The sequence below is a fragment of the Stenotrophomonas indicatrix genome (assembly GCF_050573115.1).
Taxonomy (GTDB): domain Bacteria; phylum Pseudomonadota; class Gammaproteobacteria; order Xanthomonadales; family Xanthomonadaceae; genus Stenotrophomonas; species Stenotrophomonas lactitubi_A.
This window is the reverse complement of sequence record NZ_JBNYZT010000005.1, coordinates 1-54,807: the sequence shown is the minus strand read 5'-3', so window position 1 is coordinate 54,807 and position 54,807 is coordinate 1. Positions and strand designations below refer to the sequence as shown.

Below are 54,807 nucleotides of genomic sequence, written 5' to 3'. Positions count from 1 at the left end.
CCTGGGTGATGGTGCGTGCCGGCGTACCCGGCTTCAACACCTCCCCACGCCATATCGACTACATCCGCGCCGCCTACCAGGCAGGCCCTTCCGGCGTGCCCTACCGCCTGGTGGACCCGGCCACCGCCAAGCCTGCACCGGGCGACCTGCTGTGCTTCCTGCGCGACCGCAGCAGCACACTCAGCTACAGCGGGCTGGTGCAGGCCCTGAGCAACGGCTCGGTCGGCCATTGGAAGTCGCATTGCGAAGTAGTGGTGGCGGCCAACCTCGGTGGCGACCAGACGCTTTACCTGGTGGGCGGCAATGTCATGAACACCGTGGCGATGCGCCTACTGCAACTGGACCGCACCGGCACGATCAAGCTGCCGCCGCCGCGCGAGCGCGACACCACCGGCATCGACCCGACCTGCACACCGGGCCGCGAGGACGAATGCAGCTTCAACCGGCAGGACTGGGCCGCACTGCTGCAGTTGAATGCCACTGCGCCGCGGGCTGCACCGCTTCCGCCGGCGGTACCTGCTGCGCCGACACCGACGCTGGTGCCGCAGCCGGCAACAGAGCCCGGCAGCGATCGCTGAGCAGATGCCGCTTGATCCAGTCGCCATTCGTCGCCATCTTTGGCGGATCGACACCTGACGGCTGAAGCCATGCCCACCCTGCTGATCCTGCTGATTGCCGGCGGTATCGTCTACTTCTTCTGGAACGCAGCGCGTTCGGCCGCCGAACGTGCGGTCGAACTGGGCCGCAATGCCTGCCGTGCCGCCGATGTGCAGTGGCTGGACCAGGCGGTGCACGCCACGGGTCTACGGCTGTCGCGTGGGGAAGATGGCCGGCTCGGTTTCGAGCGCACCTTCAAGTTCGAGTATTCCTACGACGGCATCGATCGCCATGTCGGCCGCATGGTGCTACGCGGCGACCAGCTGATTTCCTTCACCGGCCCGGGCGCGGCGCGGATCAGCCAGATCCGTGCGGACAACGAAGATGCCGAGGATGTGTAAGCAAGTGCATCCACGCATGGCGTGGATCTACTGGACAGCGCGCCGGTAGATCCACGCCATGCGTGGATGAAAAGCTGTGGAAGCTACTTGACCACGCGAAGGGTCGGACGGCCTTTCGGCGGCGGACCGGCGGGCGGCGTGTCGTCCGGCGGCGTCTGCTCATCGTCGTGCAGCAGCTCGTCGCTGGCCGGCGTCGGCTCGCCACCGGGAATGTCATCCGGCAACGCCATGCCCTGCCCGGTTTCGCGGGCATACACCGCCAGCACCGCGCTGATCGGCACCTGCACCGGATAGCTGGTGCCGGAGAAGCGCGCCGAGAAGCTCACCGACTCGTTGTCGATCACCAGCCGCACGACTGCGCGCTCGGCGATGTTGAGCACCACCCGGCCGTCCTTGACGGCCGAAGGCGGAACCTGCACGCCGGGAACGCCGGCGTCGACCAGGATGTGCGGAGTCAGCTGGTTGTCGTTGATCCATTCCACCAGAGCCCGCAACAGATACGGGCGGTGGCTGGTCATGTGGAAAAAGTCTTCGGTCATGCGTGAAGTGTAGCGCCCGACGCCCCTGCCGGGGCGGATCGCCTGCACGCCGGTCGGCGTGCAGACGGGAAAGCGGATGCCGGATCAGCCCGGCAGATCGCGCAGTTTCTTTTCCTGATCGGTAAGGCTGCGAACGAAACCGGGGTGGCGGAAGATCCGGTTGCCGTAGTCCTCGATGGCCTTGCTGTCCTTCGGCAACGGCACATCCAGCGATTGCAGGCGCCAGATGATCGGGGCCATCGCGCAGTCGGCCAGGCTCATTTCCGGGTTGAGGAAGAACTTGCTGGCCTTGAACAACGGCAGGGACGCCGTCAGCAGTTCCTTCAACCGCTTGCGCCCTGCCTCGGCCTGGGTCTTGTTGCCCAGCTGGATCGCCTGCACCTGCGGCACCCAGTCATGCTCGATACGCAACATGGCCAGACGGATGCGCGCGCGCGACAGCGGGTCGACCGGCATCAGCGGCGGGTGCGGATAGCGCTCGTCCAGATACTCGCTGACCACCGACGCGGCATACAGCACCAGCTCGCGCTCGACCAGGGTCGGCACCGAGTGGTATGGATTGAGATCGATCAGATCTTCCGGCGGATTCTGTGGATCGACCGGAACGAAGTCGAAACTCACGCCCTTGGCCGCCAGCACCAGGCGCACACGGTGGCACAGTACATCGTCGTTCGAGGAAAACAGCGTCAGTGTATTGCGCATGCGTACGCTCGCCGCCATCAAAGGCTCTCCTACGACAGGAGACCGCCTGCCGCATCGGCGCCACCAGCACCGTGCCGGCGGTCGACTCCTCCCCGAGTGTGCAACCGACCATCACAAAAGCCAATAGGCCCGTTGCGATGGCCGGCTCTGGATCAGTGCACGTCCTTCCAGTATTCCTTCTTCAACAGGTACACCAGGAAGGTCAGCAGGGCCAGGAACAGGATCACCCAGACACCGAGCTGCTGCCGCTTCAGCGCGGCCGGTTCGCCGGCGTATTCAAGGAAGTTGGTGATGTCCCGCACGGCCTGGTCGTACTGGGCCGCGTCGACCGAGCCCGGGCTTTCGATGCGCAGGCCGGTCACCGGCGGGTCCATGCCCGGCGCTTCGGCCTTGCCATGCACCGCGTGCTGCAGGCCCTGCATCTCCCACAAGGGATTGGGCATGGATGCGTTGGCAAACAGTGCGTTGTTCCAGCCCAGCGGGCGGCTGCTGTCCAGATAGAACGACTTCAGGTAGGTGTAGATCCAGTCGCTGCCGCGCACCCGGGAAATCAGGCTCAGGTCCGGCGGCATCTTGCCGAACCACTTCTCGGCCTGCTCCTTGGGCATCGCCACGGGCACGGGATCACCGACCGCCGAGCCGGTGAAGTTAAGGTTGTTCATCACCTCTTCCTCGCTCAGCCCCAGGTCCTCGCCCATCCGCGAATAGCGCAGGTACTTCAATGCGTGGCAGCCGCTGCAGTAGTTCATGTACAGCTGGGCGCCGCGCTGCAGCGACGCCCGGTCACCCAGGTCGTTGCCGGCCTGCAGCAGCTTGGTGCCGCCCTCGGCGGCCATGGCCAGGGTACTGCCCAGCATCAGGGCGGCCGCAAGGGCCAGCCGGACCATCCAGCGCTCAGTCATGCGTGGTCACCCTTTCCGGTACCGGCTTGGTCTTGTCCAGCCTTGTCCATATCGGCATGGTGATGAAGAAGGCGAAGTACAGGAAGGTCAGCACCCGCCCGACATAGGTCTCGTGCGCATCGGTACCAGGACCGGAGCCGATCACCATCAACCACGCGAAGCACACCACGAACATGCCCAGCAGGCCGCGCGACAGCCAGCCGCGGTAGCGGTAGGACTTAACCTTGGCGCGGTCGAGCCAAGGCACCAGGAACAGGATGGCGATGGCCGAGAACATCACGATCACGCCGCCCAGCTTGTTCGGCACCACCCGCAACATCGCGTAATAAGGCGTGTAGTACCAGACCGGCTTGATGTGCTCGGGGGTGACCAGGCGGTTGGCTTCGGTGAAGTTGTCGTGTTCCAGGAACAGCCCACCGAAGGCCGGCGCGAAGAAGATGATGAAGGCCGCGATGATCAGCAGGAAGCCCGCACCGACACCATCTTTTAGCGTGTAGTACGGATGGAACGGAATGCCGTCGGTCGGCGCGTTCGGTGACCAGCGGTTGCCCTTCGGCCCTTTCTTGATCTCCACGCCATCGGGATTGTTCGATCCCACTTCATGCAGCGCCCCCAGGTGCAGCACCACCAGCAGCAGCAGTACCAGCGGCAGCGCGATCACGTGCAGTGCGAAGAACCGGTTGAGCGTGGCGTCGCTGGGCAGGTAATCGCCCATGATCCATTCGGTCAGGCCGTTGCCGATGACCGGAATGGCGCCGAACAGCGAAATGATCACCTTGGCGCCCCAGAACGACATCTGGCCCCACGGCAGCACGTAGCCCATGAAGGCTTCGGCCATCAGCACCAGGTAGATCAGCATGCCCAGGATCCACACCAGCTCGCGCGGCTTCTGGTAACTGCCATACAGCAGCCCGCGGAACATGTGCAGGTAGACCACGATGAAGAACAGCGAGGCACCGGTGGAGTGCATGTAGCGGATGAGCCAGCCCCACTCCACGTCACGCATGATGTATTCAATGGAGGCGAATGCTTCGGCGGCATTCGTCTTGTAGTGCATGGTCAGGAAGATGCCGGTAACGATCTGGTTGACCAGCACCAGCAGCGCCAGCGAGCCGAAGTAGTACCAGATGTTGAAGTTCTTCGGCGCGTAGTACTCGCTGACATGCTTGCGGTAGATCGGCATCAACCCCGGCGCGCGGGCATTGACCCAGTCGGCCACGCCGGTGGCGGTACGGCTGAGGATGTTGGACATCAGGCAGCCCCCTGCGGATCGACACCGATGATGATGGTGTTGTCGTCCTGGTAGTGGTGCGCGGGCACCTTCAGGTTGATGGGTGCGGGCACGTCCTTGAAGACGCGGCCGGACATGTCGAAGCGCGACTTGTGGCAGGGGCAGAAATAGCCGCCCTTCCATTGCGGGTCGTAGGGCTCGGGGCGGATTTCACCGACCATTTCCGGCGAGCAGCCCAAGTGCGTGCAGAGACCGACCAGCACCGAGATCTCAGGCTTGATCGAGCGCAGCTCGGGGTTCTGCTTGAGCACGTACTCCGGCTGCTGGTCCTTCTCGCCGGACTCGGGGTCCTTCAAGCGGCCATCCAGCCCATGCAGCGCATCGAGGATCGCCTTGGACCGTTTGACGATCCAGATCGGCTGGCCACGCCATTCCACGATCAGGCGTTGGCCTTCCTGCAGGGCGCTGATGTCGGCCACCACCGGTGCGCCGGCAAGCTTGGCGCGGGCACTGGGGTTCCAGGATTTGATGAAAGGAACTGCGGTGAATCCGACGCCGACGGCGCCCACCACGGCTGTGGTGGCAGTAAGAAAACGCCGACGTCCGGTGTTGACTGGATCGTGTACCCCATCGTTGGCCATCCGGCACTCCGATATTGATTAGGTAGCTTTAAGGCTGCCAGCGGTTCCGGTGGGGGCCAGAGCCGCATTGAATCTCGGTCGAGTGTAGCGGAACCGTCGCGCGCCACACAACGCATTGCAACAACATTGATTGCGGGGTTGCCGGCCAGCGGCCGGCACTACCTTTCAATTGCGTGCCGACCAACGGTCGGCACCTACTGATGGGTCAGGGCGGTGCGGTAACGCTCGGCCAGCTGGCCGACCCGGCGCACGTAATACTGGGTCTCGCTGTAGGGTGGCACGCCGCCATGGCGATCGACAGCGCCTTCGCCGGCGTTGTAACCGGCCGCGGCCAGGGTCAGATCACCTTTGAAACGCTTCAACAACCACGCCAGGTACTGCACGCCGCCACGGATGTTCTGCCCGGCGTCGTAGGAATCGCTGACGCCGAAACGCGCGGCGGTGGGCGGCATCAGCTGCATCAGGCCCTGGGCACCGGCACGGCTGAGCGCGGTCGGGTTGTAGGCCGACTCGGCATGGATGATCGCGCGCACCACCGCTTCTTCCACCCCGAACTCGCGTGCGGCCGAGGTGATCTCGCTCTGGAAGGCCGTGGTGTTCAGGCGCACGCTGCCGAAATCGACGCGTGGATTGACCCCGCAGGCGTAGCAGCGCTCCATGAAGCTGTAGCGGATGGTCCGCACCGAGCCGAGATTGGCAACCTGGGTCGGGCGTGCGCTGGTGTAGTGGCGCACCCCGTCCTGCATGTACGAATAGACCTGGCCGCTGACCATCTTGCCGCCGCGTGTACTGGCCGGTGTGGACGCCGCTACGGGTGCCGCAGCCGGAGCGACAGCGGGACTGGCAGCACTGGCAGCCACGGCAACCGGGTTGCGCTCGGCACTGGCCACCACTGCAGCAGGTACTGCCGCAGGTGCTGATGCTGGGATGGCGACCGGAGCGCGCACCGCCCTGCCCGCGCTGCGGGTATAGCTGATGGTGCTGCATTGGGCACCGGCCACCCGCTTGCTGACATAGCTGGTGACCCCGTCGGCGCCAAGGCACTTGTACAGGGTGCCGGCGCTGGCCGGCGCAGCGGTCAGCGCAGCGATGATGATCGCCGTTATCCCCAGTCTCCCCTTCATGGCCGCGAGTGTCCCAGCTTCGCTGCGGCTTGCCAAGGGCGCCGGCTCAGACCGTGACGGTGGGCACGGCCAGGAGCTGGCTGATCCCGGCCAGACGCTGGGACAGCTCCTCGCGCAGCTCGGCCGGCGTGGTCCACAGCGCCACCGGCAGGCGGTCCAGGCTGAGGATCTGCGCCAGCATCATGCCGCGGCTTTCCGCGCCCATCCGCAACAGGCAATGGCCTGGCCCATCGGCCTCGAGCACGCCGCACCAGGGCGGAATGCGCCCAGCCAGCTCCGCTTCGCTGCCGGCCAGGCGCAGGACGGCCTGCAGCGCGAACGGCGCCTGGCTCACCGCCTGCCGCACCATCACATCGGGCGGCGCCGGGGTTCGCCGGTGCAGGCCAGGCTCGGGCAGAAGCCGCACCGCGCCCATCCGGTCCACACGCAGCGTGCGCCAGTCCTGCCGCCCCAGATCCCAGGCCAGCAGATACCAGCGCCGCCCGTAGTTGACCAGGTGCTGGGCCTCGACTTGCCGTTGCGTCACCGCGTCCTGCGCGCTGCGGTATTCGAAGGCCAGCCGCGCGGCCTGCCGGCAATGCTGGGCCAGCCGCCCGAGCAGTCGCGCGTCGGTAGATGGCAGGTCGGACAGGGTCGCAGTGGCGGCATGCACTTCGCCGGCCTGTTGGCGACGACGCGCCGGCACCAGCGGGTCGAGCTTGGACAGCAGGCCCCGCGCGGTGTCATCAATGCCGGACACCGTGGCCGACGCCGCACGCAGGGCAATCGCCAGCGTGGTGGCTTCTTCCTCATCCAGCAGCATCGGCAGCACCGGCGCACCGGCGCCCAGCCGATAGCCGCCCCCTACGCCGGCCGAGGCCTGCACCGGATACCCCAGCTCGCGCAGGCGCTCGACATCGCGGCGGATGCTGCGCCGGTCCACGCCCATGCGCTCGGCCAGCTCGGCACCGGACCAGTGGCGGCGGGCCTGCAGCAGCGAGATCAGGCGAAGCAGGCGATGGGCGGTATGGCGCATGACGGATCGCGGACAGAAGTCGTCCGCAATTGTGCCTCAGCATGGGTCCCACTTCACCACCACCTGCAAGGAGCAATGCCATGACGTCACGCCAGATCACCCTCTACCACGCCGCCCGTTCACGCTCGAGCGGCGCGGTGGCCCTGCTTGAAGCACTGGGCGCCGACTACCGCATGCAGGTGCTGGACCTGAAGGCCGGTGCCAACCTGGCCCCGGCCTATCTGGCGATCAATCCGATGGGCAAGGTGCCGGCCATCGTGCACAACGGCGCCCTGGTGACCGAGCAGGTGGCGATCTACCTGTACCTGGCCGACCTGTACCCGGAAGCCGGGCTGGCACCGCCGATCGGCGACGCCCTGCGCGGCCCCTATCTGCGCTGGATGGCCTTCTACGGCGCCTGCTTCGAGCCGGCGATGATCGACCGGGCGATGCGCCGCGACCCGCCGCCACATGCGATGTCGCCCTACAACGACGCCGACACCGTGCTGCAGGTGATCGAAGCACAGCTGGCGCAGGGGCCGTACCTGCTGGGCGAGGCGATGAGTGCGGCCGACGTGTTGTGGGGCAATGCGCTGGCATGGACCAGTGCGTTCGGCCTCGTGCAGCCAGCACCGGCGACGGCCGCCTACATCGAACGGATGAGCGCGATGACCGCGTTTGATCGTTCGCGGCAGATCGATGCGGAGCTGATCGCGGCGTAAGGGCACTCGCCTGGCACGGCCCGCCGCTACCGAACGGGGCGGGAGGTGGGTAGCGCGGGGCCATGCCCCGCGAGCGCGCAGCGCGGCGCCGTTGGCGTTGCGCAGGGCGAGCGCGACGGGATGCGGGTAGAATCGCCCCCTTTCCCGCCACCCGAATGGATTAAGCGCCATGACCGGGACGCCAGACGTCTTTCCGCCCGCCACGCCGGGTGGTACCCCGCTCGTTGCCCTGCCCTCTGGTCCGCGCAAGCCCGACCAGGTGAAAGGCAAGCTGTACATCAAGACCCACGGTTGCCAGATGAACGAGTACGACTCGGCCAAGATGGCCGACGTGCTCGCCGCCAGCGATGGCCTGGAACTGACTGACCGCCCGGAAGACGCCGACGTCATCCTGGTCAATACCTGCTCGATCCGCGAAAAGGCCCAGGAGAAGGTGTTCAGCCAGCTGGGCATCTGGAAGAGCCTGAAGAACCAGGGCCGCGAGGTCATCATCGGCGTCGGCGGTTGCGTGGCGTCGCAGGAAGGCGAGGCGATCATCAAGCGTGCCCCGTTTGTTGACCTGGTGTTCGGCCCGCAGACGCTGCATCGCCTGCCGGAGCTGATCCGCGCCCGTCGCGAACAGCAGCGCCCGCAGGTGGACATCAGCTTCCCGGAAATCGAGAAGTTCGATCGCATGCCCGAACCGCGTGCCGATGGCGCGTCGGCGTTCGTGTCGATCATGGAAGGCTGCTCCAAGTACTGCTCGTTCTGCGTAGTGCCCTACACGCGCGGCACCGAAGTCAGCCGCCCGTTCGAGGACGTGGTGGTGGAAGTGGCGCAGCTCGCCGCGCAGGGCGTGCGCGAGATCAACCTGCTCGGCCAGAACGTCAACGCCTATCGCGGTCCCTATGGCGACGGCGAGTTCGCCGACCTCGGCCTGCTGATCCGCACCATCGCCGAGATCGATGGCGTTGGCCGCATCCGCTTCACCACCTCGCACCCGCTGGAGTTCAGCGATTCGCTGATCGATGCGTTCCGCGATGTGCCGCAGCTGGCCAACTTCCTGCACCTGCCGGTGCAGGCGGGCAGCGACCGTGTGCTGTCGGCGATGAAGCGCGGTTACACCGCACTGGAATTCAAGTCGAAGATCCGCAAGCTGCGTGCGGTACGCCCGGACATCTCGATCAGTTCGGACTTCATCGTTGGTTTCCCCGGCGAGACCGATGCGGACTTCGAGAAGACCATGAAACTGATCGAGGACATCGGCTTCGACCACAGCTTCTCCTTCATCTATTCGCGTCGCCCCGGCACCCCGGCAGCGGATCTGGAAGACACGATCAGCGATGCGGAAAAGCATGCACGCCTGTCGCGCCTGCAGGAACGCATCAATGCACACGCTGCAGGCATCTCCGAGAAGATGGTTGGCAGCGTGCAGACCGTGCTGGTGGAAGGCCCTTCACGCAAGAACCCGAACGAACTGACCGGCAAGACCGAGAACATGCGTTCGGTGAACTTCCCGGCGCACCCGCGCCTGATCGGCCAGTTCGTGGACGTGGTGATCACTGAAGCGTTGACCAATTCGCTGCGCGGCCGCGTGGTGGCGGCGGACTGAGCGCCAGGGTCGGATCCCCGCAGGGGCTCCGACCTGTTGCACCGATCAATGGGGTCAGAGCCCCTGCGGGGATCCGACCCCGGTCCCTTCAATCCAGGCGTTTGCGGAAGCGCAGGATGGCCAGGGTCATCATCGCCACGATGAACACCAGCAGTGCCAGTGCGTCCGGCCACAGCTCCCACAGCGAGGCCCCGCGCAGCATGATGCCGCGCACCAGGCGCAGGAAATGGGTGAGCGGCAGCACTTCAGCCAGCCACTGCACCGGCCTGGGCATGCCGGCGAACGGGAACATGAAACCCGACAGCAGGATCGACGGCAGGAACAGGAACAGGGTCATCTGCATGGCCTGGAACTGCGACCGCGCGCGCGTTGAAATCAACAGGCCCAGCGCCAGGTTGGCCAGCACCAGCAGCACCGCGGCCAGGTAGACATCAACCAGGCTGCCGCGGATCGGGACCTCGAACAGCCAGGTTCCCAGCAGCAGTACCAGCGTGGTCTGCAGCAGACCGATCGCCGCATAGGGCAACACCTTGCCGACCATCAGTTCGCTGCGCGATACCGGCGTGGCGATCAGCAGTTCCATGTTGCCGCGTTCGCGTTCGCGTACCACCGCCACTGCGGTGAACATCACCAGGGTCATGGTCAGGATTACTCCGATCAGGCCAGGCACGATGTTCACTGCTGAGCGCCGTTGCGGGTTGTAGAAGCTGATGACGCTCACCTGCCCGCTGGCGATGCTGCCTTCGCGCAGCGGCCGTGTGTTGCTGGTCGGGCGCGTGTCCAGCGGTACCTGCGCCAGCTGGATCGCCGCACTCTGCACCACCGTGTCGCTGCCGTCGACCAGCACCTGCACCGCTTCGCGGCCTTCGTAGCGGCGTCGCTCGAAGTCGGCCGGAATCACGATGCCCACGCTGATCCTGCCCCGTCGCAACGCCTCCATCAGCTGATCGGGCGTATGGGCCTGCGCGCGCGGCGTGATCACGCCGGTGGCGACCATGTCCTGCACCAGCGCGCGCGACGCCGCACTATTGGCCTGATCGGCGATACCGGCATCCAGATGCCGCAGGTTGAGGTTGATCGCATAGCCGAACAGCAGCAGCTGCATCACCGGGATGCCGACGATCATCGCCAGGGTGATGCGGTCACGGCGCAGTTGCCGCAGCTCCTTGAGCATGATCGCCCATAGCCGTCGCACGCTCATGCGGCAGGCTCCCGACCACGGCCACGGGTGGCGGCAACGAATACGTCTTCCAGGTTGGGCGCCACCGGTTCGATCCTGGCCTGCGGATCGGCGGCGGCAAGTGCCTGCGCCAGCACGCTGGTATCGGCCGCACCCTCGCTGCACAGCACGCGCAGTTCGGTGCCGATCTGGGCCACGCTGAGCACGCCCGGCAACGCCGCCAGCGCGCGGCTGGCCTGCCGGGGCTGCGAGGCGGTGACCTTCAGGGTACGACCCTGCAGCTGCGCGCACAGCTCGGCCGGGGTGCCATCAGCCACCAGGGCACCGCGATCGAGGATCGCCAGCCGGTGGCAGCGTTCGGCCTCGTCCATGTAGTGGGTGGACACCAGCACCGTGGTGCCGGCATCGGCGAGTTCGAACAGCGCCTCCCAGAAATCGCGACGCGACTCAGGATCGACCGCACTGGTCGGCTCATCCAGGAACAGCAGTTCCGGCGCATGGATCACCGCACCGGCGAGCGCCAGCCGCTGCTTCTGCCCGCCGCTGAGGGTGCCGGCCAACTGCACCTGGCGGTCCTGCAGACGGTACTGCTGCAGCAGCGCATCGACCCGCTGCCGCGCCTGCACGCGTGGTAGATCCTGGATGGCAGCCAGGAATTCCAGGTTCTCCCGCACCGACAGGTCTTCGTACAACGAAAAGCGCTGGGTCATGTAGCCGATGCGGCGGCGCAACGCCTCGGCCTGCGCCGGAATGGCCAGGCCCAGCACTTCGATCTCGCCCGCGCTTGGTTCAAGCAGCCCGCACAGCATGCGGATGGTGGTCGACTTGCCCGAGCCGTTCGGGCCGAGGAAGCCGTATACCTGCCCGCGCGGCACCTGCAGGTCGACGTTGTCCACCGCCAGCAGGTCGCCGAAGCGGCGGCTCAGGCCCTGCGCGCGCACGGCGATGTCATCGACGGGATTCAGAAGCGCACCTGTACCGGCAGCCCGGCGGGCAGCGCCTGCATGTCGGCACTGTCATCGATCTCGATCTCGGCCAGGTAGCTCAGCCGCGAGACGTCATCACCGGTCAACGCGTAATACGGGGTAAAGGAAGGCTCGCTGCGGATCGACCGCACATGCCCTTTCAACACGGTGTTCGCGCCATCCAGCTGCACCTGCGCCGCCTGCCCCACCTTCACCTGCAGGCGCAATGGCTGCGGCAGGTACACGCGCGCATACGGGCGCTCGCCCACCAGCATCACCACCAACGGCGCACCGATCGGTGCCTGGTCGCCCTGCCGGTACGGCAACGCATCGACCACGCCGTCGCGCGGCGCGCGCAGCTGCAGCTTGTGCAGGTTGACGGCCTGCACCACCTCCTGCGCCTGCGTCGCCCGAGCGGTGGCCTGGCCTTGGGCAATGTCCTCCCGACGGTTGCCGCGCTGCAGCTCCAGCCACGCCTGTTCGGCAGCGCGCACGCTGGCCACGGCGTTGTCAGCGGCCGCGCGGGCCCGGTCCAGGTCGGCAGCAGCGACCAGCCGCTGGCGGGCCAGCGGTTGCACCCGGCGGTAGTACGCGGTCGCTTCCGCCGCCTGCGCGCGCAGCGCGGTGAGCTGTGCCTGCGCCTGGGCGATCTGCTCCGGACGCGGGCCCACCTGCAGTTCCTCAAGCTGTGCCTGCACGCGGGCGGTTTCGGCCTGTGCGGCGTCGAACTGGGCGGCGCCACGGGCAGGGTCCAGGCGCATCAGCAGCGCGCCGGCCTTGACCGCCTGCCCTTCGCGCACGTCAACGGCACTGATCACTTCCGCCGCCGGTGCAGGCACGCTGATCCGGTCCCATTCAAGCGTACCCAGTGCCGCCGGCGGTGCTTCGCCGCAGCCCGCCAGCAGGCAGCTGCCCAGCAGCCCCATCCTGCGCATCCACGTGCCCACGGCCATGCGCCACCTCCTCCGATGGCGCCACGGTGCCATGCTCCCTGTGCACCCGCAATGATCCAGAACAGGGCTGGTCAATAATTGATCACCGGCCGGCAACGCCACTGCCGCAAGGCTCGCTGCCACCTATCCACAGGTTCGCGGCAACACCGTCCACACCACATGTGGAGAACCCTGCAGGCACTGGCACAATTTTCACCACGGCATCATCTTCCTTGTGGCACAAGCGCTGCGAAGGACTATCCACAGGTTTCTTCGACGCCGGTCCACACCCGGTGTGGAGAACTGTCGTCCTGCCGCCTTGCGCGTTACCCTTGTCGTCCCTGACTCCATCGCGGTGGACGGCGACCCCGCCCCACCCCAAGCAATGAAAAGCATCGAGCATCGAGACTTCACCCTGTCGCCGGAAGACAACGCGCAGCTGGCCAACCTGTGCGGCCCGTTCGACGGACACCTTCGCCAGATCGAATTGAAGCTTGGCGTGGAAATCGCCAACCGCGGCTTCGTGTTCCGCATCAGCGGGCCGGCCGAGGCCAGCGCCGAGGCACAGAAGCTGATCGAGGCGCTGTATGAAGAAGCCGCCGAGACCACCTTCGACAGCCACGGCATCCACCTGCGCCTGAACGCGGCGAACATCGAGCAGATCGCCGATCGTTCCTACGAAGCGCAGGACGTGGCGATCAAGGTCAAGCGCGGAACCGTGCGCGGGCGCGGTTCCAACCAGAGCCGCTACCTGCACCAGATCGTCAGCCATGACATCAACTTCGGCATCGGCCCGGCCGGTACCGGCAAGACGTTCCTGGCCGTGGCCAGCGCGGTGGAAGCGCTGAACGAATCGCGGGTGCAGCGCCTGATCCTGGTGCGTCCGGCGGTCGAGGCCGGCGAGAAACTGGGCTTCCTGCCCGGTGACCTGAGCCAGAAAGTCGACCCGTACCTGCGGCCGCTGTACGACGCCCTGTATGAAATGCTGGGTGTGGAAAAGGTGCTCAAGCTGCTGGAAAAGAACGTCATCGAGATCGCGCCGCTGGCCTACATGCGCGGCCGCACGCTCAACGATGCGTTCGTGATCCTGGACGAAGCGCAGAACACCACCATCGAACAGATGAAGATGTTCCTGACCCGCCTGGGCTTCGGCTCCACCGCCGTGGTCACCGGCGATCTGACCCAGACCGACCTGCCCAAGCACGTGAAGTCCGGCCTGCGCGATGCAATCGACGTACTGCGCGATGTCGAGGGCGTGAGCTTCACCTTCTTCGACGCCCGCGATGTGGTCCGCCACCCGCTGGTGGCACGCATTGTCAGCGCCTACGACCGCCGCGACCTGCATCAGATCCAACCTGGAGCGACTCCATGACCCGTGGTCCCGAGCGACTGGATGTCGCCGTCAGCTATGCCCTGCCGCGTGCCGGCCTGCCCTCGGCCGTCAGCTTCCGCAAGTGGGTCGCGGCCGCGCTGAAGGGGCGCATCCGCGAGGCCGACCTCGCCATCCGCGTGGTCGACAGCAAGGAAGGCCAATCCCTGAACCGGCATTACCGGGGCAAGGACTACGCCACCAACGTGCTCAGCTTCCCGGCCGACGTGCCGGAAGGCCTGCCCAAGGGCGTCAAGTTCCCGCTGCTGGGCGACCTGGTGATCTGCGCGCCGGTGGTGGCGCGTGAAGCCGACGAGCAGAGCAAGGCGCTCAATGCCCACTACGCGCACCTGACCGTGCACGGCGTGCTGCACCTGCTCGGCTGGGACCACGAGGACGACAAGGAAGCCGAGGCGATGGAACAACTGGAACGCGAGATCCTGGCCGAGCTCGGCATCGACGATCCCTACGCCGGCGAGCGCTGAGCCTCGCACGGCGCTATCCTGCGCCTGCAACCTCCCCGGAGACATGGATGATGATGGGCGACATGGGGCCATTCCTGGCCGGAAGTGCGATCTTCTCCCTGCTGCTGGTCATGGCCGCCAATGGGGTGCGCCGCGTCAGCGCCCGCCACCCCGATGGCCGGCACTGGCTGCTGCGCACGCTGGCCCTGCTGTCCCCGACCAGCCTGCTGGCAGGCGTAGCCGTGGGCATGGTCGGGCCGCATCTGCTGGGTGGCCATGGGCCGGTGAGCAGCACCTCGACGCTGTGGATGACCGCGATGGTGTTGATCCTGATCGGTGCGTTCTCCGCACCGATAAGCTGGCGCGTGGTCCTGCAGCAGCGCTTGGGCCGCGCAAGCGGCAGCCTGCCGTTCTTCCATGCAACGCGCACGCAGTTGTGCGCGCTGTTTGTGCTCGCTGCCGCGTATATGGGCGCTGCCCACCACGCCAGTGCAGACCTGCCGCCCTGGCTGCTGGAACCGGGTGCACTGCAGTTTGCAGTCCGCTCCGTGCTGCAAGTGATCCACATAGCACTGGTCTCGGTGCTGCTCGCCCTGCCGGTGATGGCGTTCCGTGCCGTGGCCAACCGTTCGGTACGACGTGTGCGGGCGCTGCTGCACCGGACATCGCAGGGCTGACACCGCCCTTTGCAACGGGTGATACCGGCCCGGGAGCGCCAATGTCATTGATGCCCTCACTGTTGCTTGCCGCGCTGCTGCAGTCCGTAGCAGGCCTGATGTCCGATCCCGACCAGCCCTCACCGTTCCCCGCCAGCGACAGCGAGGGCGACATCGCCGCAAAGGTTGCCGAGCTGCGGGCGTTCTTTGGCAGCAGCGAACAGGACACCCGCCAGGCCGTCGCCACCGCCCAGCAACGGGCACTGTTCGAGCGCCTGGAAGCCCGACACGCGGCACGGCTGGCGGGCGCTTGGGTGGAAAACGATCCGGGCTGGCACATCGTGGTGCGATTGACAGGTGATGCACCGGTGGCGGATGAAGTACATGGCGGCGCGGATGGCCCGCAGTACGTGCATTTCCGCACCGGCGCTGCGCTGACCGAGGCGGAGATGCTGCGACGCATGCGGGCCCAGCGCGACTGGATCCACAGTCAGATTCCGCAGGTTGACGGTCTTGCGCTGGACGTCAAAACCGGCGAGCTGGTGCTCGATGTTGAAGATGACAGACAGATACGAGCAGCGGTGAGCAGCGTGCGCGATCACCTGGAAGTGCAACTGGGCTACCCGGTCCGGATCAACTGGCAGTCTGCCTCCAGCCAGCGATTCCCCCTCTGACCCGCCGGGTCTGCTCGCCGCCCGCGTGCATCGTCGTTACCATGCACGGCTTCCATCCTGCCGACGGGGTGCTCCCGCGATGTCACCGCTGCGTTTCCTGCCCATGCTGCTGGTCGTCGCCCCAGCCGCTTCCGCCGCGCCACTGGACCTGCCAGCGCTGATCGAGTGCCGCCAGGGCGTGGTCGAGCATGCCGCGCTGGCCCCCCTGTTGGCCGATCCGCTGAAGGCCGTGGCCCACGGCCTGCAGCCGCTGCCGCAGGGCAACCAGTTCATGAGCGAGTACCGCCTGGCCAGCCCCATCACCGTGTTCGGCCAGCAGACCGAAAGCGTGGCCGTGGCGGGCGCCAGCATCATGGCGGTGCTTGATCAGGCCGACCCGCGGCCACTGGCCAGGCAACTGGCGCTGGAGACCGGCTACGACCAGGACGGCAAGTTCATGGCCGGGCGCGAGCTGGTCAGCCGCGATGTGACCGACCCCAAGACCGGGGAGGCGCAGATCGAGTCGATCATCCTCAGCGTATCCACCGTCGCCACCCACCCGGGCAAGACCCTGGCCGGCTGCACCTACAGCCTGGACCTGCCGGCCGAGGACGAGGGCCCGGCCGCCGCCGCCCCGGCTGGCAAGGGTCACTGACAGGCCCCCACATCCTGCTAGACTGGAGCCATCGCCCGGCCTGCCGGGTGCCTTTTTTCCAGAGATGTCAGAAGACGACAGTAGTAGCTCCTTCGTGGAGCACAGTGAAAAGAAGCGCGGCTGGCTTGAACGCCTGACGTCTGCTTTTTCCGGCGAACCCCATACCCGCGACGAGCTGGTCGCTGTCCTGCACACCGCGCAGGAAGAAGGGTTGATCGCCGCCGATACCCTGAAGATGATGGAAGGTGCCATTTCGGTAGCCGAGCTGACCGTGGGCGACGTGATGATCTCGCGTTCGCAGATGGTCTCGCTGCCGGTGGAGGCGCCCTTCCTGGAGCTGATGAAGCAGGTGGTCGAGTCCGGCCATTCGCGCTTCCCGGTGCACGGCGAGAACAAGGACGACATCCTCGGCGTGCTGCTGGCCAAGGACCTGCTGCGCGGCGTTGTTGCCGACAATGGTCCGGGCAACGTCCGTGAACTGCTGCGCCCGGCGGTGCTGATTCCGGAAGCGAAGAAGCTCAACGTGCTGTTGAAGGAGTTCCGCCTGTCGCGCAACCACATGGCGATCGTGGTGGACGAGTACGGCGGTGTCGCCGGCCTGGTCACCATCGAAGACGTGCTGGAGCAGATCGTCGGCGAGATCGACGACGAGCACGACGAGGCCGAGGATTTCTCAGCGCAGATCGCCATCCAGGCCGACGGCCAGTACGTGGTCGATGCCCTCACCCCGATCGGCGATTTCAACGAGCGCTTCGGTGCCACCTTCTCCGATGAGGACTACGACACCATCGGCGGCCTGGTGACCGAAGCCGTCGGCCATCTGCCGGAAGTCGGCGATGAACTGGCGTTGGACCGCTTCATGTTCCGTGTGGCCCGCGCCGATGCGCGCCGGGTCCAGGCCTTCCATGTAACGGTGCTGGCACCGGACGCGCAGGACGACGCTTGAAGCACCGTGGCCTGATCCTGACCCTGTGGCTGGCGTTGTGCCTGCTGGCCACGGCCCTGCCGCTGACTGCGTTCGCACAGGCGGCGCCGCCGGCCGTTTCCACGTCCAGCGATGCCCCAGCCCCGCGTGTCGGCGTGGTCACCATGCAACCGGGCACCGTGTTCTTCGAACGCTTCGGCCACGATGCCATCGTCGTGCTGGACCCGGTGAGCGGCGAAGCGATCTCGTACAACTTCGGCTACTTCGATCCGTCCGAACAGGATTTCATCGGCCGCTTCGTGCGTGGCGACATGATGTACTACCTGGTGGCCCTGCCACTGCAGCAGGACCTGTCGTACTACGACGAGACCGGCCGCGGTGCCAGCGTACAGTGGCTGGATATCACCCCGGACCAGGCACGCTCGCTGGCCGCCGACCTGGCCGAACGGGCCAAGCCGGAAAACGCCCGCTACCACTACGATTACTACACCGCCAACTGCGCGACGATGGTGCGTGACACGCTGGACAAGGCACTGGGCGGCGGGTTGCATTCACAGCTGTCGGGCCGTTCGCGCGGCAACACCTATCGCAGCGAGTCGGTGCGCCTCGCGTCGCCGGCGCCGTGGATGTGGCTGGGCTTCGATATCGGCCTGGGTCCGTTTGCCGACCAGCCGCTGTCGCGCTGGCAGGAAGCCTTCGTGCCGATGCGCCTGGCCGATGCCCTGCGACAAGCCCGCAACAGCGACGGCCGCCCGCTGGTGCAGTCCGAGCAGGAGCTGCTGCCGCACCGCATCGACCCCGAGCCGAAGGAATTCGCGCGCCGCTGGTGGCCTTGGCTGCTGTGTGGCCTGGTGATTGCGGCGGGCGTGCTGGCGCTGCGCAACCGTCCGCGCCTGCTGGCCGGCCTGGCCTTGCCGCTGTGGCTGCTGTGCACGATTGCCGGTGGCCTGCTGGTGTTCCTGTGGGGCTTCAGCACGCACTACGCCGCCTGGGCCAACCGCAACCTGCTGCTGCTGTCGCCGCTGTGCCTGCTGCTGTTGCCGGGCGCGGTCAGCCTGCTGCGGCGGCGCGTGCCTGGCCGCATGTTCAGGATCGTGCTGTGGCTGGTAGCGGTACAGGCCGTGGCCGCACTGGTGCTGCACTGGCTGAGCCTGCAGGCACAGTACAACGTGCAGTGGATAGTGCTGCTGCTGCCGGTCCACGCTGCGCTGGCCTGGGTGCTGGGGCGCCGTCCTCACTTGTCGGAAACGCAGCACTGACGCACGATGGCGGGCATGTCATTGCCCGCCTCACTGCCCGTCCCTGCTGCCGCCTCCGCCGCAGCCAATCCCACCTGCGTCATCAACTGCGTCCACTACGATGACGACGGCAAACGCCACGACATCAGCCTGGATGCCATCAGCGATGTCATCGCCAGCAACAACGGCTTCGTCTGGGTTGGCCTGTACGACCCGAATGAAGATGTCCTGCTGAAGCTGCAGGAAGAATTCTGCCTGCACGACCTGGCCGTCGAGGATGCGCGCAACGCGCACCAGCGCCCCAAGGTGGAGGCCTACGGCAATTCCTTGTTCGTGGTGGTGACCACCGCGCAGATGGTTGACGAGCGCATCCAGTACGGCGAAACCCATGCCTTCCTCGGCCCACGATTCCTGGTGACCGTGCGCCATGGCGCCTCGTTGTCGTACGCGCCGGTGCGCGCACGCGTCGAGCGCGAACCACAACTGCTGAAGATGGGGCCGTCGTACTGCCTTTACGCCGTGGCCGACTTCGTGGTGGACAACTACCTGCCCATCACCAACCGTTTCCGCGACACCCTGGAACTGCTGGAGAAGGACATCTTCGCCGACAGCTACAAGCGCAGCACCGTTGTGCGCCTGTATGAGCTCAAGCGCGAGTTGAACAAGATGCGGATGGCAGTGGCGCCACTGCAGGATGTGCTGGCGCAGCTGCGCCGCTACCAGGGCGAACTGTTCCCGGACGAAGTGAAGCTGTATATCCGCGACGTGCACGACCATGCGGTACGCATCAGCGATGTGATCGACACCCTGCGCGAGATGCTGGGCACGGCCTTGAGCGTGAACCTGTCACTGGTGACGCTGGCCCAGGGCGAGACGGTGAAGCGCCTGGGTGCATGGGCCGCGCTGCTGGCCGCACCGACCTTGATCACCAGCTGGTATGGCATGAATTTCAGCCACATGCCGGAACTGAACCAGCCGTGGGCCTACCCGCTGATGATCGTCGGCGTCGGTGGCATCTGCGTCGGCCTGTACCGGCTGTTCAAACGGGTGAAATGGTTGTAGGTAGTGCCGGCCGCTGGCCGGCAACCTCATGATGCATCCAGAGAGGATCGAGTTGCCGGCCAGCGGCCGGCACTACCGGACAGGTATCAAGCCACGTAGATGGTCTTGATGTTCATGAACTCATGGATGCCGTGGTCGGCCAGTTCGCGGCCGAAACCTGATTCCTTGCTGCCACCGAACGGCAGCCGTGCATCGCTCTTGACGATGGCGTTGACGAACGCCGCGCCGCATTCCATGCGCTGGGCGAACCCTTCACCGCGCACCGGGTCACGCGTCCACACGCTGCCGCCCAAGCCGAAGCGGGTGTCGTTGGCCACGCGCAGTGCATCAGCCTCGTCCTTGACCCGGATGACGGCTGCGACCGGCCCGAACAGTTCTTCGTCATAGGCCGGCATGCCCGGCCCCACCTGGTCGAGCACGCTGGCCGGATAGCCGGCGTGGCTGCCAGCAACCGGTTCGCCGCCGATCAGCACGCGCGCGCCTTTGGCGACGCTGGCCTGCACCTGCTTGTGCAGTTCGTCGCGCAGGTCGGCACGGGCCATCGGCGCCAGCGTGGTGCCGCGCTCGTTCGGGTCGCCGTACTGGCGCTCGGCTGCGGCTTCGACGAAGCGTCGGGTGAATTCATCGGCCACCGCGTCCACAACGATGAAGCGCTTGGCCGCAATGCAGGTCTGGCCACTGTTGTCGAAGCGCGACTTCACTGCGGCGGCCACCGCCTTGTCCAGGTCGGCATCATCGAGCACCACGAAGGCGTCACTGCCGCCCAGCTCCATCACCGACTTCTTCAACTGGCTGCCGGCGTTGGACGCGATCGAGCGCCCTGCCCGCTCGCTGCCGGTCAGGGTCACGGCCTTCACCCGAGCATCGCGCAGCACCTCGGCAGCCTGGTCGTTGTCGATGTGCAGCACGTCGAACACGCCGTCAGGCAGGCCGCCATCTCGGCATACGGCCAGGATCAGGTCGGCGCACTGCGGCACGTTGCTGGCGTGCTTGAGCAACGCCACGTTGCCGGCCATGAATGCCGGGGCAAGGAAGCGGAACACCTGCCAGATCGGGAAATTCCACGGCATCACCGCGAACACGCAGCCGATCGGCTCATAGCGCACGTAGCTGCGCTGTGCCTCGGTGTCGATCAGTTGCGGCTTCAGGTAGTCGGCGGCGTGGTCGGCATAGAACTCGCAGGTACTCGCGCATTTCTCCACCTCAGCCAACGCCTCGGCCTTCAGCTTGCCCATTTCGCTGGTCATGGCCTGCTGCAGGTCGTCGCGACGCGCACGCAACTGGCCAGCGATCTGCTTGAGGGTCGCCCCACGTTCCTGCAACGAGCGCTCGGCCCAGCGCGGGAATGCATCCGCTGCCGCCTGCAGGCGCTGCTCGATGGCAGCGGCGTCCATCAGCTCATGGCGGTAGGTCACCTGGCCGGTGGCCGGGTTGATGATCTCGACGGTCATTGGGGGGTCTCCATCAGGTAGACCCCCATTGTGCGCCGGCCGCCGTGAGCCGGATGTTGCCGGCTCAGCCGTTGTCCTGGCGTGCCAGCTGCAGGTCGCGCTGGCGTCGCTTCTCGGCACGCGCATTGATGTACCAGCCGATCACCGCAGCAATCGACACCGCCGATACCAGCAGGGTGGCCAGCGCATTGATCTTTGGGCTGATGCCCATGCGCACCGAGGCGAACACCTTCATCGGCAGCGTGGTCGAGCCGGGCGTGGCGACGAAGCTGGCCACCACCACGTCGTCGAGCGACAGGGTGAAAGCGAGCAGCCAGCCGGCCACCAGCGCCGGCGCGATGATCGGCAAGGTGATGCGGCCGAACACGGTCAGCCGGCTCGCGCCGAGGTCCATCGCCGCCTCTTCCAGCGACAGGTCCATTTCCTGCAGGCGCGAGGACACCACCACGGTGACGAAGCACAGGGTGAAGGTGACGTGGGCGATCCAGATGGTGGCCAGACCACGCGCCGGGAAGCCCGGAATTGCGCCCATCGAGGCCAGCAGCGCCATCAGCGAGAAGCCGAGGATCACGTCCGGCATCACCAGCGGCGCGGTTACCAGTGCACCGAAGAACGGCTTGCCGCGGAAGCGCTTGAAGCGGGTCATCACCATCGCCGCCAGCGTGCCGAGCACGGTGGCGGTACAGGCGGTCCAGAACGCGACCACCAGGCTGGTCCACATCGCATCCATCAGCGCGCGATCGGCAAACAGGTCGCTGTAGGCGCGGGTGGAGAACCCGGCCCAGACCATGGCCAACCGCGAGCTGTTGAACGAATAGAACATCAACAGCAGGATCGGCAGGTACAGGAAGGCGAAGCCGAGCAGCAGCACGCCCAGCCCCAGGCCCTTGGCAGAACGTGGGCTCATGCCTGCTTACCTTCCAGCAGTCGCTGCTGGGATCGATTGAACAGCAGGATCGGCACCAGCAACAGCAGGATCATCGCCACTGCCATCGCCGAGGCGCCCGGCCAGTTGCGGTTGTTGAAGAACTCGTTCCACAGCTGGCGGCCAACCATCAGCGTTTCCGAACCACCGAGCATTTCCGGGATCACGAATTCGCCGATCGCCGGAATCATCACCAGCATGCAGCCGGCGATGATGCCCGCCTTCGACAGCGGCAGGGTGATGCGCAGGAACGCCTGCCACGGCTTGGCACCGAGGTCGTATGCCGCTTCCAGCAGGCGGTGGTCATGTTTGACCAGGTTGGCGTACAGCGGCAGCACCATGAACGGCAGATAGCAGTACACGATGCCGATGTAGGCCGCGGTCGGGGTGTCGATCAGCTGCAGCTTCGGCAGGCCCATGTTGGTCATCAGCGTCTGCAGGCCGGTGTACTGCAGGAACTGGTCGAGCAGGCCGTTGCGGTCCAGGATCGCCTTCCATGCATACACGCGGATCAGGAACGAGGTCCACGACGGCAGCACCACCAGCATCATCGCCACGTTGCGCGCGGCTGGCGACAGGCGGGCGATGGCGTAGGCCATCGGGTAGCCGATCAGCAGGGTGAAGAAGGTCGAGATCGCGGCGATCTTGATCGAGCTCAGGAACGCCTGGGCATAGATGGAATCGCGGAACAGCGCCAGGTAGTTCTCGAGGTTGAGCTTCAGCGAGAGCCCACCATCGACGTACTGCAGCAGCCAGGTATACGGCGGCGAGCCTACCCGGCTGTGCGAGAAACTGATCATCAGCACGATCAGGAACGGCACAGCAAAGAACAGCAGCAGCCACAGGTACGGAATGCCGATGACCGTGGCACGCGTGCCCGGCAGCCAGCGCTTCAGGCCCGCCGTGCTCATGAGGTCAGCACCACGCCGTCGTTGTCACGCCAGTGCACCCACACCTCATCGCCCCAGGTCAGGCCATCACTGGCCCAGCGCTGCGAGTTGGCGAAGTTGGCCAGCACCTTGGCACCACTGGGCAGGCGCACGTGGTAGACCGAATGACTGCCAAAGTAGGCGATGTCCTCGATCACGCCCTGCGCCTTGTTGGTGTGCCCTTCCGGCTCGTCCTTGCCGATCATCACCTTCTCCGGGCGCAGCGCGAATGCGACCGGCTGCCCTTCATAGCAGGTGATGCCGTGGGCGATGTAGACCGGCGCCGGGAACAGCGGCGAGCGCACGGTCACATATTCGGGCAGGTCCTCGTCGATCACCCCGTCGAACAGGTTCACCGAACCGATGAACTCGGCGACGAAGCGGTTGGCCGGCTGCTCGTAGACCTCGTCGGGCTTGCCGACCTGCTGGATCCAGCCGGCGTCCATCACCGCAATGCGCGTGGCCATGGTCATCGCCTCTTCCTGGTCGTGGGTGACCATCACGCAGGTCACGCCCGAGGATTCGATGATGCTGACCAGCTCCAGCTGCATCTGCGAGCGCAGCTTCTTGTCCAGCGCGCCCATCGGTTCGTCCAGCAGCAACAGCTTGGGCCCCTTGGCCAGTGACCGCGCCAGCGCCACGCGCTGCTGCTGGCCGCCGGACAGCTGGTGCGGCTTGCGCTTGCCCAGGTGGCCCATCTGCACGAGGTCCAGCATCTCGCCGACACGCTTGCTGATCGCGTCCTTGCCCAGCCCATCCTGCTTCAGCCCGAACGCGATGTTCTGCTCGACCGTCATGTGCGGGAACAGGGCGTAGGACTGGAACATCATGTTGACCGGCCGCTGGTACGGCGGCAGTGCATCCATCCGCTGGCCATCGACGGTGATGCTGCCCTTGGTGGGCGTCTCGAAGCCGCCGAGGCAGCGCAGCAGGGTCGATTTGCCGCTGCCCGAGCCGCCCAGCAGGGCGAATATCTCGCCCTTGCGGACGTCCAGGTTGACGTCATCGACGGCGACGAAGCCATCGAATTCCTTGCGCAGATCACGAATGGAGAGATAGCCGGGCGCACCGGTCGCTTCGACGACGGCGGCTTCCGGCTGGGCTTCAACGGGCATGGGGGCTCCGGGAGCGGGCGGTGGACAGCGGCCGCCATTCTAACGGCCGGGGGCCGATGGGGATATGACGGCGGCGGGCGGCAGCAGCGGCGGCTGGCCCGGAGCCCGCGTCAGGTGTCGGATTCCGCCCGTAACTGGCGCCCTCCCGTCCATAGCATGTCCCCCTGCCCTGCTTCTGCCGGCCGTCTCCGCCAAGCGCCACCGGAGGCACCCGCAATTTGCAACGTTTTTCAGAACGGGAAGCATTGATCGCCCATCGCGCGCCCTGCGCAATCTGCTGGACCGAAGCACACCACGGACGAACACGCGTGATATCCCCAGCAGACTGCTTCCCTCCCGCCTCTCCCCAGTGCCTGGCGCCGCCAACCCATGGGCTGGAGCTGGTCATCATCGGCGCCGGCCAGGCCGGGCTTTCACTCAGCGCCGTCCTGCAGGAGGCCAACGTCGACCATCGCGTACTGGAAGCCGAAACCGTGGGCGCCAGCTGGCGGCGGCGCTGGGATTCCTTCCAGACCAACACCGCCAACGCGACGATGGCCCTGCATGGCCACACCTACGCGGGCGACGATCCGGAGGGCTTCATGGCCGCACCGGAAGTGATCCAGCGGCTGCGCGACTACGCCAGCGAGCGGTCATTGCCGGTCGATGAGGGCTGTGCGGTACATCGGGTCACGCCGCAGGCCGGCGGCTATGCCATCGAAACCGGTCAGCGGTTGATCAACGCACGCGCAGTGGTGGTTGCCACCGGTGAATACCGTCGCCCCCGGATGCCACGGGTTCCGTTTGCTCTGCGGCCGGACCTGGCAGTGCTGCACTCCGCCGACTACCGCAATGCCCGGCAGCTCCCAGATGGCGCAGTGCTGGTCATCGGCGGCGGCCAGTCCGGCGCGCAGATCGCCCAGGACCTGCGCGCCAGCGGGCGCAGCGTGTACTGGTCGTTGGCCGAGCGGCATTCACATACGCGCCGGCTGCGTGGCAAGGACTCGATGACCTGGTGGGACATGGCCGGGCGCATCCACCAGCATGTGCGCGACTCGGCCGGTGTGCTGGCGGGAGAGCCCGATGCCCTGCGCAAGGCCCGCACTGCGGAGTTCCCACTGATTTCCGGCAAGGGCGCCACCGGCAGGGGCAGCTCGATCAGCCTGCTGGCGATGCACCGCGAGGGCGTCACCCTGCTGGGCCGCTTGCAGAGCGTCACCGAGGGCATCGCCCGTTTCGCCGATGCCCGCCCGCAACTGCGCACCGCCATCGAAGCGACGCGGGCCGAGTACGCCTATCTCGATTCACTGGCCAGCGCGTACTACGCAACGCAGCCCGAACCGCGCACGGACGACGCCCGCTACATTCCCGAGGAGGTGTACCTGCACTGGGAGCCGGCGCCCTCGCCACGCGAGCTGGATCTGCAGGCGGCAGGCATCCATTCGGTGGTGCTGGCCACAGGATTCGTCGCCGAATGGCCATGGCTGGATGTGGACGGCGTGCTGGACGCACACGGCTACCCGCTCGGCGAGTTTGGTGTCTCCCCGCAGCCCGGGCTGTTCTTCATCGGCATGCACAACCTGCAGCGGATGAGCTCGTCATTCCTGTGCAACGGCGGTCGCGATGCGCGGGACCTGTTGCCCGCCATCCTGAAGCACCTGGGCCGGAGCGGCAGTACCGGCTCCGGCGCAGGGTAAGGCAGCCGCCGGGCATGACCCGGCGCCACCAGGACCGCTTATCGCCCGGTCTTCACCTCGGTCCACAGCCGGGTGTAGAGCTTGTCGGTCTCCGGCGTGTTGATCGAATAGGTGAACATCTTCTCGGCCACTTCGGCCGGCGGGTAGATGGTCGGGTCGGTGCGGATCGCTTCGTCCACCAGCGGCGTCGCGGTCGGTACCGGGTTGCCGTAGTGGATGAAGTTGGTGTTGGCCGCGGCCACCTTCGGTTCCAGCAGGTAATTGATGAACGCGTAGGCCGCTTCCGGATGCTTGGCATCCTTGGGGATGGCCAGCATGTCGAACCACTGCGGCGCGCCTTCCTTCGGGATCGAATAGGCCACGTGCACGCCATTGCTGGCCTCGGCCGCACGGTCGCGGGCCTGGATGATGTCACCCGACCAGCCCACCACCAGGCAGGTGCCGCCATTGGCCAGCGAGCCCACGTACTGCGAGGAGTGGAAGTTCTGCACGTACGGGCGGATCGACTTCAGCAGGTCCGCCGCCTTCTGCAGGTCGGCCGGATCGCCGCTGTGCGGATCCAGGCCGAGGTAGTGCAGCGCGATCGGAATCATGTCCGCCGGCGTGTCCAGGATGGTCACGCCGCAATCCTTCATCTTGCTGATGTTTTCCGGCTTGAACACCAGGTCCCAGCTGTTGGCGATGTCGGCGCTGCCACCGAAACGCTCCTTCAGCATGTCCACGTTGTAGCCGATGCCGGTGGTGCCGATCATGTACGGCACACCGTACTGGTTGCCCGGATCCTGGGTGGCGATGCGCTTCATCACCGCCGGGTCGAGGTTGGCCAGGTTCGGGATCTTCGACTTGTCCAGCGGCAGGAACACACCGGCCTGGATCTGCCGGCCGAAGAAGTTCAGCGTCGGCACCACCACGTCGTAGCCGCTGTTGCCGGCCAGCAGCTTGGTCTCGACCATCTCGTCACTGTCGAACACATCGTAGGTGACCTTGATCCCGCTCTGCTTCTCGAAGTTCGGGATGGTGTCTTCGGCGATGTAGTCGCTGTAGTTGTAGACGTTCAGGACCTTGCTGTCCTGTCCGCCGCCGTTACCGCCGCCACAGGCGGAAAGCATGGCGGAGGCCAGGCCGAGCGTGAGGATACGCAGCTTCATCGGGTGCTCCAGAATACGGAAAGGGGGGCCGGCCGGGCCGGCGACGGGTGCCAGCCTACCCCCCGGCGACGGATTTTTCTATTCGCGGCCTTCACACGTTCAGCAGCAGGAACTCGCGTTCCCACGAGCTGATCACGCGGAAGAAGGTCTCGTATTCCTTGCGCTTGACCGAGATGTAGGCGCGGCAGAAGCGCTCTCCGAGCAGCGCCTGCAGCTCGCTGCACTGCTCCAGCCCGTCCAGCGCTTCACCCAGCGAACGCGGCAGGTCGTAGCCCAGTTCCTTGGCGCTGCCGGTCACTGGCGCATCGGGCGCGAGGCGCTCGCGGATGCCGAGCAGGCCACAGGCCAGGGTCGCGGCCATCGCCAGGTAAGGGTTGGCATCGGAACCGGCGAAGCGGCTTTCCACCCGCATGTTCTCCGGCGTATCCAGCGGCACCCGCAGGCCGCAGGTGCGGTTGTCGAAGCCCCAGTGCACGTTGCTCGGTGAGACTTCGCCAAACACCAGGCGCCGGTAGGAATTCACGTTCGGCGCGAAGAACGCCATGGCCATCGGCACATATTTCTGCAGGCCGGCCAGGTAGTGGGCGAACAGCGGGCTGAAATCCTCACCGCCGTGCTCGCCGGTGAACACGTTCTGGCCATCGCTGATGCGCAGCAGGCTCTGGTGGATGTGCATCGCACTGCCCGGCTCGTTCTCCATCGGCTTGGCCAGGAAGGTGGCATACACCCCGTGGCGCATCGCCGACTCGCGCATGGTGCGCTTGAACAGGAACACCTGGTCGGCCAGGTCCATCGCATTGGCGTGGGTGAAGTTGACTTCCAGCTGCGCCGCGCCGGATTCGTGGATCAGCGTGTCCACGTCCAGCTTCATCGCATCGCAGTAGTCGTACATCAGGTCGAGGATCGGATCGAACTCGTTGACCGCGTCGATCGAATACGACTGCCGCGCCGTTTCCGGGCGCCCCGAGCGGCCTGCGGGGGGCAGCAGCGGGAAATCCGGATCGGTGTTCTTCTGCACCAGGAAGAATTCCAGCTCGGGCGCAACCACCGGCCGCAGGCCCAGCTCGGTGTAGGCATCCAGCACCCGCCGCAGCACGTTGCGCGGGGCCAGTTCGTGTGGCTCGCCGTTCTTGGTGTAGCAGTCGTGGATGACCTGCGCGGTCGGGTCGGTCGCCCACGGCACCATGCGCACGGTGTCCGGGTCCGGGCGCAGGATCATGTCCGAGTCCGACGGCGAAGTCAGGTCGTAGTAGTCATCCGGGAATTCGCCAGTGACCGTGGTCGCGAAGATGCCTTCCGGAAGGCGCGTGCCGTAATCGTGCGAGAACTTGTCGGCCGGGATGATCTTGCCGCGCGCATTGCCGGTGATGTCCGGAACCAGGCACTCGACTTCGGTGATGCGCCGCTCCTTCAGCCAGCGCAGCAGGCTGCTTTCCTGCGGGGGCGTGGGCGTAGCCGTCTTGCGCGGGCGCGTTCGCGAACTCATGGGGATTCCAGTCGATTCTGTTGGTGCTGCCGGCAAGCTTGGCCGAACGCACGGAAAATAGCGTGATAGAACGGCGTCTGCATGACACGCCACTCAGGGTGCCACTGTACGCCGAGCACGAATCGATGGCGCTGGCTGCGTGCTGCCTCAACCAGGCCATCATCGGCCCAGGCCTCGATCTGCAGGCCTTCGGCCAGTCTCGCGATGCCCTGCCCATGCACCGAATTGACCTGCACCCGAGTGACGGCAGACCACTGTGCCAGCCAACCGCCATCGGCCAGGGTGATCGCATGGGCCGGCCCATACTGGACCTCCACCGGTGCCTGCAGGTCTTCACGATGGTCGGTCAGGCCAGCTACCGCATGCACCTGCGGATGAAGCGTACCGCCTAGCGCCACATTCAATTCCTGGAATCCGCGGCAGATCGCCAGCACCGGCAGATCCATCGCCAGCGCATCGTGCAGCAGGGCGAACGCCGTGGCATCACGCGCTGGGTCGTGCGGGTTACCCTCCCAGGAGCGGCCGCCCTCGTAGTGCTGCGGCTCGATGTTGCTGACCGCGCCGGTCAACAGCAGGCCATCCAGGCCCTGCAACCAGTCGCGTGCCGGCAGCGGCGGCTGCAGACTCGGCAGCACCAGTGGCGTTGCCTGCGCAGCGTCAACCAATGCACGCACATATTTTTCTCCGGCCACCGCGAAACGATGATGGCCGAGCACAGTGCTGTCGGTAGGCAGGCCTACCCAAGGCAGGCGACGCATGGGAAATCTCCTTGGCGTGCGATCACGTTACCCGCCCTGAACCGACAACAGCAAGCCGCTGCCGTCACACCACGGGCGCTCCGCTTGGGCCAAACTATCGGCGTGAAGCCCGACCGTCCTCCCCCGCTCCGACGCCCCTTCCCGCTTCTGCGAGGCCGCCGGTGAGCGCCGCCTTCCCGCCCAGCTGGTACGCCAGCAGCCTGCCCGAACCGCCCGCGTTGCCGCCACTGCGCGGTGAACTGCAGGCCGATGTAGCGGTGCTGGGCGCCGGTTATACCGGCCTCACCGCCGCACTGGAACTGGCCCTGCGCGGCCAGCGGGTGGTGCTGCTGGAAGCACAGCGGATCGGTTGGGGAGCCTCCGGCCGCAATGGCGGCCAGGCACTGGTCGGCTACGGCTGTGAGGTCGACGAGCTGGAACGCCAGCTCGGCCGGGACGATGCACGCCACCTGTTCGACTGGTCGCGTGACGCGGTACAGGCGATGCGCGCGCGCATCGACCGGCATCGCATCGATTGCCACTGGGTGGAGGGCCACGCCAGCGTCGCCATCCGCGCGCGCCACGAGCAGGATCTGCGTGCCAACTGCGAGCATCTGCAGCAGCACTACGACTACCCGATGCAGTGGTGGCCGCGCGACACGCTGCGTGCGCAGCTGGACAGCCCGCGCTATCGCGCCGCGATGTTCGACCCGCTCAGCGCGCACCTGCATCCGCTGGCCTACGCCCGCGGGCTGGCCGATGCCGCACGTGCGGCCGGGGTGGTGATCCACGAACAGTCGCCGGTGACGCGCATCCAACGTGGTGCACACGCAGTGCTGCACACCGACCACGGCAGCGTGCGCGCGCCGCAACTGGTGGTGGCCGGCAACGCCCTGCTGCAGGGGCTGGTGCCTGAGCTGGAACGGCGCATCATGCCGGTCGGTACGTATATCGGCGCCAGCGCGCCGCTGGGGGCCGAGCGCGCGCAGGCGCTGATCGGCAACAACATGGCGGTCTCCGATACCGCCTGGGCGCTGGACTATTTCCGGCTCAGCCATGACCACCGCCTGCTGTTCGGCGGCCGTGCCAGCTATTCCGCGTTGCCGCCGCCGGGCCTGCACCGGGTGATGCAGCGGCGCATGCACCAGGTGTTCCCGCAATTGGCCGACATTCCGCTGCAGCAGGTCTGGGGCGGTTATGTGGATATCACCCGCAACCGCGCCCCGCACTGGGGCCGGCTGGATGGGAATCTGTACTTCGCGCAGGGTTTCTCCGGCCACGGTGTGGCAGCGGCCGGGCTGGCCGGCGAGGTCATTGCCGCCGCGATTGCGGGCCAGAGCGAGCGTCTGGACGTGTTCCAGCGCCTGCAGCACGCGCCCTTCCCCGGCGGACGCCTGCTGCGCATGCCGCTGCTGGTGGCGGCGATGTCCTGGTACAAGCTGCGCGATGCGCTGTGGTGAAACAGTGATCTGACACAGCGAGATTCCGAAGAACAGGCAGTCCTGGCCCTTCGCATCATGTGAAGAGCGCTCATGCAGAAGGGCGTGACGTAATTCTCATTTGATCGGCAGATCGCATCGGCAATTGCATTATCCAATTCATGCCGATACCGTCCCTCAGAACCGGGTCCCGCGGCGAATGGATGCTGACAGGGAACGTACTCGAGGGAGAAGTGCGATTGAACTGGTGGAATGAAGGCCTGCAGTTGAAGTTGCGTATCCGCCCGGCGGGGCTGGTCCTTGCGCTGCTGTACGCGGTCGCATGCTGGGCGTCGCGCCAGTTGTCGCTCGACCAGTTCTATCTGCCTGCCGGCGTCCGCGTCGCCGCAGTGTTGTTGTTTCCCCCTCGCTGGTGGCCGTATCTGCTGCTGGGCGAATATGCCTACTTTGCGCAGATGCGCGTGCCAATGATCGAGAAGTATGGGCTGGCCTGGGTCGTGCTGGGTTCGGCACTGCTGATGCCTGCCGTGATGCTGATCGTGCATCTGCACCGGAAAATGATGCTGACCACGAAGAATGCGTGGCTGATTTCAGTCGCGGCGGCTTCGGCGCTGGTGGTCACGGCGCTCAATCTGATGCTGGCACACCTTCTGTGGCCGACACCACCGGAGATGCCGGTACTTGCCAGCATCGCGCGCCTGGTCGTCGGCGACTTCATCGGCATTCTGACCCTTGCGCCGCTCGTGCTGCTGTGGACACGACGGACCAGCAACGCGCGGTGGACTTCTGGCTTCGCCCCGCCTGCACTCGCTGCCCTGACGCTGATGGCGATGATTGGCCTGTATGCCGCACAGCTGCCCCTGGACGAGCTCAACGCCAAGACGTCGATGCAGCTGCTGATGGCGCTGCCGGTCGTCGTGCTTACCTGCCTGTACGGCTGGCGAGGTGCGGCGATCGGCGTGCCGTCGCTCAACCTGATCATTGGCCTGACCACCCCCAGCCCCTACACGGGCGCCTTCGATCCGGCCGCCTTCGCGACCCAGCAGATCATGGCGGTCACCGGCGCTGCGCTGCTGGTGCTGGGTTCGCGTATCACCCACTACTACCACCGTTCGAGACTGGGCGAAGTGGGTGAAAAAGATGCGCTCAAGCATGCGCGTAACTCACTGGTGGCGAGCGAGCTCGATCTCCGTGAGCGGGCGCGGCACCTGAGGAAGCTGGGGGACGGCATCGACACCTCACTCAGCGAGGTGGTGAACTGGCTCAATGCTCAGGGCCATCCCACGATAGCGAACAGTCTCCTGCACATGGCTTCGGTCCATTCGCGACAGTTCCGGGAACAGACCAGCATGGTCTACCCCGCTGCGCTGGAACATCTCGGGCTCTATGTCGCGCTCCAGGCAGGCGGCGTACGCGAAACCTGGGAGCTGAGCCATCGGGTAATGCGCCCTCGCCTGCTGGGCGATCCCTGTCAGCTGAGTGTCGGCCTGCAGCTGGCCGCCTATCGTGCCCTCACCGATGCCGTTTCGCTGTTGATCAACAGTGAATCAGGCCAGATCCGCATCCGCGTGCGCTGCGGCCAGGCAGGCGGACGCCGCGGCATCCTGATGACGGTCGCACTTCTGGATTCATACCGCAGGCTGTCACCGTCCACCGTCACCGCCACAGTCGAGCGCTTGGCTGGCCGGACGATTGCCTATGGCGGAACAGTACAGTGCCATCGGAACCGCATACGCATGGCGATGGTGGAAACAGGTGATTCCGCTGCCCTGGGCATGGCATCGTTCAACGCCATGGATCACGTGACGGCGTTCGGCCAGGGAAACTCGCAGACCCAGACCTGACGGTCAGTGTCCGCCAAAGGCCCGCCTGGCGGCGTGTCACGCTTCGGCCGTGCCCATCGCGGTGAAACGCAGCGGCGCAGGAGATCCCGACGCCGCTGCGCAGTTCATGCTCTTTACGGCGTTTCAACCGACCAGATGACGTCCCCGCCACTGCGATAACGCACCAGCGAGAAATCACTGCCGCTGTAGATCTGCGAGCGGCTGGCACCTGCCGGTATCTGGATGCGCTGCTGAGGCAGCGAAACCCGGGCCGCGTTGTTGCCTGCCGGCAGCACCCAGTAGGTACCCCCTGCATTGCCGATGATCAGCTGCACATTTCCGAGCAGGTCATTCACCTGCAGATAGGTGATTCCGTCACGCTGGAATCCATACAGTTGCCAGCTGGGGTCCTGGCTGAGATTTATCGCGGCCGGACTGGCCTGCCCCAACCCAGCCGTAGCCAATGGCTTTCCATGAAAATCCGACGGACCGCCCGCGATTGCTGGGGCAGCGGCAAGCATCAGAAATCCAGTGGCCGCACCAAAACATGAAAATCGCACAGTGACCTCCAGGTCGAAGTTAACGTCGGGAACCTCCAGCAGATACTAACCGCTTCCCGTCCAATCAATTGGCCAGGCGACGGGCATGGACGTTTTCGTCCTAAAGTTACGTCCGAAACCGCCGTTATCCGTGCCAAGACTTTCCCACATGAGCCACCGCATCATGCCCGTCCTGTCGCAGGCCGCTCTGGAAGGCGACCTGACCGATCCCCTGCCTCAGCGGATCCTGCTGGTGGAAAACTCGCGCGCGTTCACCGGCATGCTGCGCGAGGCAATCGAGCAACGCCTGGAGCTGCCGGTGGTGGTGGCCAGCTCGCTGGCCGAGGCCGACCGGCTGCTCAGCTCCGAGGACGGCTGGTTCCTGGTCCTGACCGGGCTGGTGCTGGCCGATGGTGACCGCGACGCGGTGGTCGAGTTCTTCCTCAAGCGCAACCTGCCCACCGTGGTGGTCAGCGGCGTGTATGACGAGGACCTGCGCAAGCGCGTGCTGCAGCAGCAGATCATCGACTACGTGCTGAAGAACACCCCGGGCAGCATCGACTATCTGGTGTGGCTGGTGCAGCGCCTGGAGCGCAACCGGCGCATCGCGGCGCTGGTGGTGGACGACTCGCCGTCCGCGCGTGGTTACGCCGCCGCCCTGCTGCGCATGTACGGTCACGAGGTGTACGAAGCAGCCGATGGCAACGAAGGCCTGGCGGCGATCGAGGCGCACCCGGCGATCCGCCTGGCCGTGGTCGACCAGGAAATGCCAGGCATGCAGGGCGTGGAGTTCACCCGCCGCCTGCGCACCCTGCGTTCGCGCGACAAGGTGGCGGTGATCGGCATTTCCGGCAATACCGATGCGTCACTGATCCCGCGTTTCCTGAAGAACGGTGCCAATGACTTCCTGCGCAAGCCCTTCTCGCGCGAAGAGTTCTTCTGCCGTGTGTCGCAGAACGTCGACCAGCTGGAGCTGATCGGCACGCTGCAGGACCTGGCCACCCGCGATTTCCTCACTGGCCTGCCCAACCGCCGCTGCTTCCTGGAACAGAGCCAGCGCCAGCTGCCGCAACTGCAGCTGCATGGCCAGTGCGTGGCCGTGGCGATGATCGACATCGACCATTTCAAACACATCAACGACACCCACGGCCATGAAGCCGGTGACGATGCGCTGCGTGCGGTAGCCCGTGCTGTCGGCGACCACGCGCGCAGCCAGGATCTGATCGCGCGCTTCGGCGGCGAGGAATTCTGCCTGCTGGTGCCGGACATGGAACAGGAAGAAGCGCTGCTCTATTTCGAGGAGCTGCGCCAGCGCATCGCCGCGCTGGAAGTGGATATCGGCAGCGCCACCCTGCGCATGACGGTCAGCATCGGCCTGTGCTGCCTGCGACCGCAGCGCGATGCGCTGCACCGGCTGATTTCCGAGGCTGATCGCCAGCTGTACCTGGCCAAGGCCGGCGGCCGCAACCGCGTCAGCTGCACCACGGTGGCCAGCCCGCTGCGCCCGCGCGAGGCTGCGCTGTCCTGACCGGCATGCTTTGATCCAGATCAACGCCGCCTGCGGGCGGCGCCTCTACAGTCGGCCCCGACATCAGCATGAAGGGGAGCCGGGGATGGCACTACTGGTCTGGCAGGACGATCTGAACATCGGCATCGATGTGATCGATCAACAACACCGCCGCATCATCGAAATGCTCAACCACCTGCACGTGGCACAGACCAGCCTGCAGCGGGCAGCGGTGGGCGAAGTGATCGACGAGGTGGTGGACTACACCATGTCGCACTTCGCATTCGAAGAAGAGCTGATGGAGGAGGCCGGCTACCCGTTCTGTGCCGCGCACAAGCGAGTGCATGAGGTCTTCATCAAGCGGGTATCGGAATACCGCATGCGCTTCCAGGCCGGCGAGGACATCAGCGACGAGCTGCGCACCATGCTCTCGCGCTGGCTGTTCAACCACATCCGCGGCGATGACCAGGCCTATGCCGAACAGGTCAAGCAGCATCTGAACCAGTTTGCCCGCGAACATCAGAGCGGCGGCTGGCTGGGCCGCACGCTCAAGCGCTTCTTCGGCTGATCAGTGCTGGCGGCGCTGCAGCGCCAGCAGCGCACACAACGTGACCACCGCGGTCAGGCACAGGTAGTAGCCGACCGCGACCAGCCCGTAGCGCTCAGCCAGCCAGGTCGCCAGGTACGGCGCCGGCGCTGCACCAAGAATGCCCGCCAGGTTGAACGACAGCGAGGCGCCCGTGTAGCGCACCTCCACCGGGTAGATCTCGGCCAGGAAGGTGCCGCAGGGGCCGTAGGTCAGCCCCATCAGGAACAGGCCCAGGCACAGGAACGTCAGCACCAGCCACGGGCTGCCGGGCTGGAACAGCGGTGCGAACAGCACGCCGAAGCCGATGATCAGCAGACTGGCGATGGCCATCGTGCGGCGCGTCCCCCAGCGGTCGCCGTAACGTGCCGACAGCGGGATGCCGGCGGCGAAGAACAGCATCGCCACCATCTGCATCAGCAGGAACTGCTCGCGGCTGTAGCCCAGCACCGCGGTGCCGTGGCCGAGGCTGAACACCGTCATCAGGTAGAACAGCACGAACGTAGCGAACGCACCCAGCGTGCCCAGCAGCATCGGCAACGGATGATCGCGCAGCACCGTCCACATCGGCAGACGCACCGGCGCCTTGCGCTCCAGCGCGCGCTTGAAATCCGGCGTCTCGTGGATGTTCAGGCGCACCCACAGGCCCAGGCCGACCAGCAGCGCACTGGCAACGAACGGAATGCGCCAGCCCCACTGCAGGAAATCGTCCTGGCCCAGGCAGCGGCCGAGCAGCAGGAAGATGCCTGCTGACAGCAGGAAGCCGATCGGTGCACCCAGCTGCGGGAACATGCCGTACCAGGCGCGCTTGCCCGGCGGTGCGTTTTCGGTGGCCAGCAGCACCGCCCCACCCCACTCGCCTCCCAGGCCCAGACCCTGGCCGAAGCGGCACAGGGCGAGCAGCGCTGGGGCCCACAGGCCGATCTGCGCATGGGTTGGCAGCAGGCCGATGGCGACCGTGGACAGGCCCATGGTCAGCAGCGCGGCCACCAGGGTGGCCTTGCGGCCGACGCGGTCACCGAAGTGGCCGAACACCGCTGAGCCCACCGGGCGTGCGATGAAGGCCACTGCGAACGTCGCCAGGGACTGCAGCAATGCGGCCTGGTCGCTGCTGTCCGGGAAGAACAGGTGCGGGAACACCAGCACCGCGGCGGTGGCGTAGATGTAGAAGTCGAAAAACTCGATGGTGGTGCCGATCAGGCTGGCCAACAGCACACGACGGGGAGAATTCACGGGTGGCGCGGCAGCGGTGATTGTCGACATCGGCAAGGCGGGTAACGGCGGATCGACCGATTCTGCCACGGGGCAGTGGCTGTACGGGGCGATGGTTTCAGCCGACACCGATGCCAACGAAATTTTTCCAGCCGCCCGCTAGGCTGCACCACCGGTCCCTGCATGGATGCTTCGCCGATGGGCTTTACCGCGCCGCAGTCGTGGTCCGATTCCCTGCTGCTGCCTCGTCTGGCCGCTTGGCTGGTGGTGCTGCTGGTGCATATGCTGATGCTGCTGTGGCTGCTGCATGCGGGGCGCATCGCCCTGGTGGCGCACGATGGTTCGCGGATCAGCCTGCGCTGGGTGCCGCCGGAAGCACTGCCGGTGATCCCGAGGGTTGTCGATACATCCCCGCCGTTGGCTACGCCGCGCCGGGATCCGCGCTCTCCCGCGCTTTCGCCCGCGGCGGCCGAGCAACTGACGGCACACGCCGATCAGCAACGCACTGTGGCTGTGCTCGCCGAGCCACTGAACCTGGGACTGCCGGCTGGCAGCATCGAGGGGGGCGACGGCATCAGTGCCGAGGGTCTGGCCGCAAAGCTGGTCGGCCGTCGTGAGGTGCATGCGGCGTTCGTACCCCGTCGCCATCATTTCCGGATCCGCCGGCAGATGACGCCTGAGCAGATCGTGCAGGGCGTTGCCCAGCTGCTTGGCACCTGGCCACCGGGTTACCTGGTTGACCCCTGCAGGCTGGGGCGGCAGGACATGGACTACTTCCAGAACGCGGTGGAGGAAATGGACCGGCAATTGCTGCGCGAGGCGGTGCTGCAGGTCAGTGCAAGCTGCCGATAACTCGGTACTACAACTGGATCCAGGTGGCCTTCATCTCGCTGTATTTGTCGAAGGCATGCAGCGATTTGTCGCGGCCGTTGCCTGACTGCTTGTAGCCGCCGAACGGCGCCGTCATGTCACCACCATCCCAGCCGTTCACCCACACGCTGCCCGCACGCAGCTGGCGGGCCACGCGATGGGCGCGACCGAGATCCCGCGTCCACAGGCCGGCAGCCAGCCCGTAGCGGCTGTCATTGGCCACGCGCACGGCCTCGGCTTCGTCATCGAAGCCAAGCACCGCCAGCACCGGGCCGAACACTTCCTCGCGGGCCAGCGCCTGCTCCGGCCGCACCTGGTCGAACACCGTCGGCTGCACATAACAACCGCCCGTCTCCACCTCGGCACGCTGGCCGCCCAGCAGCAGGCGCGCGCCATCGGCTTCGGCCCGGGCGATATCGGCCAGCACCTTGTCCACATGCGCGGCATCGACCAGCGCACCCATCGGCGCATCTGCCTGCAGCGGATGGCAGGGCTGCATGCGCTGTCCGTAAGCGATCACCTGGTGCACGAAGTCATCGCGGATCGAACGCTGCACCAGCAACCGCGAACCGGCCGTGCAGACCTCCCCCTGGTTGAAGAAGATGCCCTGCGCCACGCCCTTGGCCGCCGCATCCAGGTCCGGCGCATCGGCGAACACCACGTGCGGGCTCTTGCCACCGCATTCCAGCCAGACCCGCTTGAGGTTGGAACGACCGGCGTACTCCAGCAACCTGGCGCCGGTAGCGGTGGAGCCGGTGAAGGCCAGCACGTCCACATCCATGTGCAGGGCCAGCGGCTCGCCCACGCGTGAACCGTGGCCCGGCAGCACGTTGAGCACGCCCTCGGGCAATCCCGCTTCGGCCGCCAGCGCGGCCAGCCGCAACGCACTCAGCGGCGAGCGCTCGGAGGGCTTGAGCACCACCGAATTTCCCATCGCCAAGGCTGGCGCGATCTTCCAGCAGGCCATCAACAGCGGAAAATTCCACGGCACGATGGCGGCCACCACGCCTGCGGCTTCGCGTGTAACCAGACCCAGCTCGTGCGGGCCGGTGGGCGCGATTTCACCGTACAGCTTGTCCACCGCTTCGGCGGTCCAGGCCAGGCAGCGCACCACGCCGGGCAGGTCGATGCGACGCGCATCGCGGATCGGCTTGCCCATGTCCAGCGTTTCCAGCAGGGCCAGCTCGTCGGCGTGCGTCTCCACCAGCGAGGCCAACGCCAGCAGCACGCGCTTGCGATGGGCGGGGCTGGCCTGCGACCAGTGGCCAGCCTCGAACGCGCGGCGCGCGGAAGCAACTGCACGGTCCACGTCCTGCGCATCACAGTCGGCCACCGCACCCAGTACGCGCCCGTCAATCGGACTGATGCAATCAAAGCGCGCGCCGCTGGCGGCATCCACGTAACGGCCATCGATGAACGCTTGTCCGGGAATCGCCACGCGGCTGGACAGGGCCTGCCAGTGGCTGCGGTCGGGGAAGTGGGTCATGGGGTCCTCCGCGTATCGACTGTCCGCCGTTATACCGACGCGGCCGCTACCGGGCCGTGACGTGCACACCCCGGCCGTACCGGGCCGTGCCTGGCGACAGAACCGTGACGCGGCTGCGCTAGAGTCGCAACCATCGGACCCGACGGAGCCGGCATGAAAACCCCTGCAAGCGACCTGCACGACCTGGCCACCCAGCGCCCCGACTCACTGGATGCGTACTGGATGCCGTTCACTGCCAACCGCCAGTACAAGGGCGCGCCGCGCATGCTGGTGCGTGCCGAGGGCATGCACTACGAGGACGTGGATGGGCGGGCCATTCTCGATGGCACCGCTGGCCTGTGGTGCTGCAATGCAGGGCACGCGCGCCGGCGCATCGTCGACGCGATCGCCGAGCAGGCCGCCACGCTCGATTACTCGCCCGCCTTCCAGATGGGTTCGCCGCCGGCCTTCGCCCTGGCGCAGCGACTGGCGGCGCTGGCCCCGGCCGGGCTCAACCACGTGTTCTTCACCAGCTCGGGCTCGGAGGCGGTGGATTCGGCGATGAAGATCGTGCTGGCCCACCACCGCCTGCGCGGCGAAGGCCAGCGCACGCGTTTCATCAGCCGCGAGAAGGCCTACCACGGGGTCGGCTTCGGCGGCATGGCCTTGGGCGGGCTGCCCAACAACCGCCGTCAGTTCGGTCTGCAGCTCGGCGGCGTGGACTACCTGCGGCACACGCTGGACCTGTCACGCAATGCCTTCAGCAAGGGCCTGCCGCGCCAGGGTGCCGAGCTGGCCGACGATCTGGAACGGCTGATCGCCCTGCACGACGCTTCCACCATTGCCGCCGTGTTCGTCGAGCCCATCGCTGGGTCGGCCGGTGTGATCCTGCCGGCACCGGGGTATCTGCAGCGCCTGCGCGAGATCTGCGACCAGCACGGCATCCTGCTGGTGTTCGATGAAGTCATCACCGGGTTCGGCCGGGTCGGCATGGCGTTCGCCGCACAGCGTTTCGGGGTCACCCCGGACCTGCTGACCTTCGCCAAGGGCGCCAGCAACGGCGCGGTGCCGCTGGGTGGCGTACTGGTCGGCGACAGCGTGCATGCCAGCTTCATGCAGGGTCCGCCACAGGCCATCGAGCTGTTCCATGGCTATACCTATTCGGGCCACCCCTTGGCCTGCGCGGCGGCACTGGCCACGCTGGACGTCTACGCCGAAGAACGCCTGTTCGAGCGCGCGATCGAGCTGGGTGAATACTGGCAGGAGCGCCTGCATGCCCTGCAGGGGCTGCCGAACGTGATCGACATCCGCAACTTCGGCCTGGTCGGTGCGGTGGAGATGGCGCCGCGCAAGGACGCCCCCGGCAGCCGTGGCTACGAGGTGTTCCGCCGCTGCTTCCACGACGGGCGCCTGCTGGTGCGCTGTACCGGCGACATCATCGCGTTGTCACCGCCGCTGATCGTGGACAAGGCACAGATCGACCAGATCGCCGGCACCCTGGGCGAGATGATCCGGGCCACCGCCTGAGGCCGGGACGGTGGTGGCGAGCGGGTACAATGGGCGGTTCCGCTCCTGCCCGTTGCCGTGCCCATGAACATCGTCGTCAAAGAAGAACTCAAGGCCTACATCGACCCGCTCACCGCGGACGAACACGAGGCGCTGGAGCGCAGCATCCTCGCCGAAGGCTGCCGCGATGCGCTGGTGCTGTGGGGCGAGGTGCTGGTGGATGGACACAACCGCTTCGGCATCTGCCAGAAACATGACCTGCCGTTCAACACCGTGCAGAACACCCGCTTCCAGAGCATGGAAGACGTGCACCTGTGGATGATCGAGCAGCACCTGGGCCGACGCAGCGTTTCCGATTTCCAGCGCGGCGTATTGGCCCTGCGCAAGCGCGACATCCTGTCCGCCCGCAAGCAGGTCGAGCAGGCGCAGCTGCAGCGTGAGAGCGATGGCACCGCCGAGCTTGCCGACGAAGCCGGCGAGGACAGCCCGCCGTGGGAACCAGCGCCGAAGATCAGCCGCGCCGAACTGGCCCGCGAAGCCAAGCTGAGCACCAGCCAGGTCGGCATGATCGAACGCATCCACGCCCAGGCCGCGGCCGAGGTGGTGGAAGCGGTGAAGGCCGGCATGATCTCGATCAGCGCCGCCGCTGCCGTGGCCGACCTGCCGGAAGAAGAGCAGCGCGCCGCTGCCGCCGGTGGCAAGGATGAACTGAAGCAGGCTGCAAAGCGCGTGCGTGAGTCCAAGCGCAAGCCCCGTGCGCCGAAGCCGGAAACGGAGTCGCCGGAAATGGACTTCGAAGAAGCCAACGAGGATGAGATCGCCAGCCGCGATGCCGAGGTACTGGCTGCGCTGGAGCAGCTGGGCGAGGATGCCCCGGCGCTGCGCCGTCGCGTGGTGAACCTGACCCGCGAGAACGACACCCTGCGCGCGCAGCTCGCCCATCTGCGCAAGCAGCTGGAAGCGCTCTGAACCCTGTGGTAGTGCCAGCCGCTGGCCGGCATCTGCAACCCACCCGCAACGTTCACGAGGTTGCCGGCCAGCGGCCGGCACTACCGGGCGCTCACCGGCCTGCGGGTAGACTTCGGGCATGACGTCTGCCATCGATCCGCGCCACGCCCAGCTGCGGCGCCTGAAAGCCCTCGCCCTTGGCCTGCTGCTGCTGATGCTGGCCGGCTTCGCGGTCAGCCACTGGCAGGGCGAACGCGGTATCTGGGCCTGGGTCTCGGCCTTCTGCGAGGCTGCCGCGGTGGGCGCACTCGCCGACTGGTTCGCAGTGGTCGCCCTGTTCCGGCGGCCGATGGGCCTGCCGATTCCACATACGGCAATCATTCCGCGCAGCAAGGAACGCATCGGCGACAGCCTCGCCCTGTTCGTGCGCGACCAGTTCCTGGAACCGACCGTGCTGCTGGCCAAGCTGCAGGTGTTCGACCCGGCCAGCCGCCTCGGCAGCTGGCTGGCCGATCCCGCGCGGTCACGGATGCTGGCCGACATGGCCCGTGGCTGGGCACTGCAGGCGCTGGACTTCTTCGATGAAGCCGCGGTGCGGCGGCAGCTGCACAGCTTCGTGGTGCAGCAACTGCGGCAGTGGAATGCCGCGGCCACCGCCGGCGAGCTGCTGGGCCTGCTGACCGCCGATGGCCGTCACCAGCGGGTGCTGGACGAAGGCCTGCAACGGTTGGGGCGTTGGCTGGAGCAGCCGGAAGTGAAGGAACGCGCTTCGCAGCTGATCGTGCGCTACATCCAGCGCGAATGGCCGACGCTGTCGAGCACGGTGAACTGGATCAAGCCGATCGATGAGATCGGCGACAACCTTGCCGAACGCCTGGCACGGGCGGTGCTGGAAGAACTGCAGCAGGTGCTGGCCGAGCCGCAGCATCCGCTGCGCCAGGATTACGAGCAATGGCTGGGCAACTACGTGCAGCGCCTGCGCGAAGACCCGGCACTGGCCGAGCGCATCGAGCAGCTCAAGCAGGAAATGATCGACCACCCTGCCCTGCAGGAGTACGTGCAGGGCCTGTGGTCGCGCATCCAGGCCAGCCTGCGTGGCGATCTGCAGCGCGAGGATTCGGCACTGGTCGGCCATCTGCAGCGCAGCCTGGCCTCGCTGGGCGACAGCCTGCAATCGGACCCGGCGTTGCGCGAGGCGTTGAACCAGCACCTGCTGGAAGGCGCACAGCGCCTCACCGGGCGCCTGCGCGAGGGCGTCACCACCCATATCGCGCAGACCGTGAAGAGCTGGGACGAACGCCATCTGGTCGAACAGCTGGAGCTGAGCGTCGGCCGCGACCTGCAGTTCATCCGCTTCAACGGCACCCTGGTGGGCGGCCTGATCGGCCTGCTGCTGCATGCCGCCACGGTGCTGTTCCGGTTCTAGGCTGAGATTCCGGAGCCCTGGTCAGTAGATCCACGCCACGCGTGGATGATGAGGGAAGCTGTCACGCTTGCTTAACGAAATGCGAATGCCTATCATTTACTGATCGGTTGTACGCTTAGCCAAGCGGGGCACGGAAGCACGCGCCCACCCGCCCCTTCGCCCGTGTACATCCCCCGACCACTGGGTCGCCTGCCTGCCGCAGGTGGCGCACCGTCGATGGGAATCACGCTGGGCGACGTGCGCGGAGCGCATGGCTGCCATGGGTGCGTTTGCCATCGCCTGTTTTTTGTCCTGCATGGAATCGCACCGATGGCTCCGTCCCTGATTACTCCCCGTCCAACCCTGCTGGCCCTGGCCGTGACCGCACTGTTGATCGCACCGTTGGCACACGCTGAGGAAGGTTCTGCCGACCCGTCCGCGCGCACCCTGGACACCATCCAGGTAACTGCCGATGGCGACATTGCCGACAGCTACACGGTCAAGCGGGCCAGCACCGCAACCAAGCTCGGCCTGTCGCTGCGCCACACGCCGCAGTCGATGACCGTGGTGACCCGGCAGCGGCTGGACGACATGGGCCTGTTCTCCCTGTCCGATGTGATGGGCCAGGTCACCGGCGTAGCGGTGTCGGTCACCGACAGCGAACGCATCAACTACGTCTCGCGCGGGTACAACATCACCAATTTCCAGGTCGATGGCATGCTCAACACCTTCGGTGGCTACATCAAGACCAACACCGACAGCGTGATCTACGACCGCATCGAAGTGGTGCGTGGTGCCACCGGCCTGACCACCGGTGCGGGTGATCCATCGGGCACCATCAACTTCGTCCGCAAGCGCCCCACCGATACGTTCCAGATGAGCGCCAACCTCACGCTCGGCCGCTGGGGCAACCAGCGCTTGGAAGCCGACCTCGGCGGTCCCATCGCCCTGGATGGCCGCATCCGCGCCCGCGTGGTCGCGGCCAAGCAGCAGAGCGATTCGTTCCGCGATGTGTACAAGCTGGACAAGGACGTTTTCTACGGCATCGTCCAGGCCGACATCACCGACACCACCCTGCTGGAAGCCGGCTATGAGTACCAGTCGCCGCGCACCACCGGCGTGACCTGGGGCGTGGTGCCGTACTGGGGCGCCGATGGCAAGCCGGCCAACCTGCCGCGCTCGACCAACCTGTCGGCGCGCTGGAGCAGCTGGCCGATCATCGAAAAGAGCGCCTTCGCCCGCCTTGAACAACAGCTGGGCCATGGCTGGGCCGCGAAATTCGCCTACACCCGCTCCAAGCGCGAGACCGACGGCGCGGTCTGGTACGGCGCGTCCGGTTACCCGCGTGCCGATGGCAGCGGCATCTCTGCCTTCGTCGGCAGCTTCGGTGAAAACGGCGACATGCAGGTGTTCGACTTCAACGTCGGCGGTCCGTTCCAGTTGTTCGGCCGCGAACACGAACTGGTGTTCGGCTTCGGCCAGTCGGTGCGCAAGGGCGAAGTGCCTGCGAGTGAAACCGCCGCTTACCCGGACAGCTACGCCCGCGTGCCGGACTGGCGCAGCTGGAACGGCGACGTCGCGCCGCTGCAGGTCACCCGCCTGGGTTATCTCGCCTCGGAAGACGAACTGCGCCAGCGTGCCGCCTACCTGGCCGCACGCCTGCAGCTGGCCGAGCCGCTGACCGCCGTGCTCGGCGCCCGCTACGGCAGCTGGGAAACGCGCAGCTGGAACTACACCCATGACGCCGCCGGCCGCCTGACCGGTACCACCCGCGGTGGCTACAAGCCGGACGACTCGCTCACCCCGTACGCGGGCTTCATCTACGACTTCAACCGTTACTTCAGCGGCTACGTCAGCTACACCGACATCTTCCAGCCGCAGAACTACCGCGACAAGGCCAACAACTACCTTGAACCGGTCGTCGGTGACATGTGGGAAGCCGGGCTCAAGGCCGAGTTCTTCGATGGCCTGCTCAACACCTCGGTCGCGGTGTTCAAGGGCGAGAAGGACAACGTCGCCGAGCTCGATGATTCGGTGCCGGAAAACTCGTTGCCCGGTGGCATCAGCGCTTACCGCTCCACCGGCAAGGGCAACAAGGTGAAGGGCTGGGAAATCGAAGCGCAGGGCAGCCTGGGCGAGCACTGGAACCTGTCGACCGGGTTCACCCACACCGTCAGCCGCAATGCGCTGGGCGTCCGCCAGAACACCACCGTTCCGGTCGACCTGTTCCGCCTCAACGCCAGCTGGCGTCCGGGCGGTGCCGAAGGCCGTTTCTGGATCGGTGGCGGCGCGACCTGGCAGAGCGGCATCTGGAGCCTGAGCAACAAGCCGCGCGAGGACTTCCTGGTCAGCGGCAAGCGTGACCGCGTGGCGATCGAACAGGGTGACATCTACCTGCTCAACCTGTCGGCCGGCTATCGCTTCAACGAGAACTTCACCGCCCAGGTGAACGTGAACAACCTGCTGGACAAGAAGTACTACAACCGCGTCGGTTTCTACGACGGCGTGTACTGGGGCGAACCACGCAACGTGATGATGACGCTGCGCTGGAAGCTCTGACGATCTGATGGATGGCGCCGGTTCTGCGACCGGCCCCGGCCACGGATGGCCACCCCCGGCGCGCTTCGGTGCGCCGGTCCTCTTTCATTCAACCTGCAGGACCGCCGTGGATCGCTCGCCCGCAACCGCCAGCCCCCGCCTCAGCACCTTCTTCGCCAACCCGCGATGGGGCGTGCTGTCCCGATCCCTTGCCGCTATCTTCGGCGGCTACGCGCTTGCCTCGATGACCACTGTGTTCTGCGCGTTGGCGCTGCCGGGCGCGCGCGGCCAGGCTGTGCTGACCGGCATGCTGCTGGCGATCCTGGTCGCCGCCTGCGCCGCGCTGTGGGCGTTCGCCACCCGCAGTGCGCTGCGCGCCTGGGTCGGCATTCTCATCCCCACCCTGCTGATGGCCGGTGTTTCGCGCCTGCTGGGAGCGTGGGCATGAAGAATGGATTCCGCCAATCCATGGCCTGGCTGCACACCTGGACCGGCCTGCTGGTCGGCTGGCTGCTGCTGCTGATCTTCATGGCCGGCACCGCCAGCTACTACCGCGAGGAAATCAGCCGCTGGATGCGCCCGGAACTGCCGCGCAGCACGGTCAGCACCGACGAAGCGGCGCAGCGCGCGGCCGACTACCTGCTGACCAATGCACCACAGGCCGAAAGCTGGTTCGTCACCCTGCCGCAGCCGCGCAATCCGGCCATGCAGATGTTCTGGCGGTTGCCAGAGGCACTGGCCGACCCGAGCAAGGGCCGCCGCGGCGCCTTCGGTGATGCCACCCTGGACCCCAACACGGGCACCGAGCTGAAGGCGCGCGAGACCCGTGGCGGCGACTTCTTCTACCGCCTGCACTTCGACCTGCATTACATCCCGGTACTGTGGGCGCGCTACCTGGTGGGCTTCTGCGCGATGTTCATGCTGGTGGCGATCATCACCGGCGTGATCACCCACAAGAAGATCTTCAAGGACTTCTTCACCTTCCGGAAAGACAAGAGCCTGCGCTCCTGGCTGGACTTCCACAACGTCAGCGCGGTGATGGCCCTGCCCTACCACGCGATGATCACCTACACCGGCATCGTCACGTTGATGATCATGTACCTGCCGTGGGGAGTGAACGCGGCCTACGGTACCGACCAGGATGCCTTCTACGCGGAGGCCTTCGGTGGCCTGCCCGAAGTCACCGCGCCTGCCGAAGGCAAGGCCGCACCCCTGCCCCTGCGGCAGCTGCTGGACAGTGCCCGCACGCACTGGCACGGAACCGAGGTCGCCGGTTTCAGCGTTGCCAATCCCGGTGCTGCCAATGCGGTGATCGACATCCGCCAGCGCGACGGCAAGCGTTTGTCCATCGATACGCCCGCGCTGCGCTATGACATGGTCACTGGCGCGCTGCTGCAGGAAACCCCGCCTTCCGGCGGCGCCACCGCCACCCGTGGCGTGCTGTATGGCCTGCACCTGGCACGCTTCGCCGATTGGGGCGTGCGCGCCCTGTTCTTCCTGTCCGGCCTGACCGGCTGCCTGATGGTGGCCAGCGGCGTGGTGCTGTGGGCGGTGAAGGAGCGTCCGAAGCATGCCAAGACGGGTCGCACCGGCTTCGGCCTGCGGCTGGTCGATGCACTGAACATCGGCGCCGTGGCCGGCCTGCCGATCGCCTTTGCCGCCTATTTCTGGGGCAACCGGCTGCTGCCGCTCGGCCTGGCCGAGCGCTCCAACGCCGAGGCAAACGTGTTCTTCTACGCGTGGGGCGCCTCGCTGCTGGCGGCCTTCATCTGGCCCAAGCGGATGATGTGGGCGTGGCAGCTGTACACCGGCGCGGCCGCGTTCGCCCTGATCCCGCTAGTGAACGCGCTGACCACCCACGCGCACTTGGGTGTGACCCTGTTCAACGGTGACTGGGCATTGGCCGGTTTCGATCTGTCGATGATCGCCTTCGGCGCGATGCTGGCCCTGTGCGGCTGGCGCATGCAGCGCTGGACACCACCACTGAGTGCCGCCGAGAAGAAGAAGCGCGCGGCCGCCGCTGCAGCGACCAAGACACCGGCCGATGCAGTGGAAGCGGAGGCCAGCGCATGATGCTGCTGGTACTGGGATTGTCGTTCACAGCGTTCACCGCGCTGTCGCTGGCGATGGAAAAGCACCAGCAGGAACTGCATGGCAAGGCAGCAGCGTCACCGGTACGGCGCACGCAATGGCGGGTGCTGGGTTGGGTGCTGCTGACCGTGGCGTTCGCGCTGTGCGTGGTCGACCAGGGCTGGGCGATGGGCCCGGTGCTGTGGCTCGGCGCGCTTACGCTGGGTGGAATGGTGCTGGCGTTCGCGCTGTATCCGTACAGGCCGAAGTGGATCGCGCCGCTGGCGGTCGGGTTGCCGGTGATCGGGTTGGTGGTGGCGTTGGTGTAGCAGAAGCCGCCGGGGTCGGATCCCTTGCGCACAGCGCAAGGGCTCTGACCCCATGCACGTACCGCCATCGACGCATGGTGTGGATCTACCGACCTTGATGGGGTCAGAGCCCCTGCGCTGCGCGCAGGGGATCCGACCCCGGACATCGCCAGGCATCACGCCAGGCGCTTCAGCTCCCACGCACGATGGATGCGTGCGTTGCGCTCGAAATCGGGGCCGATGGTGCTGGCGCTGATCTCGCGGCACTGGGCGAATTCGGCGATGGCGTTCTCTTCCAGCTTGAAGCGGCGGAAGTTGTTGGAGAAGTACAGCACGCCACCCGGTGCCAGTCGTGCGACGGCCGCACGCAGCATCTTCACCTGCTCGCGCTGTACGTCGAAGTCCTCGGCGCGGGCCGAATTGGAGAACGTCGGCGGGTCGCAGAAGATCACGTCGTACTGGCCGCGATCGCCTTCCAGCCATGCCATCGCATCGGCCTGCACCAGCAGGTGCTGGTTGCCGCCCTGCCCGTTCAAGGCCAGGTTGTCATAGCACCACTGCAGGTAGGTGGCCGACAGGTCGACGCTGGTGGTGCTGGCCGCACCGGCCACCGCCGCCTGCACACTGGCCACGCCGGTGTAGCAGAACAGGTTGAGGAAGCGCTTGCCGCGCGCCTGCTCGGCCATCAGGCGACGCAGCGGGCGATGGTCGAGGAACAGGCCGGTGTCCAGATAGTCGAACAGGTTCACCTGCAGCAGCGCATTGTTCTCGCGTACCACGAGGAACTCATCACGCTGCTCGAAACGGCCGTACTTGCTGCCGCCCTTGCCACGTTCGCGCGACTTCATCGACACCTGTTCCGGCGGTACGGCGAAGACCTCGCGCGCAGCGGCCAGCAGTTCATTGCGGCGACGGCGCACGTCGTTCTCGGGAATCGCAGCCGGTGCGGCGTATTCCTGCACGTGCAGGAACGTGCGGCGCTGGCCGCCATCTTCCTCGTACACATCGATGGCCGCTGCGTATTCCGGCAGATCGGCATCGTAGGCGCGGAAACAGGTGATGCCTTCGCGCGCGCGCCAGCTCTTGAACTTCTTCAGGTTCTTGCGCAGGCGGTTGGCCACCATCTGCGCGCCTTCGCTCAGCTCGCGCACCTGTGCCGGATCGCGACCCGGCACCGCAATCGGATCACAGACGATCAGTGCACATTCCAGTGCGCCATTGAACATCTGGTACTTCTTGCCCGCACGCAGGCCGGTAGCGAAGGCCAGCTCGTCATTGCCGCACAGCAGGCTGGCGCGCCACTGCGGCACCGCCTTCTGCAGGGCATTGCCGAGCTTGCGGTACAGCGCAGGATCCGCCGCCAGGCGCTCGTCATACGGCGGGTTGCAGACCACCGCGCCGATCTCCTGCTCCGGGGTGGGCAGGTCAGCCACATCGGCGCGAGTGAAGCGGATGGCATGGGCGACGCCGGCCACTTCCGCGTTCTCGCGCGCCGCCTGGATCGCCACCGGGTCGATGTCGCTGCCGTGGACGACCGGCTTCAGCGCAGCCAGGCCGGCCGCTTCGCGATCACGCGCTTCGCTCTGGATGGTCTTCCAGGCCGCCTTGTCGAAGCCCAGCCAGCGGCTCGGCGGCAGGCTGCCATGGCGCATCAGGCCGGGAGCGACGTCGGCGGCCATCAGCGCGCCTTCGATCAGCAGGGTACCGCTGCCGCACATCGGATCCAGCAGGCCGCCTCCGGCAGCGTGCAGACGCGGCCACTGCGCGCGCATCAGCAGCGCGGCAGCCAGGTTTTCCTTCAACGGCGCGTCATGGGCAGCACCACGCCAGCCACGGCGATGCAGCGGGCCACCACCGAGGTCGATCGACAGCGAGGCGCGACCCTTGCGCAGCGACAGGTTGACGCGCACATCCGGCAGATCGGTGTTGACCGAGGGGCGCTCGAGCCCTTCGTCACGCATGCGGTCGACGATGGCGTCCTTGATCCGCTGCGCGGCGAAACGGGCATGGGTGATCTTGTCGCCGGACACGTGCGCGTCCACCGCCAGGGTCATCTCCGGCTTGATGTGCTCGTGCCACGGCAGCGCGCGCACGCCGTCATACAGCGCCTGCTCGTCCGGGCATTCGAATTCGTCGATCGGCCACAGTACGCGGCTGGCCAGCCGCGACCACATGACGATCCGCAGCGCCTGCTCCAGTTCGCCATCGGCATTGACGCCGGCGATGGTGGCAGTGGCCTTTTCCAGGCCGAGGGCCGACAGCTCATCGGCAAGCAGGTATTCCAGGCCCTTGGCGCAGGAGACAAAAAATTTCACGGGATCGGTTCGCAGGTGGTCAGGCACGGCAGGGAGCCGGGCCATTCGGAAGGGAGGGCCGTAGGCACGGCCGGCAGCCCCGCGCCAGGGGCGGCGGGGCTGCCATTGTAGTCAATGCGGGCGGGCGCGCCGTGCGCCCGGGCTTCACAGCTGCCGCAGCAGGCGCTCGAAGGCCTGCGCGGAGGCCTCCACATGGCGTTCCAGGCGATGGCCGTCGTCCACCAGCAGCAGCTGCGCCGAGCGCGCCTGTGCCCAGGCGATGACCCCGGCGGCCGGCACCACCTCGTCATGCCAGGCCTGCACCACCGTGGTCGGCACCGGTGCGGCGTCCAGCGCCGGCATCGGGCCCATGGTGGTTGGCGGCACCATCAGGAACAGGCCAGCCACCGGCACCTGCAGCGAGGCGATGGCGGAGATGTAGGCGCCCAGGCTGGAGCCGGCCAGCACCACCGGCCCCTGCGCAGCGGCAGCGGCCGTGTGCTCGATCAGGCGCTGCAGGCGGGTGCGCACGTCGCCAACGCGGCTGACCTCGCTCATCGCGTCCAGGTCGGTGTAATCGGGGCGTTCATGGGTCCAGCCCAGGCGCTCGGCAACCTCGGCCAGGGCGGTGACCTTGGTCGCCTCCGGGCCGCTCTCGAAACCGTGCGACAGGATGCAGTGACCGCGGCTCATACGTGCGCTCCCACGGAGCGGACCGACAGCAGAAAGGAAGGCAGTTTCATTCGGCAATGCTAGCATCGCCGCATGCCCAACCCGCTCCTGCCCGGCCTGCAGCTGCAGCCGCTGCCCTATCACGACCGCCTGCCCGTGCGCGATCCATCCAGCCTGGCGATGGTGGTCATCCACTGCACCGAACTGCCCGACCTGGCTACCGCCCGCGAGTACGGCGAGCGCGTGCTGTACGACAGCGGCGCCGGCAACAGCGGGCATTTCTACATCGACCGCGACGGCAGCGTGGTGCAGTACGTGGCGCCGGAGCGCATCGCCCACCACGTGCGCGGCATGAATGCCGATTCGGTGGGCATCGAACTGGTCAATTCGGGGCGCTACCCGCACTGGCTCGACAGCCGCCACCAGGCGATGGACGAGCCGTATACCGAAGCGCAGCTGTTGGCGTTGGAACGGTTGCTGCAGGCGCTGGTGCTGCAGTACCCCTCGCTGCGGCAGATCGCCGGCCACGACCAGTTGGATCTGGAGCAGGTACCTGCCAGTGACGATCCGGCCGTGACCGTGGCGCGCAAGCGTGATCCGGGCCCGTTGTTCCCGTGGCAGCGGATCCTGGCCAAGGTGCCGTTGCAGCCGCTGGGTTGATCGGCAGGGCTGCGCCCTAGGTACACGCCATCGCATACGCGCTGTCGCTCCCACGCTTCGCTGCGCGAACCGCGGGCCCCACTTACCAGCTCCCACACCCCCGCCGCTTCGCGGCCGCCCCCTGACTCAGGGGGCTCTGCCCCGGATATGAACCGGTGGCCAGTAGATCCACGCCATGCGTGGATGAACGTCAAATCGATCTGCCCGCTTCGCTCAGGCGCCGGTAGCCACCGGGTGGCTGCTGTCGCTGACCCAGCCACTCCATGAATCCGCATAGATGCGCGCGCCGGACAGGCCCGCACTTTCCATCGCCAGCAGCAGATGGCAGGCGGTCACGCCGGAGCCGCACATCAGGACCACGCGCTGCGGGTCCTGGTTGCCGATCACACCCTGCAGTTCGGCCCGCAGCTCCTGTGCATCGCGCAGGCGGCCGTCCAGTACGTTCAACGCGAACGGCCGATTGACCGCCCCTGGCACGTGGCCGGCGACCGGGTCCAGCGGCTCCACCTCGCCACGGAAACGCTCGCCTGCGCGGGCATCGACCAGCCAGCCCGGCGCATGCTTGAGGCGCGATTCGATCTCGTCCGCGCTGGCAATCTGGCTGGTATCGAAACGCCCCGGATACGCCGGCAACGCCGTGACCTCGCTGCTGCCGGTCGCCAGCGGCTGGCCGGCAGCCTGCCACGCGGCGATGCCACCATCGAGGACGGCAACCTTCGTGTGCCCGATCAGGCGCAGCAGCCACCACAGTCGCGCGGCGGCCATGCTGCCATCGCTGCCGTCATACACCACAACCTGCGTATCGGGGCCGATGCCCCATTGCCCCAGGCGCGCGGCGAACGCATCGCTGTCCGGCAACGGGTGGCGCCCATGGCCGATCCGCGCCAGGTCGGACAGGTCGCGGTTGAGATCGGCATGCACCGCACCGGGAATGTGTCCCTGCGCGTAGAGGCCAATACCCGCCTGCGGATCGGCCAGCGATGCACGCGCGTCGACCACGCGCACGGCGGTGCTTGCAGTCGCGCGGGCATCGACCACGCGTACTCCGTCGCCCAAGGCCGCAGCCAGGGTCGCGACATCAACGAGAGTGGTCCACGGCGGGTCGATCAGATTCATTGCACTTGCTCCAGGCGGCGACGCAGGTTGTACAGGATGGCCGCAGTAGCGCCCCAGATGCGCTGGCCGGGCCAGCCGTATTCGAGGACATGGCGGACGCGGCCGCGATGATTGATTTCGACCTGGCGCAGGTTGTCGGCGGCCATCAGATAGTCCAGCGGCACTTCGAACACCTCGGCCACTTCGCTGGGCTGCGGTACCGCCACGAAATCCGGATCGATCACCGCCACCACCGGGGTTACCCGGTAGCCGGTGATGGTCACGAATGGATCGAGATAACCCAGTGCCTGCACCTGCGTCGGCGCCAGGGCGATTTCTTCCTGGCTTTCGCGCAGTGCGGCGGCCAGCGCATCACGATCATCCGGCTCGGTACGGCCACCGGGAAAACCGACCTGGCCACCATGTTGCCGAAGGGTTTCGGTACGCCGGGTCAGGATCACCTGCGCACCGTTGGCACGCGGCACGATGCCGGCCAGCACTGCGGCCTCGACCGGTGGGCCCGGGGGCAGCAGGTCATCCAGCTCACTACGATTCCAGCCGTCACCTGCCGGCGGCTCGGCCAGCGGATGCAGTGCGCGCAGCAGGCGCTCATGATCAGCCAGGGAGCCTCGCAGCGACTGCTGCAGCTGTTGGCGCAGTGGCAGCACGCGCTGCAGGATGTGGGTGCGCTCACTGTCGCTCATCGACGACCACCGTGCGATTTCGTCGATATGCCGCCCGCAGCCAGCGCAGAGCCGGTTGCGATCCAGCTTGCACACGTTGATGCAGGGGCTTGCGACAGCACGCGCCGTTTCTTCCATTATTTGCACCGGTCAACAGTAGCGCGAATGGGCTGGATTTGGGATGGGGCCCACACGGTTGCTGCGTACTGCAGAAACAAGAACGCGCCGGTGGAATCACCGGCGCGTTGATGTTGACGCTGTTTCTTCTTACTTGACGCTGATCAGCTTGATCTCGAACTGCACAGCCACGTTCGGCGGGAACGGGGTGCGCGGGTCGGCACCATAGGCCTGATCCGGCGGCAGGGACACTTCCCACTTCGAGCCAGCCGGCATCTGCAGCAGGGTCTCGCGCATGGCCTTCATTTCGACTTCGCTGACCTTGATCGACGGAATCTGCTGGGCCGGGCGAGCCTCGGTCGGACGCTGGCCGTACGGGAACGGACCGGCCACTTCCAGCTGCACGGTGCTGGCCTGGGTCGGCTTGGCACCCTTGCCGGCTTCGATCACACGGTACTGAACGCCGCTCGGCAGGGTCTGCACGCCCGCCTTGGCCTTGTTCTGCGCCATGAACTGATCGCTCTTGGTCTTGTTGTCGGCAGCGGCCTTTTCGTACTCGGCCTTGGCGGCCTGGGCACGGCCCTGCTCGCGCTTCTGGAACGCTTCAACGGCCGGCTTCAGCTGCTCAGCGGTGATCGCCGGCTGCTTCTTGGCGTAGGCGTCCTGCAGACCCTTCACCACCGAGTTGATGTCCAGCTGCTCACCGCGACCAGTCAGCTCCGCCAGGTTGTTGCCGTAGTCGTAACCGAAGTAGTAGCTCAGCTTGCCCTTCTCGGACGCAATGTCCTGGGCGAAGGCATTGCCCGTCAGGGCCAGGGCCGCGACGGCGACCGCGATAGAACGCAACTTCATCAAACAGTTCTCCAGGGGTGGTAACTCAGGGACGTTCTGCGCCGCCCTGAGGCGACGGGTTAGGATAACGGCCACAACGTGTAACCGCTACTCACCACGCAGGCTATGACCTGTCTGCGTTTACAGAGTTCAATATCACTTTTTTTTAACGTTCCAGGAGTTTCCCGTGGTCGAGGCCCCCGCTCCCCGCCCGGTCGACGTCAGCGATGACGGCGCCGTCCGCACCATTACCGTGCAGCGCCCGGACAAGCTCAACGCCCTCAATGCCGCGACCCTGCAGGCGCTGGCCGAGGCGTTCAGCGACGCGGCCACCGATCCGGCGGTACGGGTGGTAGTACTGACCGGCGCTGGCCCCAAGGCATTCGTGGCCGGGGCCGACATCGCGGAAATGAACACATTGAGCGCGGTTCAGGGACGTGACTTCTCCCTGCTCGGCCAGGCCCTGATGCGCCGCATCGAACGCATGCCCAAGCCGGTGATCGCCCGTGTGAACGGTTTTGCGCTGGGCGGCGGCCTGGAACTGGCGATGGCCTGCCACCTGCGCATTGCGGCCGATTCCGCCAAGGTCGGCCAGCCGGAGATCAATCTCGGCCTGATTCCCGGCTTCGGCGGCAGCCAGCGCCTGCTGCGCCTGTGTGGCCGCGCGGCCACGCTGGAGCTGTGCCTGCTGGGTACCCCGATCGACGCCGCGCGCGCGCTGGCCCTGGGCATCGTCAACGAAGTAGTGCCTGTTGCCGAGCTCGACGGCCGCGTGCAGGCCCTGGCCCGGCAGCTGGCACAGTCGGCGCCGCTGGCGCTGCGCGGCCTGCTCGACGCGGTGCACGTGGGCGGCGAATGCAGCCTGGACGCCGGCCTGGAATACGAAAGTGCGCAGTTCGGCCTGCTGTTCGCCACCGAAGACATGCGCGAAGGCACCAGCGCCTTCCTGCAGCGCCGTCCCCCCGCCTTCCAGAACCGCTGACGCCATGGCATCCCGACCCAACCCCGTGCTGCTGTTTGCCCGGGTCCAGGCAGACGATCCCGATGGCGCCCTGCAGGCTGGGCTGATGGACTACGTGGCGCGCGCTGGCGATGACCGGCTGCTGCCCGACCATCCGGACCTGCCCGACCGGCTCTGCCAGATGCAGTTGCAACTGCAGCGTGCATGGGCCGCGCGCGAACGTTTCCGCGCACGCGCCGTGCGCCTGGCCCGCCGCGAGGCCGAGCGT

General features: G+C 66.5%; 53 protein-coding genes (1 of these 53 only partly in view). 28 read left to right on the top strand and 25 right to left on the bottom strand.

Annotated elements, in window-relative coordinates:
- Nucleotides 1-578, top strand: partial view of a DUF2272 domain-containing protein gene (locus tag ACQ5SA_RS12905; protein ID WP_499314423.1) — the 3' portion only. The gene continues 406 nt to the left of window position 1, outside the view; only the last 578 of its 984 coding nucleotides appear in the window; its start codon lies beyond the left edge, outside the window; it ends in the stop codon at nt 576-578.
- 69 nt (nt 579-647) lie between these two features.
- Nucleotides 648-998 (top strand): DUF3301 domain-containing protein, encoded by a 351-nt coding sequence (locus ACQ5SA_RS12900; protein WP_089241240.1) that lies wholly within the window; start codon nt 648-650, stop codon nt 996-998.
- A gap of 83 nt (nt 999-1,081) precedes the next feature.
- Here the strand turns inward: ACQ5SA_RS12900 and ACQ5SA_RS12895 are convergent, their stop codons facing one another.
- From ACQ5SA_RS12895 to ACQ5SA_RS12865, 7 genes are all read right to left on the bottom strand, one after another.
- Complete coding sequence (locus tag ACQ5SA_RS12895; protein ID WP_230110765.1) at nt 1,082-1,537, bottom strand: ClpXP protease specificity-enhancing factor; 456 nt, start codon at nt 1,535-1,537, stop codon at nt 1,082-1,084.
- Between the two features lie 84 nt (nt 1,538-1,621).
- Entirely contained in the window at nt 1,622-2,257 is a 636-nt protein-coding gene (locus ACQ5SA_RS12890; RefSeq protein ID WP_089240017.1) for a glutathione S-transferase N-terminal domain-containing protein, read from the bottom strand.
- 134 nt (nt 2,258-2,391) lie between these two features.
- Entirely contained in the window at nt 2,392-3,141 is a 750-nt protein-coding gene (locus tag ACQ5SA_RS12885; RefSeq protein ID WP_230110766.1) for a cytochrome c1, read from the bottom strand.
- Nucleotides 3,134-4,393 (bottom strand): cytochrome b, encoded by a 1,260-nt coding sequence (locus ACQ5SA_RS12880; RefSeq protein WP_025875284.1) that lies wholly within the window; start codon nt 4,391-4,393, stop codon nt 3,134-3,136. The genes ACQ5SA_RS12885 and ACQ5SA_RS12880 overlap by 8 nt, the downstream gene beginning before the upstream one ends.
- Nucleotides 4,393-5,013, bottom strand: coding sequence for a ubiquinol-cytochrome c reductase iron-sulfur subunit (gene petA, locus ACQ5SA_RS12875; RefSeq protein ID WP_025875286.1), 621 nt, complete (start codon nt 5,011-5,013; stop codon nt 4,393-4,395). The genes ACQ5SA_RS12880 and petA overlap by 1 nt, the downstream gene beginning before the upstream one ends.
- Nucleotides 5,014-5,207: 194 nt before the next feature.
- Complete coding sequence (locus tag ACQ5SA_RS12870) at nt 5,208-6,137, bottom strand: lytic transglycosylase domain-containing protein (protein WP_499314422.1); 930 nt, start codon at nt 6,135-6,137, stop codon at nt 5,208-5,210.
- Between the two features lie 46 nt (nt 6,138-6,183).
- The gene (locus ACQ5SA_RS12865) at nt 6,184-7,152 is read right to left on the bottom strand and encodes a helix-turn-helix transcriptional regulator (protein ID WP_499314421.1); all 969 of its coding nucleotides are present in this window, start codon (nt 7,150-7,152) and stop codon (nt 6,184-6,186) included.
- 80 nt (nt 7,153-7,232) lie between these two features.
- On the opposite strand from ACQ5SA_RS12865, the gene ACQ5SA_RS12860 reads away from it, so the two are divergent.
- The gene (locus ACQ5SA_RS12860) at nt 7,233-7,853 is read left to right on the top strand and encodes a glutathione S-transferase family protein (RefSeq protein ID WP_447944877.1); all 621 of its coding nucleotides are present in this window, start codon (nt 7,233-7,235) and stop codon (nt 7,851-7,853) included.
- Nucleotides 7,854-8,022: 169 nt separating this feature from the next.
- Nucleotides 8,023-9,444 carry a tRNA (N6-isopentenyl adenosine(37)-C2)-methylthiotransferase MiaB gene (gene miaB, locus ACQ5SA_RS12855; protein WP_499314420.1) on the top strand — a complete coding sequence of 474 codons (1,422 nt, stop codon included), beginning with the start codon at nt 8,023-8,025 and terminating at the stop codon, nt 9,442-9,444.
- An 88-nt stretch (nt 9,445-9,532) separates the two neighbouring features.
- On the opposite strand, the gene ACQ5SA_RS12850 is transcribed toward miaB, so the two are convergent.
- The 3 genes from ACQ5SA_RS12850 to ACQ5SA_RS12840 are packed head-to-tail and all read right to left on the bottom strand — an operon-like array spanning nt 9,533 to nt 12,542.
- On the bottom strand, nt 9,533-10,645 hold the full coding sequence (locus ACQ5SA_RS12850; RefSeq protein WP_499314419.1) for an ABC transporter permease: 1,113 nt from the start codon (nt 10,643-10,645) through the stop codon (nt 9,533-9,535).
- On the bottom strand, nt 10,642-11,565 hold the full coding sequence (locus ACQ5SA_RS12845) for an ABC transporter ATP-binding protein (RefSeq protein ID WP_499314418.1): 924 nt from the start codon (nt 11,563-11,565) through the stop codon (nt 10,642-10,644). Before ACQ5SA_RS12845 ends, ACQ5SA_RS12850 begins: the two co-directional genes overlap by 4 nt.
- 20 nt (nt 11,566-11,585) lie before the next feature.
- Nucleotides 11,586-12,542 carry an HlyD family secretion protein gene (locus ACQ5SA_RS12840; RefSeq protein ID WP_499314417.1) on the bottom strand — a complete coding sequence of 319 codons (957 nt, stop codon included), beginning with the start codon at nt 12,540-12,542 and terminating at the stop codon, nt 11,586-11,588.
- A gap of 364 nt (nt 12,543-12,906) precedes the next feature.
- Between ACQ5SA_RS12840 and ACQ5SA_RS12835 the strand changes: the two genes are divergently transcribed.
- The 8 genes from ACQ5SA_RS12835 to ACQ5SA_RS12800 all read left to right on the top strand — a co-directional run bounded on the left by ACQ5SA_RS12835 (nt 12,907) and on the right by ACQ5SA_RS12800 (nt 19,543).
- Nucleotides 12,907-13,893 (top strand): PhoH family protein, encoded by a 987-nt coding sequence (locus ACQ5SA_RS12835; RefSeq protein ID WP_108268097.1) that lies wholly within the window; start codon nt 12,907-12,909, stop codon nt 13,891-13,893.
- A complete protein-coding gene (gene ybeY / locus ACQ5SA_RS12830) occupies nt 13,890-14,375 on the top strand; it encodes an rRNA maturation RNase YbeY (RefSeq protein WP_499314416.1) in 486 nt (161 codons plus the stop codon). Before ACQ5SA_RS12835 ends, ybeY begins: the two co-directional genes overlap by 4 nt.
- A gap of 47 nt (nt 14,376-14,422) precedes the next feature.
- Entirely contained in the window at nt 14,423-15,031 is a 609-nt protein-coding gene (locus tag ACQ5SA_RS12825; RefSeq protein ID WP_499314415.1) for a hypothetical protein, read from the top strand.
- Nucleotides 15,032-15,072: 41 nt separating this feature from the next.
- A complete protein-coding gene (locus ACQ5SA_RS12820; protein ID WP_499314414.1) occupies nt 15,073-15,684 on the top strand; it encodes a hypothetical protein in 612 nt (203 codons plus the stop codon).
- Between the two features lie 79 nt (nt 15,685-15,763).
- The gene (locus ACQ5SA_RS12815) at nt 15,764-16,318 is read left to right on the top strand and encodes a hypothetical protein (protein ID WP_499314413.1); all 555 of its coding nucleotides are present in this window, start codon (nt 15,764-15,766) and stop codon (nt 16,316-16,318) included.
- A gap of 64 nt (nt 16,319-16,382) precedes the next feature.
- Entirely contained in the window at nt 16,383-17,264 is an 882-nt protein-coding gene (locus tag ACQ5SA_RS12810) for a CorC family transporter (protein WP_032975685.1), read from the top strand.
- Nucleotides 17,261-18,502: a lipoprotein N-acyltransferase Lnb domain-containing protein gene (locus ACQ5SA_RS12805; RefSeq protein WP_499314412.1), complete on the top strand. Its 1,242-nt coding sequence runs from the start codon at nt 17,261-17,263 to the stop codon at nt 18,500-18,502. The genes ACQ5SA_RS12810 and ACQ5SA_RS12805 overlap by 4 nt, the downstream gene beginning before the upstream one ends.
- Before the next feature lie 6 nt (nt 18,503-18,508).
- Complete coding sequence (locus ACQ5SA_RS12800) at nt 18,509-19,543, top strand: magnesium and cobalt transport protein CorA (RefSeq protein WP_100464464.1); 1,035 nt, start codon at nt 18,509-18,511, stop codon at nt 19,541-19,543.
- Nucleotides 19,544-19,629: 86 nt separating this feature from the next.
- Here the strand turns inward: ACQ5SA_RS12800 and ACQ5SA_RS12795 are convergent, their stop codons facing one another.
- The 4 genes from ACQ5SA_RS12795 to ACQ5SA_RS12780 form a co-directional block, all read right to left on the bottom strand.
- Nucleotides 19,630-20,994 (bottom strand): NAD-dependent succinate-semialdehyde dehydrogenase, encoded by a 1,365-nt coding sequence (locus ACQ5SA_RS12795; RefSeq protein ID WP_499314411.1) that lies wholly within the window; start codon nt 20,992-20,994, stop codon nt 19,630-19,632.
- 64 nt (nt 20,995-21,058) lie between these two features.
- Nucleotides 21,059-21,901 (bottom strand): ABC transporter permease subunit, encoded by an 843-nt coding sequence (locus ACQ5SA_RS12790; RefSeq protein WP_100464457.1) that lies wholly within the window; start codon nt 21,899-21,901, stop codon nt 21,059-21,061.
- Nucleotides 21,898-22,830 carry an ABC transporter permease subunit gene (locus ACQ5SA_RS12785; RefSeq protein ID WP_230110780.1) on the bottom strand — a complete coding sequence of 311 codons (933 nt, stop codon included), beginning with the start codon at nt 22,828-22,830 and terminating at the stop codon, nt 21,898-21,900. The genes ACQ5SA_RS12790 and ACQ5SA_RS12785 overlap by 4 nt, the downstream gene beginning before the upstream one ends.
- On the bottom strand, nt 22,827-23,963 hold the full coding sequence (locus ACQ5SA_RS12780; protein WP_353098333.1) for an ABC transporter ATP-binding protein: 1,137 nt from the start codon (nt 23,961-23,963) through the stop codon (nt 22,827-22,829). The genes ACQ5SA_RS12785 and ACQ5SA_RS12780 overlap by 4 nt, the downstream gene beginning before the upstream one ends.
- A gap of 308 nt (nt 23,964-24,271) precedes the next feature.
- On the opposite strand from ACQ5SA_RS12780, the gene ACQ5SA_RS12775 reads away from it, so the two are divergent.
- Nucleotides 24,272-25,639, top strand: coding sequence for a flavin-containing monooxygenase (locus ACQ5SA_RS12775; RefSeq protein WP_499314410.1), 1,368 nt, complete (start codon nt 24,272-24,274; stop codon nt 25,637-25,639).
- 38 nt (nt 25,640-25,677) lie between these two features.
- Here the strand turns inward: ACQ5SA_RS12775 and ACQ5SA_RS12770 are convergent, their stop codons facing one another.
- From ACQ5SA_RS12770 to ACQ5SA_RS12760, 3 genes are all read right to left on the bottom strand, one after another.
- A complete protein-coding gene (locus ACQ5SA_RS12770; RefSeq protein WP_499314409.1) occupies nt 25,678-26,787 on the bottom strand; it encodes a polyamine ABC transporter substrate-binding protein in 1,110 nt (369 codons plus the stop codon).
- Between the two features lie 91 nt (nt 26,788-26,878).
- The gene (locus ACQ5SA_RS12765; RefSeq protein ID WP_089239973.1) at nt 26,879-28,273 is read right to left on the bottom strand and encodes a glutamine synthetase family protein; all 1,395 of its coding nucleotides are present in this window, start codon (nt 28,271-28,273) and stop codon (nt 26,879-26,881) included.
- Complete coding sequence (locus tag ACQ5SA_RS12760; RefSeq protein WP_230110784.1) at nt 28,270-29,031, bottom strand: gamma-glutamyl-gamma-aminobutyrate hydrolase family protein; 762 nt, start codon at nt 29,029-29,031, stop codon at nt 28,270-28,272. The genes ACQ5SA_RS12765 and ACQ5SA_RS12760 overlap by 4 nt, the downstream gene beginning before the upstream one ends.
- Before the next feature lie 161 nt (nt 29,032-29,192).
- On the opposite strand from ACQ5SA_RS12760, the gene ACQ5SA_RS12755 reads away from it, so the two are divergent.
- Together ACQ5SA_RS12755 and ACQ5SA_RS12750 are read left to right on the top strand one after the other, a co-directional pair.
- Nucleotides 29,193-30,470 carry an NAD(P)/FAD-dependent oxidoreductase gene (locus ACQ5SA_RS12755; protein ID WP_425507242.1) on the top strand — a complete coding sequence of 426 codons (1,278 nt, stop codon included), beginning with the start codon at nt 29,193-29,195 and terminating at the stop codon, nt 30,468-30,470.
- Between the two features lie 212 nt (nt 30,471-30,682).
- Nucleotides 30,683-32,293 (top strand): MASE1 domain-containing protein, encoded by a 1,611-nt coding sequence (locus tag ACQ5SA_RS12750; protein WP_353098337.1) that lies wholly within the window; start codon nt 30,683-30,685, stop codon nt 32,291-32,293.
- A gap of 113 nt (nt 32,294-32,406) precedes the next feature.
- On the opposite strand, the gene ACQ5SA_RS12745 is transcribed toward ACQ5SA_RS12750, so the two are convergent.
- Nucleotides 32,407-32,736 carry a hypothetical protein gene (locus tag ACQ5SA_RS12745; protein ID WP_230110786.1) on the bottom strand — a complete coding sequence of 110 codons (330 nt, stop codon included), beginning with the start codon at nt 32,734-32,736 and terminating at the stop codon, nt 32,407-32,409.
- 259 nt (nt 32,737-32,995) lie between these two features.
- Here ACQ5SA_RS12745 and ACQ5SA_RS12740 point away from each other — a divergent pair, with 259 nt between their 5' ends.
- Together ACQ5SA_RS12740 and ACQ5SA_RS12735 are read left to right on the top strand one after the other, a co-directional pair.
- The gene (locus tag ACQ5SA_RS12740) at nt 32,996-34,339 is read left to right on the top strand and encodes a diguanylate cyclase (RefSeq protein ID WP_499314623.1); all 1,344 of its coding nucleotides are present in this window, start codon (nt 32,996-32,998) and stop codon (nt 34,337-34,339) included.
- A gap of 85 nt (nt 34,340-34,424) precedes the next feature.
- Complete coding sequence (locus tag ACQ5SA_RS12735; RefSeq protein WP_025875341.1) at nt 34,425-34,886, top strand: bacteriohemerythrin; 462 nt, start codon at nt 34,425-34,427, stop codon at nt 34,884-34,886.
- Here the strand turns inward: ACQ5SA_RS12735 and ACQ5SA_RS12730 are convergent, their stop codons facing one another.
- Entirely contained in the window at nt 34,887-36,167 is a 1,281-nt protein-coding gene (locus ACQ5SA_RS12730) for an MFS transporter (RefSeq protein WP_499314408.1), read from the bottom strand.
- 132 nt (nt 36,168-36,299) lie between these two features.
- On the opposite strand from ACQ5SA_RS12730, the gene ACQ5SA_RS12725 reads away from it, so the two are divergent.
- On the top strand, nt 36,300-36,968 hold the full coding sequence (locus tag ACQ5SA_RS12725) for a hypothetical protein (protein ID WP_353101319.1): 669 nt from the start codon (nt 36,300-36,302) through the stop codon (nt 36,966-36,968).
- Between the two features lie 7 nt (nt 36,969-36,975).
- Here the strand turns inward: ACQ5SA_RS12725 and ACQ5SA_RS12720 are convergent, their stop codons facing one another.
- Nucleotides 36,976-38,472: an aldehyde dehydrogenase gene (locus ACQ5SA_RS12720; protein ID WP_353101321.1), complete on the bottom strand. Its 1,497-nt coding sequence runs from the start codon at nt 38,470-38,472 to the stop codon at nt 36,976-36,978.
- A 153-nt stretch (nt 38,473-38,625) separates the two neighbouring features.
- On the opposite strand from ACQ5SA_RS12720, the gene aptA reads away from it, so the two are divergent.
- The 7 genes from aptA (at nt 38,626) to ACQ5SA_RS12685 (ending at nt 47,247) form a co-directional block, all read left to right on the top strand.
- Entirely contained in the window at nt 38,626-39,978 is a 1,353-nt protein-coding gene (aptA, locus tag ACQ5SA_RS12715; protein WP_353101323.1) for an omega-aminotransferase AptA, read from the top strand.
- Between the two features lie 63 nt (nt 39,979-40,041).
- Entirely contained in the window at nt 40,042-40,926 is an 885-nt protein-coding gene (locus ACQ5SA_RS12710; protein WP_353101324.1) for a ParB N-terminal domain-containing protein, read from the top strand.
- A gap of 118 nt (nt 40,927-41,044) precedes the next feature.
- Entirely contained in the window at nt 41,045-42,331 is a 1,287-nt protein-coding gene (locus ACQ5SA_RS12705; RefSeq protein ID WP_499314407.1) for a DUF445 domain-containing protein, read from the top strand.
- Nucleotides 42,332-42,640: 309 nt separating this feature from the next.
- On the top strand, nt 42,641-44,869 hold the full coding sequence (locus ACQ5SA_RS12700; protein WP_499314406.1) for a TonB-dependent siderophore receptor: 2,229 nt from the start codon (nt 42,641-42,643) through the stop codon (nt 44,867-44,869).
- 106 nt (nt 44,870-44,975) lie between these two features.
- Entirely contained in the window at nt 44,976-45,296 is a 321-nt protein-coding gene (locus ACQ5SA_RS12695; protein ID WP_230110428.1) for a DUF3649 domain-containing protein, read from the top strand.
- A complete protein-coding gene (locus tag ACQ5SA_RS12690) occupies nt 45,293-46,921 on the top strand; it encodes a PepSY-associated TM helix domain-containing protein (protein ID WP_499314405.1) in 1,629 nt (542 codons plus the stop codon). The genes ACQ5SA_RS12695 and ACQ5SA_RS12690 overlap by 4 nt, the downstream gene beginning before the upstream one ends.
- Nucleotides 46,918-47,247 (top strand): DUF3325 domain-containing protein, encoded by a 330-nt coding sequence (locus ACQ5SA_RS12685; RefSeq protein WP_499314404.1) that lies wholly within the window; start codon nt 46,918-46,920, stop codon nt 47,245-47,247. The genes ACQ5SA_RS12690 and ACQ5SA_RS12685 overlap by 4 nt, the downstream gene beginning before the upstream one ends.
- Nucleotides 47,248-47,402: 155 nt before the next feature.
- Here ACQ5SA_RS12685 and rlmKL read toward each other — a convergent pair whose 3' ends face one another.
- Nucleotides 47,403-49,541, bottom strand: coding sequence for a bifunctional 23S rRNA (guanine(2069)-N(7))-methyltransferase RlmK/23S rRNA (guanine(2445)-N(2))-methyltransferase RlmL (gene rlmKL / locus ACQ5SA_RS12680; protein ID WP_499314403.1), 2,139 nt, complete (start codon nt 49,539-49,541; stop codon nt 47,403-47,405).
- Between the two features lie 144 nt (nt 49,542-49,685).
- Entirely contained in the window at nt 49,686-50,213 is a 528-nt protein-coding gene (locus tag ACQ5SA_RS12675; protein WP_499314402.1) for an alpha/beta hydrolase, read from the bottom strand.
- Nucleotides 50,214-50,285: 72 nt separating this feature from the next.
- Between ACQ5SA_RS12675 and ACQ5SA_RS12670 the strand changes: the two genes are divergently transcribed.
- Nucleotides 50,286-50,852: an N-acetylmuramoyl-L-alanine amidase gene (locus ACQ5SA_RS12670; RefSeq protein ID WP_089239939.1), complete on the top strand. Its 567-nt coding sequence runs from the start codon at nt 50,286-50,288 to the stop codon at nt 50,850-50,852.
- 213 nt (nt 50,853-51,065) lie between these two features.
- On the opposite strand, the gene ACQ5SA_RS12665 is transcribed toward ACQ5SA_RS12670, so the two are convergent.
- The 3 genes from ACQ5SA_RS12665 to ACQ5SA_RS12655 form a co-directional block, all read right to left on the bottom strand.
- Entirely contained in the window at nt 51,066-51,968 is a 903-nt protein-coding gene (locus ACQ5SA_RS12665; RefSeq protein ID WP_499314401.1) for a sulfurtransferase, read from the bottom strand.
- Nucleotides 51,965-52,768 carry a CoA pyrophosphatase gene (locus ACQ5SA_RS12660; protein WP_100464395.1) on the bottom strand — a complete coding sequence of 268 codons (804 nt, stop codon included), beginning with the start codon at nt 52,766-52,768 and terminating at the stop codon, nt 51,965-51,967. Before ACQ5SA_RS12660 ends, ACQ5SA_RS12665 begins: the two co-directional genes overlap by 4 nt.
- 129 nt (nt 52,769-52,897) lie before the next feature.
- On the bottom strand, nt 52,898-53,599 hold the full coding sequence (locus tag ACQ5SA_RS12655) for an FKBP-type peptidyl-prolyl cis-trans isomerase (RefSeq protein ID WP_089239934.1): 702 nt from the start codon (nt 53,597-53,599) through the stop codon (nt 52,898-52,900).
- 166 nt (nt 53,600-53,765) lie between these two features.
- On the opposite strand from ACQ5SA_RS12655, the gene ACQ5SA_RS12650 reads away from it, so the two are divergent.
- Nucleotides 53,766-54,560: an enoyl-CoA hydratase/isomerase family protein gene (locus ACQ5SA_RS12650; protein WP_499314400.1), complete on the top strand. Its 795-nt coding sequence runs from the start codon at nt 53,766-53,768 to the stop codon at nt 54,558-54,560.
- Between the two features lie 4 nt (nt 54,561-54,564).
- A partial coding sequence (locus tag ACQ5SA_RS12645) for a hypothetical protein (protein ID WP_499314399.1) occupies nt 54,565-54,807 on the top strand: 243 nt, incomplete at its 3' end.

What these genes read in the sequence shown, in the direction of transcription:
- ACQ5SA_RS12900 (WP_089241240.1), top strand. Translation starts at nt 648, where the DNA reads ATGCCCACCCTGCTGATCCTGCTGATTGCCGGCGGTATCGTCTACTTC.
- ACQ5SA_RS12895 (WP_230110765.1), bottom strand. Translation starts at nt 1,537, where the DNA reads ATGACCGAAGACTTTTTCCACATGACCAGCCACCGCCCGTATCTGTTG.
- ACQ5SA_RS12890 (WP_089240017.1), bottom strand. Translation starts at nt 2,257, where the DNA reads ATGGCGGCGAGCGTACGCATGCGCAATACACTGACGCTGTTTTCCTCG.
- ACQ5SA_RS12885 (WP_230110766.1), bottom strand. Translation starts at nt 3,141, where the DNA reads ATGACTGAGCGCTGGATGGTCCGGCTGGCCCTTGCGGCCGCCCTGATG.
- ACQ5SA_RS12880 (WP_025875284.1), bottom strand. Translation starts at nt 4,393, where the DNA reads ATGTCCAACATCCTCAGCCGTACCGCCACCGGCGTGGCCGACTGGGTC.
- petA (WP_025875286.1), bottom strand. Translation starts at nt 5,013, where the DNA reads ATGGCCAACGATGGGGTACACGATCCAGTCAACACCGGACGTCGGCGT.
- ACQ5SA_RS12870 (WP_499314422.1), bottom strand. Translation starts at nt 6,137, where the DNA reads ATGAAGGGGAGACTGGGGATAACGGCGATCATCATCGCTGCGCTGACC.
- ACQ5SA_RS12865 (WP_499314421.1), bottom strand. Translation starts at nt 7,152, where the DNA reads ATGCGCCATACCGCCCATCGCCTGCTTCGCCTGATCTCGCTGCTGCAG.
- ACQ5SA_RS12860 (WP_447944877.1), top strand. Translation starts at nt 7,233, where the DNA reads ATGACGTCACGCCAGATCACCCTCTACCACGCCGCCCGTTCACGCTCG.
- miaB (WP_499314420.1), top strand. Translation starts at nt 8,023, where the DNA reads ATGACCGGGACGCCAGACGTCTTTCCGCCCGCCACGCCGGGTGGTACC.
- ACQ5SA_RS12850 (WP_499314419.1), bottom strand. Translation starts at nt 10,645, where the DNA reads ATGAGCGTGCGACGGCTATGGGCGATCATGCTCAAGGAGCTGCGGCAA.
- ACQ5SA_RS12840 (WP_499314417.1), bottom strand. Translation starts at nt 12,542, where the DNA reads ATGGCCGTGGGCACGTGGATGCGCAGGATGGGGCTGCTGGGCAGCTGC.
- ACQ5SA_RS12835 (WP_108268097.1), top strand. Translation starts at nt 12,907, where the DNA reads ATGAAAAGCATCGAGCATCGAGACTTCACCCTGTCGCCGGAAGACAAC.
- ybeY (WP_499314416.1), top strand. Translation starts at nt 13,890, where the DNA reads ATGACCCGTGGTCCCGAGCGACTGGATGTCGCCGTCAGCTATGCCCTG.
- ACQ5SA_RS12825 (WP_499314415.1), top strand. Translation starts at nt 14,423, where the DNA reads ATGATGATGGGCGACATGGGGCCATTCCTGGCCGGAAGTGCGATCTTC.
- ACQ5SA_RS12820 (WP_499314414.1), top strand. Translation starts at nt 15,073, where the DNA reads ATGTCATTGATGCCCTCACTGTTGCTTGCCGCGCTGCTGCAGTCCGTA.
- ACQ5SA_RS12815 (WP_499314413.1), top strand. Translation starts at nt 15,764, where the DNA reads ATGTCACCGCTGCGTTTCCTGCCCATGCTGCTGGTCGTCGCCCCAGCC.
- ACQ5SA_RS12810 (WP_032975685.1), top strand. Translation starts at nt 16,383, where the DNA reads ATGTCAGAAGACGACAGTAGTAGCTCCTTCGTGGAGCACAGTGAAAAG.
- ACQ5SA_RS12800 (WP_100464464.1), top strand. Translation starts at nt 18,509, where the DNA reads ATGGCGGGCATGTCATTGCCCGCCTCACTGCCCGTCCCTGCTGCCGCC.
- ACQ5SA_RS12795 (WP_499314411.1), bottom strand. Translation starts at nt 20,994, where the DNA reads ATGACCGTCGAGATCATCAACCCGGCCACCGGCCAGGTGACCTACCGC.
- ACQ5SA_RS12790 (WP_100464457.1), bottom strand. Translation starts at nt 21,901, where the DNA reads ATGAGCCCACGTTCTGCCAAGGGCCTGGGGCTGGGCGTGCTGCTGCTC.
- ACQ5SA_RS12785 (WP_230110780.1), bottom strand. Translation starts at nt 22,830, where the DNA reads ATGAGCACGGCGGGCCTGAAGCGCTGGCTGCCGGGCACGCGTGCCACG.
- ACQ5SA_RS12780 (WP_353098333.1), bottom strand. Translation starts at nt 23,963, where the DNA reads ATGCCCGTTGAAGCCCAGCCGGAAGCCGCCGTCGTCGAAGCGACCGGT.
- ACQ5SA_RS12770 (WP_499314409.1), bottom strand. Translation starts at nt 26,787, where the DNA reads ATGAAGCTGCGTATCCTCACGCTCGGCCTGGCCTCCGCCATGCTTTCC.
- ACQ5SA_RS12765 (WP_089239973.1), bottom strand. Translation starts at nt 28,273, where the DNA reads ATGAGTTCGCGAACGCGCCCGCGCAAGACGGCTACGCCCACGCCCCCG.
- ACQ5SA_RS12760 (WP_230110784.1), bottom strand. Translation starts at nt 29,031, where the DNA reads ATGCGTCGCCTGCCTTGGGTAGGCCTGCCTACCGACAGCACTGTGCTC.
- ACQ5SA_RS12740 (WP_499314623.1), top strand. Translation starts at nt 32,996, where the DNA reads ATGCCCGTCCTGTCGCAGGCCGCTCTGGAAGGCGACCTGACCGATCCC.
- ACQ5SA_RS12735 (WP_025875341.1), top strand. Translation starts at nt 34,425, where the DNA reads ATGGCACTACTGGTCTGGCAGGACGATCTGAACATCGGCATCGATGTG.
- ACQ5SA_RS12730 (WP_499314408.1), bottom strand. Translation starts at nt 36,167, where the DNA reads ATGTCGACAATCACCGCTGCCGCGCCACCCGTGAATTCTCCCCGTCGT.
- ACQ5SA_RS12725 (WP_353101319.1), top strand. Translation starts at nt 36,300, where the DNA reads ATGGATGCTTCGCCGATGGGCTTTACCGCGCCGCAGTCGTGGTCCGAT.
- ACQ5SA_RS12720 (WP_353101321.1), bottom strand. Translation starts at nt 38,472, where the DNA reads ATGACCCACTTCCCCGACCGCAGCCACTGGCAGGCCCTGTCCAGCCGC.
- aptA (WP_353101323.1), top strand. Translation starts at nt 38,626, where the DNA reads ATGAAAACCCCTGCAAGCGACCTGCACGACCTGGCCACCCAGCGCCCC.
- ACQ5SA_RS12710 (WP_353101324.1), top strand. Translation starts at nt 40,042, where the DNA reads ATGAACATCGTCGTCAAAGAAGAACTCAAGGCCTACATCGACCCGCTC.
- ACQ5SA_RS12705 (WP_499314407.1), top strand. Translation starts at nt 41,045, where the DNA reads ATGACGTCTGCCATCGATCCGCGCCACGCCCAGCTGCGGCGCCTGAAA.
- ACQ5SA_RS12700 (WP_499314406.1), top strand. Translation starts at nt 42,641, where the DNA reads ATGGCTCCGTCCCTGATTACTCCCCGTCCAACCCTGCTGGCCCTGGCC.
- ACQ5SA_RS12690 (WP_499314405.1), top strand. Translation starts at nt 45,293, where the DNA reads ATGAAGAATGGATTCCGCCAATCCATGGCCTGGCTGCACACCTGGACC.
- ACQ5SA_RS12685 (WP_499314404.1), top strand. Translation starts at nt 46,918, where the DNA reads ATGATGCTGCTGGTACTGGGATTGTCGTTCACAGCGTTCACCGCGCTG.
- ACQ5SA_RS12675 (WP_499314402.1), bottom strand. Translation starts at nt 50,213, where the DNA reads ATGAGCCGCGGTCACTGCATCCTGTCGCACGGTTTCGAGAGCGGCCCG.
- ACQ5SA_RS12670 (WP_089239939.1), top strand. Translation starts at nt 50,286, where the DNA reads ATGCCCAACCCGCTCCTGCCCGGCCTGCAGCTGCAGCCGCTGCCCTAT.
- ACQ5SA_RS12665 (WP_499314401.1), bottom strand. Translation starts at nt 51,968, where the DNA reads ATGAATCTGATCGACCCGCCGTGGACCACTCTCGTTGATGTCGCGACC.
- ACQ5SA_RS12660 (WP_100464395.1), bottom strand. Translation starts at nt 52,768, where the DNA reads ATGGAAGAAACGGCGCGTGCTGTCGCAAGCCCCTGCATCAACGTGTGC.
- ACQ5SA_RS12655 (WP_089239934.1), bottom strand. Translation starts at nt 53,599, where the DNA reads ATGAAGTTGCGTTCTATCGCGGTCGCCGTCGCGGCCCTGGCCCTGACG.